Annotated in this window: 34 protein-coding genes and 1 pseudogene (2 of these 35 only partly in view); 13 read left to right on the forward strand and 22 right to left on the reverse strand. The window is 64.5% G+C overall.

The genetic code is table 11. The features are described 5' to 3' along the window. Nucleotides 1–830, reverse strand: partial view of a succinate--CoA ligase subunit alpha gene (sucD, locus tag KK131_RS15985; RefSeq protein WP_214557710.1) — the 5' portion only. Its footprint begins 46 nt before the window's first position; the window shows 830 of its 876 coding nt (coding positions 1–830); it begins with the start codon at nucleotides 828–830; its stop codon lies beyond the left edge, outside the window. Nucleotides 831–841: 11 nt separating this feature from the next. After that, a complete protein-coding gene (gene sucC / locus KK131_RS15990) occupies nucleotides 842–2,242 on the reverse strand; it encodes an ADP-forming succinate--CoA ligase subunit beta (protein WP_345777272.1) in 1,401 nt (466 codons plus the stop codon). Nucleotides 2,243–2,312: 70 nt separating this feature from the next. Here sucC and KK131_RS15995 point away from each other — a divergent pair, with 70 nt between their 5' ends. After that, on the forward strand, nucleotides 2,313–3,965 hold the full coding sequence (locus tag KK131_RS15995) for a HAMP domain-containing sensor histidine kinase (RefSeq protein WP_214557712.1): 1,653 nt from the start codon (nucleotides 2,313–2,315) through the stop codon (nucleotides 3,963–3,965). A gap of 99 nt (nucleotides 3,966–4,064) precedes the next feature. On the opposite strand, the gene KK131_RS16000 is transcribed toward KK131_RS15995, so the two are convergent. Beyond that, nucleotides 4,065–5,069, reverse strand: coding sequence for a LacI family DNA-binding transcriptional regulator (locus KK131_RS16000; RefSeq protein WP_214557713.1), 1,005 nt, complete (start codon nucleotides 5,067–5,069; stop codon nucleotides 4,065–4,067). Nucleotides 5,070–5,391: 322 nt separating this feature from the next. Here KK131_RS16000 and pgmB point away from each other — a divergent pair, with 322 nt between their 5' ends. From pgmB to KK131_RS16035, 7 genes are all read left to right on the forward strand, one after another. After that, nucleotides 5,392–8,517 carry a beta-phosphoglucomutase gene (gene pgmB, locus KK131_RS16005; RefSeq protein WP_214557714.1) on the forward strand — a complete coding sequence of 1,042 codons (3,126 nt, stop codon included), beginning with the start codon at nucleotides 5,392–5,394 and terminating at the stop codon, nucleotides 8,515–8,517. Continuing rightward, nucleotides 8,514–11,048, forward strand: a complete 2,535-nt coding sequence (locus tag KK131_RS16010; RefSeq protein ID WP_250887331.1) for a TonB-dependent receptor — start codon at nucleotides 8,514–8,516, stop codon at nucleotides 11,046–11,048. Before pgmB ends, KK131_RS16010 begins: the two co-directional genes overlap by 4 nt. An 87-nt stretch (nucleotides 11,049–11,135) precedes the next feature. Further along, nucleotides 11,136–12,401, forward strand: coding sequence for an MFS transporter (locus KK131_RS16015; protein ID WP_250887332.1), 1,266 nt, complete (start codon nucleotides 11,136–11,138; stop codon nucleotides 12,399–12,401). Nucleotides 12,402–12,472: 71 nt separating this feature from the next. After that, nucleotides 12,473–14,722, forward strand: coding sequence for a glycosyl hydrolase family 65 protein (locus KK131_RS16020; RefSeq protein WP_214557716.1), 2,250 nt, complete (start codon nucleotides 12,473–12,475; stop codon nucleotides 14,720–14,722). A 72-nt stretch (nucleotides 14,723–14,794) separates the two neighbouring features. Then, the gene (locus tag KK131_RS16025) at nucleotides 14,795–17,071 is read left to right on the forward strand and encodes a glycoside hydrolase family 65 protein (protein ID WP_250887333.1); all 2,277 of its coding nucleotides are present in this window, start codon (nucleotides 14,795–14,797) and stop codon (nucleotides 17,069–17,071) included. Between the two features lie 38 nt (nucleotides 17,072–17,109). After that, the gene (locus KK131_RS16030) at nucleotides 17,110–18,198 is read left to right on the forward strand and encodes an alpha/beta hydrolase (protein ID WP_250887334.1); all 1,089 of its coding nucleotides are present in this window, start codon (nucleotides 17,110–17,112) and stop codon (nucleotides 18,196–18,198) included. Nucleotides 18,199–18,261: 63 nt separating this feature from the next. Beyond that, on the forward strand, nucleotides 18,262–19,647 hold the full coding sequence (locus tag KK131_RS16035) for a sigma-54 dependent transcriptional regulator (protein WP_214557717.1): 1,386 nt from the start codon (nucleotides 18,262–18,264) through the stop codon (nucleotides 19,645–19,647). 288 nt (nucleotides 19,648–19,935) lie between these two features. On the opposite strand, the gene KK131_RS16040 is transcribed toward KK131_RS16035, so the two are convergent. From KK131_RS16040 to KK131_RS16065, 6 genes are all read right to left on the reverse strand, one after another. Beyond that, nucleotides 19,936–21,207, reverse strand: a complete 1,272-nt coding sequence (locus tag KK131_RS16040; RefSeq protein ID WP_214557718.1) for an FtsX-like permease family protein — start codon at nucleotides 21,205–21,207, stop codon at nucleotides 19,936–19,938. Further along, on the reverse strand, nucleotides 21,204–22,529 hold the full coding sequence (locus KK131_RS16045) for an FtsX-like permease family protein (protein WP_214557719.1): 1,326 nt from the start codon (nucleotides 22,527–22,529) through the stop codon (nucleotides 21,204–21,206). Before KK131_RS16045 ends, KK131_RS16040 begins: the two co-directional genes overlap by 4 nt. A gap of 32 nt (nucleotides 22,530–22,561) precedes the next feature. Then, the gene (locus KK131_RS16050; protein WP_250887365.1) at nucleotides 22,562–24,130 is read right to left on the reverse strand and encodes a response regulator; all 1,569 of its coding nucleotides are present in this window, start codon (nucleotides 24,128–24,130) and stop codon (nucleotides 22,562–22,564) included. Nucleotides 24,131–24,224: 94 nt separating this feature from the next. Next, nucleotides 24,225–24,671, reverse strand: a complete 447-nt coding sequence (locus tag KK131_RS16055) for a response regulator (RefSeq protein WP_214557720.1) — start codon at nucleotides 24,669–24,671, stop codon at nucleotides 24,225–24,227. 9 nt (nucleotides 24,672–24,680) lie between these two features. Beyond that, complete coding sequence (locus KK131_RS16060) at nucleotides 24,681–26,462, reverse strand: ATP-binding protein (RefSeq protein ID WP_214557721.1); 1,782 nt, start codon at nucleotides 26,460–26,462, stop codon at nucleotides 24,681–24,683. Between the two features lie 93 nt (nucleotides 26,463–26,555). Continuing rightward, nucleotides 26,556–28,853 carry a GH92 family glycosyl hydrolase gene (locus KK131_RS16065; protein ID WP_250887366.1) on the reverse strand — a complete coding sequence of 766 codons (2,298 nt, stop codon included), beginning with the start codon at nucleotides 28,851–28,853 and terminating at the stop codon, nucleotides 26,556–26,558. Between the two features lie 186 nt (nucleotides 28,854–29,039). Between KK131_RS16065 and KK131_RS16070 the strand changes: the two genes are divergently transcribed. From KK131_RS16070 to KK131_RS16090, 5 genes are all read left to right on the forward strand, one after another. Then, nucleotides 29,040–30,092 carry a LacI family DNA-binding transcriptional regulator gene (locus KK131_RS16070; RefSeq protein ID WP_214557723.1) on the forward strand — a complete coding sequence of 351 codons (1,053 nt, stop codon included), beginning with the start codon at nucleotides 29,040–29,042 and terminating at the stop codon, nucleotides 30,090–30,092. A 99-nt stretch (nucleotides 30,093–30,191) separates the two neighbouring features. Continuing rightward, nucleotides 30,192–31,448: an L-fucose:H+ symporter permease gene (gene fucP, locus KK131_RS16075; RefSeq protein WP_214557868.1), complete on the forward strand. Its 1,257-nt coding sequence runs from the start codon at nucleotides 30,192–30,194 to the stop codon at nucleotides 31,446–31,448. Between the two features lie 2 nt (nucleotides 31,449–31,450). Next, nucleotides 31,451–32,431, forward strand: a complete 981-nt coding sequence (locus KK131_RS16080) for a carbohydrate kinase (protein ID WP_214557724.1) — start codon at nucleotides 31,451–31,453, stop codon at nucleotides 32,429–32,431. Further along, nucleotides 32,428–33,654: an AGE family epimerase/isomerase gene (locus KK131_RS16085; protein WP_214557725.1), complete on the forward strand. Its 1,227-nt coding sequence runs from the start codon at nucleotides 32,428–32,430 to the stop codon at nucleotides 33,652–33,654. Before KK131_RS16080 ends, KK131_RS16085 begins: the two co-directional genes overlap by 4 nt. A 25-nt stretch (nucleotides 33,655–33,679) precedes the next feature. Then, complete coding sequence (locus tag KK131_RS16090) at nucleotides 33,680–35,650, forward strand: M1 family metallopeptidase (RefSeq protein ID WP_214557726.1); 1,971 nt, start codon at nucleotides 33,680–33,682, stop codon at nucleotides 35,648–35,650. Between the two features lie 123 nt (nucleotides 35,651–35,773). On the opposite strand, the gene KK131_RS16095 is transcribed toward KK131_RS16090, so the two are convergent. From KK131_RS16095 to KK131_RS16155, 13 genes and pseudogenes are all read right to left on the reverse strand, one after another. Continuing rightward, nucleotides 35,774–35,944, reverse strand: a complete 171-nt coding sequence (locus KK131_RS16095; protein ID WP_214557878.1) for a hypothetical protein — start codon at nucleotides 35,942–35,944, stop codon at nucleotides 35,774–35,776. A 296-nt stretch (nucleotides 35,945–36,240) separates the two neighbouring features. Further along, nucleotides 36,241–38,787: a hypothetical protein gene (locus KK131_RS16100; RefSeq protein WP_214557727.1), complete on the reverse strand. Its 2,547-nt coding sequence runs from the start codon at nucleotides 38,785–38,787 to the stop codon at nucleotides 36,241–36,243. A 1,457-nt stretch (nucleotides 38,788–40,244) separates the two neighbouring features. Beyond that, nucleotides 40,245–41,453 (reverse strand): Druantia anti-phage system protein DruA, encoded by a 1,209-nt coding sequence (locus KK131_RS16105; RefSeq protein ID WP_214557728.1) that lies wholly within the window; start codon nucleotides 41,451–41,453, stop codon nucleotides 40,245–40,247. Then, nucleotides 41,450–46,612, reverse strand: a complete 5,163-nt coding sequence (locus tag KK131_RS16110; RefSeq protein WP_214557729.1) for a DEAD/DEAH box helicase — start codon at nucleotides 46,610–46,612, stop codon at nucleotides 41,450–41,452. Before KK131_RS16110 ends, KK131_RS16105 begins: the two co-directional genes overlap by 4 nt. A 1,528-nt stretch (nucleotides 46,613–48,140) precedes the next feature. Beyond that, a complete protein-coding gene (locus KK131_RS16115) occupies nucleotides 48,141–49,799 on the reverse strand; it encodes a hypothetical protein (protein ID WP_214557730.1) in 1,659 nt (552 codons plus the stop codon). A 128-nt stretch (nucleotides 49,800–49,927) separates the two neighbouring features. Beyond that, nucleotides 49,928–50,791, reverse strand: a complete 864-nt coding sequence (locus KK131_RS16120; RefSeq protein ID WP_214557731.1) for an IS3 family transposase — start codon at nucleotides 50,789–50,791, stop codon at nucleotides 49,928–49,930. Continuing rightward, nucleotides 50,788–51,081 (reverse strand): transposase, encoded by a 294-nt coding sequence (locus KK131_RS16125; protein WP_214557732.1) that lies wholly within the window; start codon nucleotides 51,079–51,081, stop codon nucleotides 50,788–50,790. Before KK131_RS16125 ends, KK131_RS16120 begins: the two co-directional genes overlap by 4 nt. Nucleotides 51,082–51,122: 41 nt before the next feature. After that, nucleotides 51,123–51,839 (reverse strand): hypothetical protein, encoded by a 717-nt coding sequence (locus KK131_RS16130; protein ID WP_214557733.1) that lies wholly within the window; start codon nucleotides 51,837–51,839, stop codon nucleotides 51,123–51,125. 183 nt (nucleotides 51,840–52,022) lie between these two features. Continuing rightward, nucleotides 52,023–52,930, reverse strand: a pseudogene (locus KK131_RS16135) (IS1595 family transposase). Between the two features lie 580 nt (nucleotides 52,931–53,510). Beyond that, entirely contained in the window at nucleotides 53,511–54,257 is a 747-nt protein-coding gene (locus KK131_RS16140) for an enhanced serine sensitivity protein SseB C-terminal domain-containing protein (RefSeq protein ID WP_250887335.1), read from the reverse strand. A 1,087-nt stretch (nucleotides 54,258–55,344) separates the two neighbouring features. Then, nucleotides 55,345–55,848 carry a single-stranded DNA-binding protein gene (gene ssb / locus KK131_RS16145; protein ID WP_214557734.1) on the reverse strand — a complete coding sequence of 168 codons (504 nt, stop codon included), beginning with the start codon at nucleotides 55,846–55,848 and terminating at the stop codon, nucleotides 55,345–55,347. A 173-nt stretch (nucleotides 55,849–56,021) separates the two neighbouring features. Continuing rightward, nucleotides 56,022–56,711 carry a response regulator transcription factor gene (locus KK131_RS16150; RefSeq protein ID WP_214557735.1) on the reverse strand — a complete coding sequence of 230 codons (690 nt, stop codon included), beginning with the start codon at nucleotides 56,709–56,711 and terminating at the stop codon, nucleotides 56,022–56,024. Next, a protein-coding gene (locus KK131_RS16155) for a sensor histidine kinase KdpD (RefSeq protein WP_214557736.1) crosses the window boundary here: on the reverse strand, nucleotides 56,708–57,671 show its 3' end. Its footprint extends 1,700 nt past the window's final position; only the last 964 of its 2,664 coding nucleotides appear in the window; the start codon falls outside the window, past its right edge; the stop codon is at nucleotides 56,708–56,710. The genes KK131_RS16150 and KK131_RS16155 overlap by 4 nt, the downstream gene beginning before the upstream one ends.

Here is a 57,671-nt window from a genome sequence, read left to right on the forward strand (position 1 = left end):
GACTTCACCGTGGTGACGCCGGCCTTCTCCAGCGCGGCGAACTTCGCCGCGGCGGTGCCCTTGCCGCCGGAGATGATCGCGCCGGCGTGGCCCATGCGCTTGCCGGCCGGGGCCGAGGCACCGGCGATGAACGACACCACCGGCTTGGTCACGTACTCGCCGATGAACTCGGCGGCGTCTTCCTCGGCGCTGCCGCCGATCTCGCCGACCATGATGATGCCTTCGGTCTGCGGGTCGTCCTGGAACAGCTTCAGGCAGTCGATGAAGTTGAGCCCGTTGATCGGGTCGCCGCCGATGCCGATCACCGTGCTCTGGCCGAGGCCTTCGTTGGTGGTCTGGAACACGGCTTCATAGGTCAGCGTGCCGGAGCGCGAGACCACGCCGACCTTGCCCTTGCTGTGGATGTGACCGGGCATGATGCCGATCTTGCATTCGCCGGGGGTGATGATACCGGGGCAGTTCGGCCCGATCAGCACGATCTCCGGATGCTGCTGCAGCACGTTCTTGACGCGCAGCATATCCAGCACCGGGATGCCTTCGGTGATCGCCACGATCACCTTGATGCCGGCATCGATGGCTTCGAGGATCGAGTCGGCCGCGAACGGAGGCGGCACGAAGATGACGGACGCATCGGCGCCGGTCTGGTCGACGGCTTCATCGACCGAGTTGAAGACCGGCAGGCCGATGTGCTCGGAGCCGCCCTTGCCCGGGGTGACGCCACCGACGACCTGGGTGCCGTAGTCGAGGCACTGCTGTGCATGGAAGGTACCCTGCTGGCCGGTGAAGCCCTGCACGATCACCTTGGTGTTCTTGTTGACCAAAACGCTCATTCGATTACTCCTCAGGCCTTCGCGGCAGCCACGGCTTTCTGGGCCGCGTCGTTGAGATCATCCGCCGGCGTGATCGCCAGGCCGGAGTTGGCCAGCAGTTCGCGGCCCTGATCGACATTGGTGCCCTGCAGGCGCACCACCACGGGAATCTTCAGGCCCACTTCCTTGACCGCGGCGATGATGCCCTCGGCGATCAGGTCGCAGCGCACGATGCCGCCGAAGATGTTGACCAGGATGCAGCGCACCTTGTCCGAGGACAGGATCAGCTTGAACGCCTCGGTCACGCGCTCCTTGGTGGCGCCGCCGCCGACGTCGAGGAAGTTGGCCGGCTCGCCGCCCGCCAGCTTGATCACGTCCATCGTGGCCATCGCCAGGCCGGCGCCGTTGACCATGCAGCCGATCGAGCCGTCCATGGTCACGTAGTTGAGGTTGTACTTCACCGCGGCGGCTTCGGCCGCGTCTTCCTGGGTCAGGTCGCGCATCGCGGCCAGGTTCGGGTGGCGGTATTCGGCGTTGTCGTCGGAGTTGACCTTGCCATCGAGCGCGGCGAGGTTGCCGTCTTCCAGCACGGCCAGCGGGTTCAGCTCGACCAGCGCCAGGTCCTGCTCGTTGAACAGCTTGTACAGGCCCAGCATGATCTTCGTCAGCTGGTTGACCTGCTTCGCGTTGAGGTCCATCGCGAAGCCGAGCTGGCGGCACTGGTACGGCTGCAGCCCTTCGACGAAATCGACCACGATGGTGTGGATGTCTTCGGGCGTGTCCCTGGCGACCTGCTCGATGTCCACGCCGCCGTGCTTGGAGGCGATGAACGAGACGGCCTTGGAATCGCGATCCACCAGGATCGACAGGTACAGCTCGCGGGCGATGTCGGTGGCGTCGGTGACCAGCACCAGGTTCACCGGCAGCGCGCGGCCGGCGGACTGGTAGGTTTCCATGTTGGTGCCGAGCATGCCCTTGGCGGCGGCGCGCACGTCGTCGAAGCTGCGGCAGAACTTCACGCCGCCGGACTTGCCGCGGCCGCCGGCATGGATCTGCGCCTTGACCATCCATTGCGTGCCACCCAACGCCTTGGCGGCATCGACGGCAGCGTCGGGGGAATTGGCGACCTTGCCCGGCGGTACGGCGATGCCGTACTGCGCGAACAGTTCTTTGGCCTGGTATTCGTGGAAATTCATTCGATACCTCGAGCGAACGGAGAAACGATGGCGGCCGCACGCATGTACTTCGGCGTGGGTCAGGAAGGTCGGACGGCGGGTGGACGCGCTGCCGGAACGCAGTGCGCCGCCGGGTGAAACCGGCCATGCCGCGCAATACGGCCGCCTATTTTCGCGGAAGCGGGCGCCGATGGAAAGGGCCGCCCGCCCGGAATGCCCGCGCAGGGCGCTCCCATGCGCTTTCCGACAACGGCACAGCGCCGATCAGCCCGTCTATACTCGGCCGGAACCCCCGGGAATGCCCTGATCCATCCAGCACAGGCGGCATATGTCCAGCTCAGCACCCTTGACTGTCCCGCGCGCAGGCACCGCGACGATCCGCCACGAGCTGTCGTTCCTCAACGCCTTCCGGCTGGTGCAGGCGCTGGTCTACGTGGGCCTGGCGTTCAGCCCGCCGGGGCTGGGCTGGCCCGAACTGGCCACTCCCGACTTTGCCCGCGCCGTGGCCACGGCGTATCTGATGTTTGCCCTGGTCGCACTGCTGTTCAACCGGCGCAGCATGCCGTATGCGCGCACGGTGGTGGCGACGACCCTGGCGGTGGACATCACCGCTGCCGTGCTGGCGATCGCCGCGATGCACGATGCGCGCATCGGCATCGCGATGATGCTGGCGGTGAACCTCAGCGCCGGCGCGCTGATCCTGCCGCTGCGGCTGTCCAGCTTCTTCGCCGCGCTGGCCACGCTGGGCATGCTCGGGCATACCCTGTTCGGCGCCTCCGCCGGCAGCCCCGGTGACCGCGACCTGCTCGAGGCCGCGCTGTTCGGCCTGGCCTACTTCGCCACCACCACGCTGTGCCACGTGCTGGGCCGGCAGCTGCGCGCCACCGAGGCGCTGGCCGAGCAGCGCAGCACCGACCTGGCCAACCTGGCCCAGGTCAACGAACTGATCATCCGCCGCATGAAGACCGGCGTGCTGCTGGTCGACGACGCCAACCGCATCCACCAGATCAACGAGTCGGCGTGGATGCTGATGGGCAACCCCGGCGCCGACCAGCGCGACCTCGGCCAGCTGGCGCCGGAGCTGTCGCGCCGGCTGTACCACTGGATGACCTCCGGCAAGCTGGACGAAACCGCCACCCAGCTCGCCGACGGCGTGCCCGAGGTGGTGCCGCGCTTCACCCGGCTGGCGCCGAACGACGACTCGCACGTGCTGATCTTCCTCGACGACACCTCGCTGCTGTCGCGCCGTGCCGAGGAACTCACGCTGACCTCGCTGGGCCGGCTGTCCGCCTCGATCGCGCACGAGATCCGCAACCCGCTGGCGGCGATCCGCTACTCGGCGCAGCTGCTGGCCGAGTCCAAGAGCATGGACGCCACCGACCAGCGCATGGTCGAGATCATCAACAACCACTGCATCCGGCTCAACGAGATCATCGAGAACATCCTGCAGTTGTCGCGGCGCGAGCGCTCGCGTCCGGAAACGCTGGACCTGGGCCACTGGGCGCAGGCCTTCGTCGAGGAGTACTGCCAGGGCAACGACCTGGGCGCCGACTCGCTGCGCGCGATCGCCAACAGCGGCGCGCCGGTGGCGGCGGTGGCCGACCCGCAGCAACTGCAGCAAGTGGTGTGGAACCTGGTGCAGAACGCGCTGCGCTACGGCCGCCTGCCCGGCGAGCCGGCGCGGGTGATGGTGGTGACCCGGCAGGGCGAGCACGGCGTGCCGATTTTGGAAGTGATCGACCGCGGCCCCGGCATCGCTCCGAAGGTGGCCGCGCAGATCTTCGAGCCGTTCTATACCACCCACGAATACGGCACCGGCCTGGGCCTGTACCTGGCCCGGCAGATGAGCGACGCGAACCAGGCGGCGCTGGAATACGTGCGCGTGGCCGGCGGCGGCAGCTGCTTCCGGCTGGTGCTGACCCCGCCGGCGCGCAGCCCGGCCGAAGCTGCGGACACCACTGCCCAGGCGGCTACGCGCTGAGGCCGTGCCGGTGGTGGACGTTTGGACGTCCATGGTGTTTGAGGGAGTTCCGCCCGTGCTCCGACAGGCTCGGCACGAACGGAATGGGCGATCGCCCATTCAGGTCGAACGCACGATCAGGCTGACCGGCAGGCATTCCGATTTGGCCGGCTCGCCATCGATCAGGGCCAGCACCTTGCGCGCCAGCAGCATGCCGCCTTCCTGCCAGTCCTGCCGCACCGAACTCAACGGCGGCAGGAAGCTGGCGCCCAGCGGCATGTCGTCGTAGCCGACCACCGAGACATCGGCCGGCACCGAACGCCCCAGGTCCAGCGTGGCGCGGATCGCGCCCATCGCGAGCAGGTCGTTGCAGGCGAAGATCGCGTCGAAGCCGACCTTGCGCTCATGCAGCGAACGCACCGCATCCATGCCCGAGTCCACGGTGAACTCGTCGCGACGCATCAGCAGCGGCTTGATCCCGCGCACCGCCAGCGCGTCGATGAAACCGTCCAGGCGCTCGAAGATTTCCGGGTGGCTGGGATTGCCGATGAACACCGGACGGCGCCGGCCCAGCGCGATGAAGTGCCGCGCCACCACCGCGCCGCCGAGGCGGTTGTCGCTGCCCACCACCACGTGCGCGTCGCTGGCCGACTGCGCGCCCCACACCACCATCGGCAGGCACAGCTTGTCGAACCGGCGCACCGCGTCCTGGTGCGCGCCCTGGCCCAGCAGGATCAACCCGTCGGCCGCCTGCACCGCCGCGGCGCTGGCGCCCTGGCGGGTGGTCAGCAGCACGCTGTAGCCGGCCGCGGTCAGTTCCTGCGAGATGCCGCCCAGCAGCACCAGCGGGTACGGGTCGAACATGGTGCGATCGGTGGACGGCTTCATCTCCACGATCACCGCCACGGTATGGCTGCGACGCAGGCGCAGGTTGCGCGCGCTGATGTTGAGCTTGTAGCCGCGCTCGAGCGCCAACGCCTGGATCCGCTCGCGGGTTTCCGGGTTGACCAGCGGGCTGTCGCCCAGCGCCCGCGAGACGGTGATCTTGGATACCCCGGCCAGTTGCGCCAGATCGGCCATGGTCAGGCCGCCTGACGCATTCTTGCGCGCGCCTTTCTTGCTCAACTATCTGATCCTTGTTGGTCTGGCCGATCCGACGCCGCGACGCTGCCGGACTGCAGCGATGGCGCGAACCGGCACTTGCAGTGTGTCGACATTCGTCACGCCGATGCAACCTCGCCCCGCTCCACCGCCGGCAATGCACCACTGCGGATGCAAAGGACGAACCCGCCGCCCGCTCCTCCGGCCCGGAAGCGCTCGCGTGCAAGGCCGCGCAATTAAATGTTATCGATATCTTGATACCGATAACATTTGCTGCCAAGCTCGCCGCCAGCCGCAGCCTGGTGGGCCATCGGCCTGACGCGCCAGACGGAGAGATGGGGGACTTATGGTGGACCACGATGCAGCGGTGCCGCTCGATGCCGAGGTGCTGACTCTCGGCGGGAGGGCTGCGGTCGATCCCTGGCTGCTCGTGCGCCACGGCACCGATCCGGCCGGCTTTGCGCAGGACGAGAGCCTTTTCGCGCTGGCCAACGGCACCCTCGGCGTGCGCGGCAACCTGGAGGAAAGCGACAGCGCAAGCCAGGCCACCCTACTGTCCGCCGTATGGGAACGCAGCCCGATCGGGTACCACGAGCGGTTTCCCGGCTTCGCCACGCATACCGACACGCGCATCCCGGTCGCCGATGCCGCGCGCATCCACCTGCGCCTCGGCGACACGCCCGTGCGGCTCGACCAGGGCCAGTGGCTGTACTTCGAGCGTGCGCTGGACCTGCGCCAGGGCTGCTACCGGCGCCGGCTGCGCTGGCGATCGCCGGAAGGCGCCACGCTGGAGATCGAGGCCGAGCGCATCGTGAGCCTGGAGGACGCCGGCCTGCTGGCGATCCACTATCGCGTGCGCTCGCTCGACTACGCCGGGCCGATCACGCTGGAGTCATTCATCAGCACCGCGCGCGAAGCCGTCGAACAGGGTTTCGATCCGCGCATCGGCAGCCGCATCGACGGCGGCCTGAGCACCTGTGACGCCCACGCCGAGGAGGACCTCGCCTGGGTCGGCCAGCAGACCACGCATAGCGGCATCCGGCTGGTCTGCGCGCAACGGCACCGGCATGCCGGCGACTTGCAGTTCCGCTACGCCAACCTGGCGCCGCACGGCGTCACCCAAGTCTACGAGGGCGTCCTTGCGCCGGGCCAGACGGTCACCCTGGACAAGTACGCCGCCTACGCCTTCAGCTCGCCGTTCGCCGGGGACCAGGCAGACGATCTGCTCGCACGCGCACAGGCCTCGCTGGACACGGCCGGCGCACTCGGTTACCCGGTGCTGCTGGCACGCCAGGCCCAGGTGCTGTCCACGCTATGGGCGCAGGCCGACCTTGCCATCGACGGCGACCCGGCGACCGAGCAGGCGCTGCGCTTCAACCTGTTCCACGTGTTCCAGTCGAGCAGCCGCGACAGCCATGGCAGCACCGCCGCCAAGGGCCTCACCGGCGAAGGCTACGAGGGCCACTATTTCTGGGACGCCGAGGTGTTCATGCTGCCGGTGCTGGCCACCCTGGCGCCGGAACTGGTACGCGCGATGCTGATGTATCGCCACCGCACGCTGGACAACGCGCGCCGCCACGCGCGCGAGCTCAACCATCCGCGCGGCGCGCTGTACGCGTGGCGCACGATCAGCGGCGACGAATGCTCCTCGTACTTTCCCAGCGGCTCGGCGCAGTACCACATCAACGCGGCGGTGGCGTGGGCGATCCGCCTCTACGTCGACGCCAGCGGCAACGATGCCTTCCTGCTCGAATGCGGCGCCGAAATGCTGTTCGAGACCGCGCGCGTCTGGCTGCAGGTCGGGCACTTCAGCGCTCGCCATGGCGGCGCGTTCTGCATCCATGAGGTGACCGGGCCGGACGAATACTCCGCCCTGGTCGACAACAACCACTACACCAACCGCCTGGCGCAGCGGCACCTGCAGGACGCCGCCGACGTCGCCGACTGGATGGCGCTGACGTACCCGGTCGAGCACGCCGCCCTGAGCGCGCGGATCGACCTGCACGCCGACGAGGTGGCCCAGTGGCGCCGCGCCGCCCAGGCGATGCACCTGCCGGTCGACGCCGTGCTCGACATCTTTCCGCAGGACGACGGCTTCCTCGACAAGCCGCGCCTGCCGGCCGGACTCGCCGGCACGCCAGACAGGCAGCCGCTGCTGCTGCGGCTGCATCCACTCACCATCTATCGCCACCAGGTATGCAAACAGGCCGACACCCTGCTCGCCCTGATGCTGGCGGGCGAACAGGTCGACGTCGCCGCGAAGCGCCGCAACTTCGATTACTACGAAGGCATCACCGTCCACGACTCCACCCTGTCGGCATCCACCTTCGCGGTGATCGCCGCCGAAGTGGGCTACGCCGACAAGGCGCATCGCTATTTCCTCGACACCCTGCGCGTCGACCTGGACGACCTGCACGGCAACGCGGCGCATGGCCTGCACATGGCGGCGATGGCCGGCAGTTGGCTGGCGTTGACCTGGGGTTTCGGCGGGCTGCGCGTGCACGACGGCCTGCCCGCATTGGCGCCGCGGCTGCCGGCGGCGTGGAAGAGTTACCGCTTCGGGCTGCGCTGGCGCGGCGCGCATCTGCGCGTGGAAGTCGACGGCGACGGCGTGCAGTACACCCTTACCGAAGGCGACGCGCTCACCTTCCTGCACGACGGCCTGCCGCAACGCCTGCATGCAGGCCAGCCCCTGCGCCTGAAATGCGCCGGCTTCGTCGATGCCGCGGCAGCCCCGCTGAAGGCCGTGATCTTCGATCTGGACGGCGTGATCGCCGACACCGCGGTAGTGCATCACGCCGCCTGGAAAAGGCTGGCCGACGAGATCGGCGTGCCGTTCGACGACGCCACCGGCGAGCGCATGAAAGGGGTCGACCGGCGCGGCTCGCTGGAAATCCTGCTGCAAGCCGCGACACGTTCTTATACGGAAACCGAAAAACACATACTGGCCGCACATAAAAACGACTATTACCGCGCGCAGATCGAGCGTTTCGGACCGCAGGACCTGCTGCCCGGTGCGCGCACGGCGATCGAACAGGTGCGCCGGGCCGGGCTCAAGGTGGCGCTGGCCTCGGCCAGCCGCAATGCCGGCCTGCTGCTGGAGCGCCTGGGCATCGCCGACCTGTTCGACGCCGTCGTCGACGCCAACCGGATCAGCCGCTCCAAGCCCGACCCGGAGATTTTCCTCGCTGCGGCAAACGCCCTGGGCGTGGCGCCGGACGAGTGCATTGGCGTCGAAGACGCCGCGGCTGGCATCGCCAGCATTCACGCCGCGGGGATGGCGGCGGTGGGAATTGGCCAGCCACTGGCGCTGGCCAAGGCAGACCTGGTGTTACCGAGCATCGCAGCATTCGACATCGGCACCTTTACGACAACCCGAACGACCAACTGGCGTGGACCTGTCGTCAGACAGGCTGCGACCCAAACTGAAACTGATGGGGAGGACGTGACATGGGCAACAGCAAGCAAATGAATCGATTGATACTGTCGGCGGCCATCACGGGCATTCTCATGTCCGCGACGGCGATGGCGCAGGACAGCACGCAGGCACAAGACACCCAGGCGACCACCGCGCCGGCAACCGCCAGGAAGACCCCGCCGCGGCAGGCCAACGCCAAGACCACCACGACCCTGCAACAGGTCGTGGTGACCGGTTCGGCCACCGGGGTGAAGAAGATCGACGCCAGCTACACGCTCACTACGGCGGACGCCGAACAGATCAAGATGGCCAACCCGAAAAGCACCGCCGATCTGTTGAAGATCTCGCCCGGCCTATGGCCCGAATCCACCGGCGGCCAGACCGGCGCCAATATCGAGATCGCCGGCTTCCCGGGCGGCGGCGATGCCCCGTACTTTTCCACCCAGATGATGGGCTCACCGCTGTACGGCATGCCCACGCTGTCGTTCTTCGAGACCACCTCGATCTTCCGCCTCGACGACACCGTGGAGCGCGTGGAAATCCTGCAGGGCGGCCCGTCGGTGGTGTTCGGCGACGGCCAGATCGGCGCCACCGCGAACTTCATGCTGAAACAGGGCACCGAAGTGCCATCCGGCAGCATCGGCGTCACCTACGGTTCGGAAAACCTGAAGCGCGTCGACGGCTTCTACGGCTTCCCGATCGCCGCGAACTGGTACGGCAGCGTGGGCGGTTTCTATCGCGACTCCGACGGCGTGCGCGACCCGCAGTTCGCGGCCGACAAGGGTGGCCAGTTCACCGCCACCCTGACCCACGATTCCGACAGCGGCACGATGATGTTCTACGCCCGCCGCCTGGACGACAAGAATCAGTTCATCACGCCGATCCCGCTGATCCAGAGCGGCACCGACAACTTCAGCGCCTACCCGGGCTTCGATCCGCTCAAGGACACCTACAACAGCAAGTACATCCAGCACGTGTTCCTGGCCGGCTATCCCGGCGGCGGCACCAACGCCGACCTCGCCAACGGCCGCGGCGCGCAGATGAACTTCTTCGGCGGCAACTTCGACTACGACCTGGGCAATGGCTGGACGATCAGCGACAAGTTCCTCATCGACGCCGGCGACGTCGATACCAACGCGCTGTTCTCCGGCTCGAATCCGGCCACGTTGAACGACGAGCTCTACAACACCCCGACCAGCCAGGGCGGCTTCGGGCTGCCGGCCGGTTCGGCGACGGCAACCTACACTGGCCCGGGCGGTGGCGGTGCAGTCGACCCGAATCAGAGCGTGATCCACCAGGGCTGGTGGTACATCCACAAGCACCTGAAGAACATCAACAACGATTTCCGTCTCAGCAAGGAAATCTTCGAGGGCAATACGCTGACCGCGGGCGTGTATCTGGCGCACTACACGATGGACGACAAGTGGGCGCTGGGCAACCAGATGCTGATGACGAATACGCCCAACGCGCGCCCGATCATGGTGAGTTACGACGACGCCGGCACCATCAAGCAGCTGACCGACAGCCAGGGCTTCCTCGACAACGGCGGCTACAACATCGCCCAGCACGGCACGGCCACCAACAAGGCGTTCTACTTGTCCGATTCGTGGCGCGTGGGCCCCTGGTTGTTCGATGCCTCGGCGCGTCTCGAAAACCAGGACGCGACCAACAACGTGTGCAACCTCACCAATGTCCCACTGGATAATGATCCGAACACGCTCTACAACAACTCTGTACCAGTGTGTAATGGCACGTTCGCACGCACCAACTACGACAAGACCCACACCTCGTGGACCGTCGGCGCGAACTACCAGCTGGCCGACAACATGAGCGTGTACGTGCGTGCCAACAAGGGCGTGCATTTCGCCGACTTCGACAACGGCATCCGCGGCGCCACCACCGGCAACACCGCACCGCTGCAGAAGATCCAGAACCTCGAGGGCGGCTTCAAATACCAGTCGGACCTGATCTATGCCGACATCAGCGTCTACCACAAGCAGTTCAATGGCCTGTCGTTCCAACCCACGGACGGAGCCGGTACGCCGGTGGGACCGCCGGCGCTGTACGGCTCCGATTCCAAGGGCATCAACCTGTCCGGCGCGATCACCCCGATCGAGAACCTGAAGCTGATGCTGGTGGCCAACTACCTCGACGGCCACTACTCGCACAACAACTCCTGCTTCAAGTTCACCAACGTGGTCACCGGTGTCAGCGGCTGCCAGTTCATCAACGGCGTGCAGTTGCAGCGCCAGCCCAAGGTCCATTACGCGTTCACGCCCAGCTACAGGATTCCCTTCTCATGGGGTGACGTAACCGCCTTCGTGACCTATACCCACGTCGGCCCCCATACGCAGGATCAGTCGGGCCTGCAGCAGCTGGGTACGTACCACACGTACGATTTCGGCGTGATCGCCAACGTCCAGCAGAACTGGCAACTGCGCCTGCAGGGCACCAACATCACCAACGAGCTGGGCCTGACCGAAAGCAACTCGCGTATCTTCGGCACGGCCGCTGCCGGCGGCGTGATCCTGGCCCGGCCACTGGAAGGCCGCGAGATCAACTTCCAGGTGAAGTACCTGTTCTAGTTCAGCGGCACGCGTGGTCCGGGTCGTACCTCAGAGCGGCCCGGACCGCGCTTTTCCTGAAGTCGCACACGCCGTCCAGGGGGTGACATGAACCGAATCCGCATGATCGTCGCGCTGGCACTGATCTACATGATCTTCGCGATCCTGCTCAACAGCGTCGGCACGGTGATCCTGCAGTCGATCGCCACGTTCGGCATCGACAAGCCCGAGGCCAGCGCACTGGAGCGCTACAAGGACCTCACGATCGCGTTCACCTCGTTCCTGGTCGCCTCGTTCCTGCCGATGTTCGGCTACCGGCGCTCGATGATGCTGGCCCTCGCCATCGTCGGCGGCGCCTGCCTGCTGATGCCGCTCTATCCCACCTTCCTCACCACGCGGCTGCTGTTCGCCTGTGTGGGCATCGGCTTTGCGATGGCCAAGGTCTGCGTGTATTCCTCCATCGGCCTGCTCACCACGGACCGCATCGCCCATTCGCGGCTGACCAACACCATCGAAGGCCTGTTCATGGTCGGCGTGCTCGGCGGCAACTGGATCTTCAGTGCGTTCGTCGACCCGCTGCACCCGGGCAACCCCGTGTGGTTCAACGTGTACTGGCTGCTGGCCGGCGCCTGCGCGCTGGTGATCGTGCTGCTGGCGGGCAGCCGGCTGGACGAGAGCGCCGCGCATGCGCACGGGCACAACAATTCGTTCTCCGACTCGCTGCTGGAGATGCTGCAGCTGTTCGTGCGGCCGCTGGTGTACGTGTTCCTGGCCTCCGCGTTCCTGTACGTGCTGATCGAACAGAGTTTCGGCACCTGGCTGCCCACCTTCAACAACGAGATCCTGAAGCTGCCCAATGCCATGAGCATCCAGTTCGCCAGCATCCTCGCCGGGATGACCGCGTTGGGCCGCATCGGCGCCGGCGTCGTGCTCAAGCGCGTGCGCTGGCACGTGCTTCTCAACGCATGCGTGGTGGCGATGGCCGTGCTGGTGATGGCGGTGCTGCCCCTGGCACGCGGTGTCGTGGCGCAGCCGCACGTCGGCTGGTTCAACGCGCCGATTGCGGCTTACCTTATCCCGCTGCTCGGCCTGCTGATGGCGCCGATCTACCCGGTGATCAATTCGGTGGCGCTGAGCTCGCTGCCCAAGCCGATGCATGCGGCCATGACCGGACTGATCGTGGTGTTCTCCGCGCTCGGCGGCACCATGGGTTCGTACATCACGGCGCGGGTGTTCGCCAGCTTCGACGGCATCCACGCGTTCTATTTCTCGCTGCTGCCGATGACCCTGATCCTGGTCACGCTGTTCTTCTTCAAGCGCGAGACCGACCGCGCCGCCGTCCCGGCGATACCGCCGGCTGAGGCACTTCCGTGAGACCTCGGCCGGCACGACTCGGACGGCACGCCGGCCGCCGCCCCACCCCTGACCCGAGGAGCCATGTCGAGATGATCTCGCTACGCCACCACCTGCTTCCCGGCATCGCGCTCGGCCTGCTGCTCGCCAGCGCCGGCTCCCGCGCCGCCACCGATCCCAGTTTCCTGCTCACCGGCACGTCTGAAAACTTCGGCACGTATTTCCCCAGCTACCTGGCCAACGGCTATTTCTCCACGATGACCTCGGTGCGCGGCACCGAGGGCAACCGCGCGTACATGGTCGCGTTCATGGACTACAAGCCCGGCGACATCGCGCGTCCCGCCGCGATCCCCGGCTGGAGCGAGATCGACTACAACCCCGGCGGCGGCTGGCTCAATTCGACCCGCATCGACAAGAAGATCTTCGCCGACTACGCGCAGACGCTGGACATGCACGACGGCACGCTGTCGACCCGCTACCGCTTCGATTACGCGAACAAGTCGACCGACGTGAAGGTCACCACGTTCGTCAGCCAGGCCTCGAACCACCTGGCGGCGACGCAGCTGTCCATCACGCCGCAGTTCGACGGCTCGGTGCAGCTGACCTTTCCGATTCGGCTGTGGTCGGAACATCAGCCGCGCTTCCCGATCGCCAGCATGACCGGCGACGAGATGATCGCCGCGGTGATCGCCAGCGGCCAGACGCTGGACAACAAGCCGGTGCCGACGCCCGACCGCGCTGCCGTGTGGTACCCCGGTTACACCCGCGTACTGGCCAGCGACGGCGACACCAAGGAACTGACGCTGTGGCTGGACGGCCGCGCCGAACACGGCCTGACGATGGCCGAGGCAGCCGCGATCGGGCTGCCGCCGGGCCTCGCGATCGAAAGCGTGAAGCTGGAAAAAAGCCCGTACAAGCTGTCGCTCAATTTCACCGCCAGGGTGCAGAAAGGCAAGACCTACGTCTTCACCAAGTACATCGCCGCGTCGCGGCAGAACTGGGGCGGCGACGCCCGCGACAATGTGGCGCTGGCCAAGGACGCGCGCAAGAAGGGCTTCGCCGCGTTGCTCTCGGAACACCAGGCCGCCTGGCACGAGTTGTGGAAATCCGACATCGTGGTCGATGGCGATCCGGACGTGCAGCGCGCCGTGCATTCGGACCTGTACTACCTGCTGTCCAATTCCACCGTGGGCACGGCCTGGCCGATGGGCGCCTGCGCGCTGACCCCGGGCTACGCCGGCCACGCCTTCTGGGACAGCGATTCGTGGGTGTTCCCCGCCCTGCTCCTGCTGCATCCGGAACGCGCCAAGCCGATCGTGATGTTCCGCGCACGCACCATGCAGCCCGCGCGCGAGCGGGCGAAACAGTACGGCGTGAAAGGCACGATGTACCCGTGGGAGGCCGATCCGGAAACCGGCGTCGACCACACGCCGCACTTCGCCTACGGCGTGTTCCGCGAGATCCACGTCAATGCCGACATCGCTATCGCGCAGTGGCAGTACTACCTCGCCAGCGGCGACGACGCCTGGCTGAAGCAGCATGGCTGGCCGGTGATCCGCGAGATCGCGCAGTTCTGGGCCAGCCGGGTCACCTACGACAAGGCGCAGGACCGCTACGAGATCCATCACGTCACCTCGCCCGACGAGGCCTACGACGACGTGCCGAACGACTCGTTCACCAATGCCGCCGCACGCAAGTCGCTGCAGATCGCGATCAAGGCCGCGAAGCTCGTCGGCGCCGCGCCCGATCCGCAATGGGCCGCGATTGCCGCGAAGATGTACATCCCGTTCGACGACGCCAACCAGCGCCATCTCGACTTCGACGCTTCGGTGCCGCACGACAAGATCACCTGGATGGGCTCGTCGCTGGCCTGGCTGATGTATCCGAACCTGGACCTGCCGATGTCGCCGCAGGTGCGTCGCAACGACTTCGCGTTCCAGTTGCACGAACTGAAAGTGCATGGCGACGATCCCAACGAAATGATGATGGTGATGCTCGCCGTCGGCGCCGCCGAGCTGGGCGACAGCAAGGCCGCCGGCGAATGGATCCAGCGCAACCTGGTCGGCTTCCTGAAGCCGCCGTTCAACGTGCGCACGGAAACCGTCGCCAACAACGCGGGCTACATCCTCGCGACTTCGGCCGGCTTCGTGCAGAGCTTCGTCTACGGCCTCAGCGGCCTGCGCATCGAGGACGACGGCCTGGCCGAAGCGTATGCGCCGGTGCTGCCGCCGGGATGGAAGTCGCTGACGCTCAGGCGCGTCACGTTCCGCGGCAAGCTCTACGACATCCGCATCGACCGCGGAGCCGACGGCAAGGCGAAGTTGACCCGCACGACGATCTGAAACGTCGCCACCATGCCGCACCCGGATGGACCGGGTGCGGCCAGCAACGACCGGCAAGGCTGGGAGGCCGAGATGAAATGTGCATCCCGTCGACGGTGGCACCTCGCGGCACTCGCCGTCATCGGCCTCGGCAGTGCCGTCGGTGCGCGGGCCGCGACCGATCCCAGCTTCCTGCTGACGGCCACCGCGAAGGACTTCGCCAGCTACTTTCCCGGCCAGCTCGGCAACGGTTACCTGTCGACGCTGACCGCGCCGCGCGGCACCGAAGGCAACCTCGCCTACGTGGTCGCGTTCATGGACTACGCGCAGGGCGATATCGCGCGTCCCGCCGCGGTGCCCGGCTGGAGCGAGATCGACTACAGCACGGGCAACTCGCCGGCCGGCCACTTCTGGCTCAACCAGGCCGCGCTGGACCCGGCCGTGTTCCAGGACTACCAGCAGCAGCTGAATATGTACGACGGCACGCTCACCACGCGCTATCGCTACCTCGACCATGGCCGCGCCACGCGCATCGAGGTGACGAGCTTCGTCAGCCAGGCCTCGCCCCACCTCGCCGCGACCCGGTTGTCGATCACGCCGGAGTTCGACGGCGAAGTGCAGCTGTCGTTCGCGCTGAACCTGTGGGCGCCGCATCAGCCGCGCTTCCCGCTGGCGCACCTGAGCGGTGACGAAATGCAGGAGGCGGTGGCGGCGCACAACCTGAAACTCGAACCGATCGCACCGGCCACGCCCGACCGTGCGGTCCTCTGGTACCACGGCGACACGCATGTCACGGCAGCCGACGGCGACACGGCCGACCGCACGCTGTGGCTGGACGGCCATGCCGAGCAAGGCCTGTCCATGGCCGAGGCAGCCGCGATCGATCTGCCCGCGGGCCTGCAGCCCACCGACCTGCGGGTGTACCGGAGCCGCTATCGGCTGGCGCTGAATCTCACCGCGAAAGTGCGCAAGGGACAGACCTACACCTTCACCAAGTTCGTCGCGTTGTCGCGCGCGGGCTGGGGTGGTGATGCGAAGCAGGATCGCGCGCTGGCCACGGCCGCGCGCACGGCCGGCTTCGAGCGCCTGCTCGACGCGCACCGCCATGCCTGGAGCGAACTCTGGACATCGGACATCCGCATCGACGGCGATCCGCAGGCGCAGCGGATCGTCCATTCCGATCTCTATTACCTGCTGTCCAACGTCAGCCCCGACACCGCCTGGGCGACCGGTGGCTGCGGCATGACGCCCGGCTATGCCGGCCACGTGTTCTGGGACAGCGACACCTGGGTCTTTCCCGCGCTGTTGCTGCTGCATCCGCAGCGGGCGAAATCGCTGGTGGTGTTCCGCTCGCGCACCTTGCCGGCCGCCGAAGCGCGTGCGCAGGCACGCGGCCTGCGCGGCGCGATGTTCCCGTGGGAGGCCGATCCGCAGAACGGCAGCGAGCAGACGCCGCACATGGCCTACGTGCTCGGCGAGCGCGAGATCCACGTCAATGCCGACGTCGCCATCGCGCAATGGCAGTACTACCTGGCCACCGGCGATCGCCAATGGCTGGCCCGCTACGGCTGGCCGGTGATCCGCGACGTGGCGGATTTCTGGGCCAGCCGCGCGACCTGGGTGGCAGGCAAACACCGCTACGAGATCCACCACGTCACCTCGGTGCTGGAGGCCTATAACGACGTACCGAACGACACGTTCACCAACGCCTCGGCGCGCAAGGCGCTGAACATCGCCGCGGCTGCCGCGGCCGTCGTCGGCGCAAAGCCGGACCCGCACTGGGCCGATGTCGCCGCGCACCTGCACATCCCGTTCTCGGCGAAGGACGGACACCATCTCGATTTCGACGAAAGCGTGGCGCACGACATCGACGCCTGGGGCGACACCGCCCTGCCGGCGCTCGCCTATCCCTCGCTGGACCTGCCGATGAGCGCCGAGGTGCGCCGCAACGATTTCGACTACGCGATGGGGCTGATCGAACGGTCGCGGCAGGAGCCGAACAGCATGGGGCTTTCGCCCGTGTCGATCGCCGCCGCCACGCTGGGCGACGCGAAGACGGCCGGCGCGTGGTTCCAGCGCAACCTCACCACCCACGTGCTGAAGCCGCCGTTCAACGTGCGCACCGAGACCGCCAGCAACAACACCGGCTATTTCCTGACCGCCTCGGGCGGCCTGCTGCAGAACATCCTCTACGGCTTCACCGGCCTGCGCCTCGAACAGGGCGGACTGGTCGAGGCGTACGTGCCGGTGCTGCCGCCGCCGTGGAAGTCGTTCACGCTGAAGCACGTCAGCTTGCGCGGCCGCCACTACGACATCACGGTCCGCCGTACGGCCGACGGCAAGCCGGAACTGGTCCGCCACGCACTCTAGAACCGCCAGCGCCACCCGCATCGACGAGGAGAAAGACCATGTCCGCAACGTGCGCCCAACGGCTGATGCGAACCGTCCTGTTCTGCGCCGGCCTGCCCTGCACCGGCAGGTTCGGCGCCGCGGCGTTCGCGCAGGCGCAGCGGCCCGGCGTCGACGGCCGCGGCAACGCGAGCATGCCTGCCTTCGTCGTGCCGTACTCGGCCTATGCGTCGCCCGAGGCGCAGCAGCAGTTCCAGCGGATGCTCGAACAGAGCCGGCACGCGCCGGGCATCGGTTCGATCGCCGCCAGCCGCGCCTACTACGACGGGATCAACACCGATCGCGCCAAGCGCATGCAGAAACTCTACCCGGTGAAGATCCACGCCGAGACCATCGGCGGCGTGCCCACCGACGTGGTGCTGCCGGCGCAGGGCATCGCCGCGGGGCAGCGGCACCGGGTGCTGATCAACCTGCACGGCGGCGCCTTCCTGTGGGGTGCGCACAGCGGCGGGCTGGTGGAGGCGATCCCGCTGGCCAGCCTGGGCCGGATCAAGGTCGTCAGCGTGGACTACCGGCAGGGGCCGGAACACGTGTTCCCCGCCGCCAGCGAGGACGTCGAGGCGGTCTACCGCGCCCTGCTCAGGCAGTACCCGGCGAAGAACATCGGCATCTACGGCTGCTCCGCCGGCGGCGTGCTCACCGGCGAGGCGGTGGCGCGGATCATCACCCACAAGCTGCCGGTACCGGGAGCGATCGGCACCTTCTGCGGCTCGATCAGCGACCTCGGCGGCGATTCCGCCTACGTGGCGCCCGTGCTGAGCGGCGACCCGCCGCCCGCCGGACCGTTCAAGCTGGCCGACCTGCCGTACTTCAGGGGCGCCAGGGCCAGCGATCCGCTGGTATTCCCGGCCAACTCGCCCGCGTTGCTGGCGAAATTCCCGCCGACCCTGCTGATCACCGGCAGCCGCGATTTCACCCTGAGCTCGATCCTGCACAGCCAGGCCCTGCTGGCCGCGGCCGGGGTGGACGCCGAGCTGCATGTCTGGGACGGCATGTGGCATTCGTTCTTCTCGGACCCGGAAATGCCCGAATCGCGCGAGGCGTATGCCGTGATGGTGCGCTTCTTCGATAGCCGGCTCGGACGCTAGGCTCTTTGCCCCGCAGCGCGGGGCCGGGTATTCTCTGTCGCATCGACAGCCACGCGCCGTGCCATGAATCCACAGACCGTCCTGGTCATTGACGACGAACGCGACATCCGCGAACTGCTGACCATCACGCTGGGACGGATGGACCTGCAGGTCGACGCCGTGGGTACCGTCGGCGAGGCACGCCGCGCACTGGCCGAACGCAGCTACGACCTGTGCTTCACCGACATGCGGCTGCCCGACGGCAATGGCCAGGAGGTGATCGAGCTGATCGCCGCCAACCATCCGGACATGCCGGTGGCGATGATCACCGCCTACGGCAACGTCGACGCCGCGGTGAACGCGCTGAAGGCCGGTGCGTTCGATTTCGTCTCCAAGCCGGTCGACATCCAGATGCTGCGCGGATTGGTGCGCACCGCGCTGCGCCTGGCCGAGGAAAAACGCAACGGCGGCGCGGCGGCGAAAACCGGCGATTCCGGCGACCGCCTGATCGGCGATTCCGCGGCGATGCAACAGGTGCGCTCCACCATCGGCAAGCTGGCGCGCAACCAGGCGCCGGTCTACATCGCCGGCGAATCCGGCGTGGGCAAGGAACTGGTGGCCCGGCTGATCCACGAGCAGGGCCCGCGCGCCAGCGGCCCGTTCGTGCCGGTCAACTGCGGCGCGATCCCGTCCGAGCTGATGGAAAGCGAGTTCTTCGGCCATCGCAAGGGCAGTTTCACCGGCGCCAGCGTGGACAAGGAAGGCCTGTTCCAGGCCGCCCAGGGCGGCACCCTGTTCCTCGACGAGGTGGCCGAACTGCCGCTGCACATGCAGGTGAAGCTGCTGCGCGCGATCCAGGAAAAAGCGGTGCGCCCGATCGGCGGCCGCGACGAGATCCCGGTCGACGTGCGCATCCTCTCGGCCACCCACAAGAACCTCGGCCAGCTGGTCGAGCAGGGCCAGTTCCGCCAGGACCTGTTCTACCGCATCAACGTGATCGAACTGCGCGTGCCGCCGTTGCGCGAGCGCCGCGGCGACGTGCCTCAGCTGTCCGCGTTCATCCTCAAGGCGCTGGCCGGCAAGAGCGGCGAAAGCGTCGGCCAGCTGTCGCCGTCCGCCCGCGACGCGCTGGACGCCTACGAATTCCCCGGCAACGTGCGCGAGCTGGAAAACATCCTCGAACGCGCGATGGCGATGTGCGACGGCAGCACCATCGAAGCCGCCGACCTGATGCTGCCCCAGCGCAGCGCGCGATCCAGCCAGGAAGCGGCGGCACCGGGCCAGCCGCCGCAGCCACCGGCCGCAGCCAGCGCCGACGGCGGCCTCGACGACTACATCAGCAACCTCGAGCGCACCGCGATCGTCAAGGCGCTGGAAGAATCGCGCTACAACAAGACCGCCGCCGCGCGCAAACTCGGCATCACCTTCCGCGCGCTGCGCTACAAGCTGAAGAAGCTCGGCATCGACTGAGCCGGTGGGTGTGACCCTCAGCTCATGGAACCCGCTCGTGCTGAGCGTAGCTTGCGCCAGCAAGCGGAGTCGAAGCACCCCGACGACGATACCCTTCGACTTCCTCGCTCCTCGAAACAGCGGCCATCCTTGGCCGCTCCCCGCGTGCGGCGCTAAGCGCCGTAGCCTGTCCTGAGCCTGCCGAAGGACTCAGGGCCTGCCCCGGACTTGATCCGGGGGCGAACGGCTGATCGGTGACGCGAGCCAATCAGGTCGACCAGAGACGACACTCGACGCACGACATGGCCCTCACACCGAGCGCGTCGCCTCCACCGGCGGCACGGCGGCGGCGCGCCGCGCCGGACCGAGCACGGCCAGCTGGCCAAGCAGCCACAGCAGCAGCGCGCCGACGCCGAGCAGCCATAGCGGCATCCGCGGCAGTTCGTAGTGCGTCATCAGCGACAGGTTCGCGGCGATGCCGAGTGCCGCGCCCAGCACCACGCCGATGCCGACGATCAGGGCGTTTTCGGCCTGGAAGTAGCGCAGGATGTCGCCGCGCGTCGCGCCCAGCGCACGCCGCACGCCGATCGAGCGACGCCGCTGGCCGACCCAGAAGCTGCTCAGGCTCACGATGCCGCCAGCCGTCGCCAGCAGCAGCAACACGCACATCGCGGCCATCATGATCGCCACGCCGCGATCTGTGGCGTAGGCCTTCGCACGTGCCTGTGCCAGTGTAACCACGCCGTCTTCCGGGCTGATCACGCGCATGCGGTTCTGCGCGACCAGTGCGGCCGGCGCCGCGCGCAGCACCGCCGCGAGTCGGCCCGGTTGCGCGCGCACCAGATAGACCGTACCGCCGGCATAGCTCGCCCCGTCGTCGGCACTGGCGTAACGCGCCGGCACCAGGACGGTGTCCTCATCGATCGAACGCACGCTGCTGCCCGCGTAACTGCCTTGCAGGCGATCGACCATGCCGATGATCGTGCTCGGGCCATCGTCGCTGAGATAGACGCGCTGGCCCACCGCCGCCGCGCCGTCGGGGAAAAGCTTGCGGGCCAGGTCGCGCGTGATGATGATCACCGCCGGCTGCGATTTGTCGTACGGGCCGAGGCTGGCGATTTCGTCGGCGCGGAAATTGCGACCGGCCACCAGCGCGATCCCAAACGTGTCCAGCGCGTGCTCGTCGGCTAAATAGGAAAGCGCCAGTTGGGCCTTCGTCGTCTGCTCGATCTGATGCTTGATGCTTACCAGCCCGCCGCCGCCTTCCTCCATCGGATAGGCCTGGCTGGCGAACGCGTTGCGCACGCCCGGTAGGTTGCGCAAGGTCGCTAGGTCGGCGCGCATCTGCGCATCGATGTGCCGCGCGTCCGGCTGGCCGATCCACTCGTTCCTGATCGCGAACAGGTGCGCCTCGTCGGTGCCGCTCGGGCGAGACAGGTGAACCATCCGCGTCTTGACGATGAACAGCGCGTTGCTGACCACCGCCAGGGTCAGCGCGATCTGCAGCACGATCAGCAGCGTGGCCATCTTGTGCCGGCGCAGCGCGGCGAGGATCGGGCGTATCTGCATGGCCGTGTTCATCCGTTCGACTTCAACTGCCACGCCGGCTGCACCTGGGCGGCGCGCCAGGTGGGATACAGCGCGGCGATCAAGCTGGCAGCCACCGCGACCAGCACGGTCAGCAGGAACAGCGACGCATCCAGCCGCGCCAGCCGGGCGATCTCCGGCTCGAACACTTTGATGATGCCGGCCATGCCCAGCGCCGTCAGCAGCAGGCCCAGCACGCCACCAGCCAACCCGATCGCCGCCGCCTCGGTCAGGAACTGGCGATAGATCGCCCCGCGCGACGCACCCAACGCGCGGCGCACGCCGATCTCCGGCGCGCGCCGCATGAAACGGGCCAGCATCAGGCCGACCACGTTGACGAGGCAGATCAGCAAAAAACTCACCGAGACGATCAGCGACAGCGCCGATGTCTTCGGCACTACTTTCATCATGTGCAGCCACTGCCCAACATCGGACAGGCGCACGTTCGGCGGCCAGGTAAAGCGGCCGAAGCGTTGCTGTTCGGCCGCGTAGTTGCGCAACCAGTCGCGGTAATGCTCCACGTCAGCGCGCTGGGGCAGCTCCACCCATGCGGCGATCCACGCGCATTCACTGCGCAGGATGCTGTCCCAATTCGGCAGGTAAGAATCGACCGAGTTTGTGCTGCAATAGAAGTTGGTGCTGGCAGCTTTCTGCAAGTCGATGGCGCGACTGAACGGAACGTAGAGCTGCCGCGGATGGCTGAAGGGATACCACGTGCTGCTCACATCGAAGAAGCGCGGGCTGGGATTCCAGTCGTCCAGCACGCCGACGATGCGATAGTTGTGCGTGTCCAGGTTGATCTCGCGGCCCACGCTGTCGGCGCCGCCGAACAGCTTCCGGTTGAGCGCGCTGCTGATCACCACTACCGCGGCGCGTTGATCGTCGTCGCTGGCCGACCAGCCACCGCCGTAACGGAACGGCGCATCGAACATCGCGAAGAAGTCGTGGCTGACCGCGTCGCCCTCCTGCGAAGACGGCAGGTGTTGCGCGTCACCCGGCAATACCGTCCACTTGCTGCCGTAGATCAACACCTGCCGCCGCGCCTGGCGCGCGTGCAGCAACGCCACGGCGTCGGTGTAGCTGAGGAGCTGCGGTGGCTCGCCCTTCCAGTTGTGCGCCGGCCCGAAGTTGTCAATCTGCGGCACGAACAGCTGGTTCGACTTCCACGGGATCGGGTCGGCCGCGGCAGCGCGAAACACCGCGAAGCTGACCATGCAGGTGGCGACGCCGCAGCCCATCAGCACCACCACCAGCGCGGTCAGCGCCTTGCTGCGGCGGAAGCTGCGCAAGGCCAGATCAAGGTAGTACGCGAACATCCCTGTCCTCCCGGTCGTCGTATCCGCGCGGCTCACGCATCGGCCGCGTTGCCGGCCGCATCCAACGCCTTGCGCAAGGTGCGCAGCAGCACCTGGGTGGTGACCGGCTTGTCGATCACGTAGAGGTGTTCCAGCGGTGGCAATTCGTGCAGGTCCGGCACGGCGCCGGGGCGCGCCAGCAGGATCACCGCGCCGCTGTAGCCCTGCTCGATCAGCGCGGCCAGCGTGCGCACGCCGGTGAACAGGTTCATGTCCGCATCCAGCACCACCAGGTCGGGCAGGCCGCCGGCCTCGATCCACTGCAGCGCGGCGGTACCGCTCTGGCTGGCATGCGCCTGGTAACCGTAGGCGTCCAGCGTGTCGGCCAGCAGGGACAGCTGGCCGGCCTCTTCCACCACTACCAGCACGCGTTCGGCGGCGCCTTCCAGGTCGTCGCCATCGTCCAGTCGATCGCCGTCCGCCACCGCTTCCTCCAGCGGGAAATACAGGTCGAAGCGGGTGCCGCGGCCCGGCTCGCTGTCCACCCGCATCACGCCGCCATGGCTGTCGACGATCCGCTTGCACGACAGCAGGCCGAGCCCGGTGCCGCCCTCCTTGGTGGTGAAGAACGGCTCGAATATCTGATCGAGCACGGCCTGATCCATGCCGGGGCCATCGTCGATCACGCTGATGCACAGGTAGCGGCCCGGCCGCGACTGCTGCTCCGGCAGGAAGAAGTCCGCCGCCAAGGGCGTCTGCGCCGCCTCGACGCGCAGATGGCCGCCGTCCGGCATGGCCTGGATCGCGTTCAGGCACAGGTTGAGCAGGCATTGCTGCAGTTCGGTGTGGTTGCCCTCGAACGACAGCTCGGGGTCGTCGATGACCAGTTCCATCGACACCGCGCGCGGCACGCTGCCCTGCATCAGCAGGCCGAACGCGCTGAACAGCGCGCCCAGCCGCACCTGCTCCGCGCGGCGCGCTCCGCGCGCGAACGACAGCATCGAGTGCACCATGTCCAGGCCGCGCTTGCCGCAGTCGCGCACCAGCTTGCCCAGCCGCGCCAGGCGCGGGTCGTCCTGGTAATCCTGCAGGCTGTCGCCGGCCAGCAGCAGCGGCTGCAGCAGGTTGCGCAGGTCGTGGCTCAAGCCGCCGGCGAGCATCGCCAGGCTCTCGAAACGCTGCGCGCGGATCAGCTCCGCCTCGGAGCGGCGGCTGGCCCGGCGCGCTTCGGCCTCGCTCAGCGCGCGGCGCACCGCGCTGGCCAGCCGGGCCGGGTTCTGCTTCAGGATGTAGTCGGTGGCGCCGTTGCGCAGCGCCTCGATCGCCGCCTCCTCGCCCAGCGTGGCGGAGACGAAGATGAACGGCAGGTCCTCGTCGCGCTGGCGCAGCAGGTCGAGCGCATGCTGGCCGGAAAAGCCGGGCATGCTGAGATCCGACAGCACGATGTGCGGCCTGAACTCGGCCAGCGCGGCGAGGAAGCTCGCCTCGTCGTCGACCAGGCGTACTTCGTAGCTGATGTGGTCCGCATCCAGTTCGGCCAGCACCAGCTCGGCGTCGAGCTGGCTGTCTTCGACCTGCAGCACCCGAATGATCGGCATCGCCCGTGATTGCCGGTTTGGCATGTGGTTCACCGCCGCTGCTCCTGCATCGTTCCCGGCGCTCGCAAACAACCTGCGGACTGCACGGATCACTGTGTCCCCTTGCCTCGTCGTTCGTTCATTCCTGTTCGGGCGCCTGGTTGAGCACCGCCCAGAACTGTCCCAGCGTGCGCACCGCATCGAAGAACTGGTCCACGTCGACCGGCTTGATCACGTAGGCATTGGCGCCCAGGTCCCAGCTGCGCGCCAGATCGCTTTCCTCGCGCGAGGACGACAGGATCACCACCGGGATCCGCCGCAGCTTCTCGTCGGCGCGCATCGCGGTCAGCACGTCCAGCCCGTTCATGCGCGGCATCTTGATGTCCAGCAGCACCACCGCCGGGTCGCCCGGGTCGCGCGAAGCCCACGCACCGCGGCAGTGGAGATAGTCCATGCATTCCACGCCGTCTTCCACGTGCACCACCGGGTTGGCCAGGTGCGCCTCGCCGAGCGCGTCCATCGCCATCTCGGCGTCGGCCAGGCTGTCTTCGACCAGCAGGATGGTACGCAGGTCTTTCTTGTTCATGCTTGGCTCTCAGGTGCGTGCGCCGGCCGCGTCGGTGGCCGGCAGCGAAAAATGGAAATGGGCACCGCGCCCCGGCTCGGCCTCGGCCCAGACGCGACCGCCGTGGCGCGCCACGATCCGCCGCACGTTGGCCAGCCCGATCCCGTTGCCCGGGAATTCCGAAGCGCGGTGCAGGCGCTGGAACACGCCGAACAACTTGTCCGCATACTGCATGTCGAACCCCGCACCGTTGTCGCTTACCGTGAATTCGTAGTCGCCGTTGCGCCCCTGCTGCACGCTCACCGCGATGCGCGCCACCTCGCAGTGCCCGGTGTACTTCACCGCGTTGCCGAGCAGGTTCTGCCAGACCGTGCGCAGCATGTTCTCATCGCCGATCACCATCGGCAACGGCGCGATGGTCCAGACGATACGCCGATCCGACACGCCCGATTCGGCCAGCGCGCGGGCCTCGTCGACCAGCGACTGCATATCCACCGCCTGCAGCCGCAACGCACCGCGGCCGAGCCGCGAAAACACCAGCAGGTCGTCGATCAGCACGGCCATGCGCTGCGCCGAACTGGCGATCACCTCGATGTAGTGGCCGGATTTCTCGTCGACCTGGTCGCCCAGGTGCTGCTCCAGCTTGCGCGCGAACCCGGCGACATGGCGCAACGGCGCGCGCAGGTCGTGCGACACCGAATAACTGAACGCCTCCAGTTCGCGGTTGACGTCGGAGATCTGCGTGACCTTGCCTTCCAGCTGGCGATTGAGTTCGTTCACCTGCTGCTCGGCCAGCGCACGCGTGGTGACGTCGCTGACTGTCAGCAGCAGCGCCGGCGCGCCGCCGTCGTGCTGCTGCAGCCGGCGTGCATTGATCACCAGGTGCCGATCGATTCCGTCGACAGTGCGCTGGACCAGTTCGTAGTCCCACAGCTCACGATCGCGCAGCAGCACGTCGTTCAGGCGCTGCAGCAGCACGCTGTCGTTCCAGGCGCCTTCGCCGATCCGCACCAGCGGTTGGGAGCGCTGCCCCGGGTCCATCCCGTACAGCTCGCTGAAGGCGTTGTTCACCAGCAGGCTGTTCAGGTGCTCGTCGAACAGCGCGATCGGCTCGCGTACCGCCTGGAAGATCATCTGCGAACGCATTACCGCACGGCCCTCGCGGGTCTCGGCCAGCTGGCGCCGGCCGATCTGCCGCTCGGAAGCGATCACGATGATGGTCAGCAGAAGGATCTGCGCCAGCGCGGTGATCGAAAGCACGATGCGTCCATCGAGCGATTGCCGCGTAGCCTCCGCCTGGCGCTGCTTCAGCAGGCCGTCCTCGATCTGCACGATGCTGGCGATTTGCGCATTCATCCCGAACAGGTCGTCGGCGTCACGCAGCGACTGCCGGGCACCGCCCGGATCGCCCTGCCGCAGCCTGGCCAGCGCCTGGTTCATCAGGGTGACACGGCCGTTGACGCTGCTGACCAGCGAGCCCATCAGGGTCTGCTGGTCGGGGTTGTTGCGCGTCATCCGGCGCAGCTGCTGCAGCAGCGGCGGCACTTCCTTGACGACCTGCTCGGCGCGCGCATACGTGGCCTCGTTCACGTCGCCTGCCAGCAACCGGTAAGTCGCAGCCTCGCTGTCGTGCACGACATAGGCAACCCGGTAGGCCAGCGACTTCACTTCGGTCGAACGGGTCACCCACTCGGTGGCCCGCTCCGTATCGCGCGACCCCTGCAGCGTGACGACATACGGCAGGCCGACGATGATCAGCATCGCCAGCAGCAGGCCGGCGGTACGCCAGCGAATAATGCTTCCGGTTTTCATCCCGCTCGCCGCATCGGCAGACCCACGATGGAGGGTTCCCGCCGCATTCTGGCATGTTTCATCCGCGCCTCGCCCGGATCGCGCGGGCGCCGATCATCCACCGTAATGGCTCATCGCGGCCGCCCGGTCCGCCGCCGCACGGCCCCACTCCCGGTTCGGCTCGGCCTGCATGGTGAAATGCAGTTCGCCGCCGGCCACGATTTCGCCGTGGCGCAGGTACGTGCGCTGCAGCGGCTTGCCATTCAGGGTCACCGCGCCGACGTAGGGATGCGCGTCGTCCAGCGGCGACGCGGTGATCGTGAATGTGCGGCCGTGGCCCAGGTGGATCGCGGCACGCGACACGAACGGCCGGCCGATCGCGTACTCGTCGCTGCCCGGCGTCACCGGATAGAAGCCCAGCGCGGTGAACACGTACCAGGCCGACATCTGGCCGAGGTCGTCGTTGCCGCTCAGGCCGTCGGGGCGCGGTGCGTACTGGCTGTCCATGATCTGCTTCAGCCTGGCTTGCGTCTTCCATGGCGCGCCGGCGTAGTCGTAGAGATAGGCGATGTGGTGGCTGGGCTCGTTGCCGTGCGCGTACCAGCCGATCAGGCCGGTGATGTCCTCGACGTGCTTGAAGTGCGACGGGTCGACCTTGGCATCGAACAGCGCATCGAGCCTGGCCACGAACTTCGCGTCGCCGCCCATCGCGGCGATCAGCCCGGCCACGTCCTGCGGCACGTACCACGAGTACTGCCAGGCGTTGCCCTCGGTGTAGTCGCTGCCGTAGCCGGCGGCTTCCGGATCGAACGGCTCGCGGAACGTGCCGTCGCTCAGCCGCGCACGCATGAAGCCGGTTTTCGGATCCCATGCATGACGCCAGTTCGCCGCCCGCTTGCCGAAGGTGACGGCGACGCCGGTCTTGCCCATCGCCTTCGCCATCTGCGCCAGCGACCAGTCGTCGTAGGCGTATTCCAGCGTCTTCGAGGCGCCTTCGGGCTCCTTGTCGATCGGCACGTAGCCGAGCTTCATGTAGTCGGCCAGGTCGCCGTACGGCGCGTAGGTGGCGCTGGCCACCATCGCCTCAAGCGCCTTGTCCGCATCGAAGCCGCGCACGCCCTTGACGTACGCGTCGGCGATCACCGGCACCGCGTGGTAGCCGATCATGCACCAGGTCTCCAGCCCCTGGTACGCCCACACCGGCAGGATGCCGAACGGGCTGGCCTCGCGCGCGGCGATCAGCGAGCGGATGAAATCGGTGCTGCGCGCGGGATTCAGCAAGACCATCAACGGCTGCTGCGCGCGGTAGACGTCCCACAGCGACCAGGTCGAATGGAACTCGAAGCCGTCCGCGCGGTGCACCGCGTGGTCGGGCCCGCGGTACTCGCCGTTGACGTCCATGCTGAGCGTGGGCGACAGCATGGCGTGGTATAGCGCGGTGTAGAACTGCGTCTTTGCGGTCTTCGGCGCGTCCACGTCGATCACCGCCAGCGCCCGGTCCCAGGCGGCTTTCGCCTCGGCGCGGCGCGCGTCGAAATCCCAGCCCGCGCCGTCCTTGTCCAGGTTGGCGACCGCATTCGCCTCGCTCACCGGCGAGATCGCCACCTTCACCTCCAGCGGCTGCTTCAGCTTGCCGAAGTCGAACACGCCGACCAGCGCGCGGCCGTCCTGCGCATCGCGATCCTCGGCCTGGTTGCCCGGCCCCTTGAAGCCCTTGTAGGTGACGTCGGTCTCGCGGTTGAGCAGCTCGCGCGAGGTCATCGGCTGCGAAAAACGCATGGCGAAGCACAGCTCCCGCCCCGGCGCCCAGCCGCGGGTGGTGCGGCAACCGGTGACGGTACCGTCGTCGTGCACGCGCAGGCTCGACCACAGCACCTTGCCGGCGTAGTCGTAGATGCTCGGGCGCAGGTCCAGCAGCACGTGGGCCGGCTTGCCGGCCGGGAAGGTATAGCGGTGCCAGCCGATCCGGCGCCCGGCGGTGAGTTCGGCGCGCACGCCGTAGTCGCCCAGCGTCACCGCGTAGTAGCCGGCCTGCACCACTTCGCTGTCGTGCGAGAAACGCGAGCGGTAGCCGCTGCCCGGCCTGGCCGGGTCACCCGGCTCCAGCCGCACGTCGCCGGCGATCGGCATCACCAGCACGTCGCCCAGGTCCGAATGGCCGGAGCCGGAGAAGTGCGTGTGCGAAAAACCCAGGATGCTGCTGTCGCCATACTGGTAGCCGGCGGCCCACTTGTAGGCGTGCTTGAAATCCGGCATCGCGGCATCCGGCGACAGCTGGATCATCCCGAACGGCACGGTGGCGCCGGGAAAGGTATGGCCGTCGCCGCCGGTACCGATGCGCGGATCGACCGCCGCGGCGTGGCCGTCCGCACGGGTACCGGCATGCGCGCCGGCAGGTGCCAGCGCTGCCATGCCGACCGCGGCAGCCAGCAGGCGGGGAAGCACACCACAGCGTCGGATAGTCATCTCGATTTCGCCCGGTTGGAACGATCCAAAGCGGCACGCTAACATCCGCTGCCGGACAAGGCATGTTGCGCCGCGACGTGCCCAACAGTCTTGGTAAGTTACATTTGGATCGTTCTAACCTGGTGAAACTGCATGCCGAGCCATACCCCTGTCGGGCGCAAGGTGACCCTGAACGACATCGCCGCCGGCTGCGGCGTGTCGCGCGCCACGGTGTCGCTGGTGCTGCGCGGCAGTCCGCTGGTGAACAAGCTCACCCGTGCCCGGGTCGAGGAGGAACTGCGCCGGCAGGGCTACGTCTACAACCGTGCCGCGGCGAACCTGCGTCGGCGCACCTCGACCAGCATCGCGCTGGTGCTGAACGACCTGGCCAATCCGTTCTTCGCTGAATTCGCCGCCGGCGTGGACGAGACATTGGCCGCCGCCGGCTTCGTCACCCTGCTCGGCTGCACCGGCGAGTCGCCCGCGCGCGAGCAGGCGGTGCTGGGTTCGCTGCTGGAGCACGGCCCGGCCGGGATCATCCTGTCGCCGGCCGAGCACAGCAAGGCGCACGACGTGCTGGCCGTGGTCGGGCGGCACGTGCCGCTGCTGCTGTTCAACCGCGAACTGGGCGGCACGCTGCCCGAATTCGCGCACTGGGACCAGCTGATGCTGGACAACCAGCACGGCGCCCGCCTGGCCACCGAACACCTGATCGCCCGCGGCCACCGGCACATCGCGTTCTTCGGCGGCCATCACGATTCCAGCTCGTGCCGGCAGCGCCACGCCGGCTACGTCGAGGCCATGCACACGGCCGGGCTGCGCACCGAACCGTACTGGCGCATCGAATGCGCACCGACCCGACTGGACGCCGCCCACCACGCGCCCGCCCTGTTCGCCGGTGCGCTCGTCCCCACCGCGGCGGTCTGCTACAACGACGCGGTCGCGCTGGGCCTGATGCTCGGCCTCAACCAGCGCGGCCTGCGCCCTGGCCGGGACTTCGCGCTGACCGGCTTCGACGACATCGCCGAGGCGGCGCTCGGCATGCCGCCGCTCACCACCTTGTCGGTCGCGCCGCGCGAGCGCGGCCAGCAGGCGGCGCAACTGGTGCTGCAGCGCCTGCAGCAGCCACAGGCCGCCAGCCACCGGACCGTGGCACCGGTACAACTGATCGTTCGCGAAAGCAGCTGCCCACCACCCACCGCCTGACCACACCACACTCTCCGGGGAATCCACATGGCCTTCGCCCAAGTTCCGTCACCGACGCCCGGCTCGCCCGCACATGGCGAGCGTTACACCGACTACCCGATGGCGATGGGCGTACTCACCACCATCTTCTTCATGTGGGGCTTCCTGACCTGCCTCAACGACATCCTGATCCCGCACCTGAAGTCGATCTTCCAGCTCAACTACGCCCAGGCGATCCTGGTGCAGTTCACCTTCTTCGGCGCGTACTTCCTGATGGCGATGCCGGCCGGCCGGCTGATCGCCGCGCTCGGCTACAAGAAGGGCATCGTCGCCGGACTGGCGATCGCCGGCGTCGGCGCGCTCGGCTTCTGGCCGGCGGCCAGCCTGCACCTGTACCCGGCGTTCCTCGGCGCGCTGTTCGTGCTGGCCACCGGCATCACCGTGCTGCAGGTGGCGGCCAACCCGTACGTGGCGCTGCTCGGTCCGGAAAAGACCAGCTCCAGCCGGCTGACCCTGGCGCAGGCGCTGAATTCGCTGGGCACCACGCTGGCGCCGCTGTTCGGCGGCCTGCTGATCCTGTCCAACGTGGTGAAGACTCCGGACGAGCTGGCCGCGCTGGAACCGGCGCAGCGCCTGCTCTACGACACCCAGCAGGCGCAGGCGGTGCAGTTCCCGTACATCGGGCTGGCCGTGGTGCTGTTCCTGCTGGCGATCTTCGTATGGCTGTTCCGCCTGCCCGCACTGACCGAGGCCACCGACAAGGGCGATCACGACCGCCACGGCTTCGTCGAGGTGCTGCGCCACCCGCACGTGCTGTTCGGCGTGCTCGGCATCTTCTTCTACGTCGGCGCGGAGGTGGCGATCGGCAGCTTCATGGTCAACTACCTGTCGATGCCGGAGATCGGCCACATCAGCGAGCAGCAGGCCGCGCATTACGTGTCGTGGTACTGGGGCGGCGCGATGGTCGGCCGCTTCGTCGGTTCCGCACTGATGGCGAAGTTCTCGCCGCGCAAGCTGCTCGCCCTGTTCGCCGCGATCAACGCGCTGCTGGTGCTGACCACCATGCTGAGCAGCGGCGGCCTGGCGATGTACAGCATCATCGCGATCGGCCTGTTCAACTCGATCATGTTCCCCACCATCTTCGCGCTCGGCATCGAGCGGCTCGGGCCGATGACCAGCAAGGCGTCCAGCCTGCTGATCATGGCCATCGTGGGCGGCGCGATCGTTCCCTACGTGCAGGGCGTGTTCGCCGATCACATCGGCCTGCAGCACGCGTTCTTCCTGCCGTTGCTGTGCTACCTGTACATCGTGTTCTATGGCCTCAGCGGCTCGCGCATCCGCGGCATCGCGGCGCCGGACACCGGCGGGAACCACTGAGCATGCCCACGCGACCCATCCTGTGCTTCGGCGAGGCACTGATCGACCTGCACGCCGACGGCCTCGACGGGCGTGGCTTCGCCGCGCGCTTCACGCCGTTCGCCGGCGGCGCGCCGGCCAACGTGGCGGTGGCCGCCGCGCGGCTCGGCGGGCACGCCCGCTTCGCCGGCATGCTCGCGCGCGATCGCTTCGGCGACTTCCTGTTCGACAGCCTGCAGCAGGCCGGCGTCGGCACCGCCGATGTCGTGCGCACCGATACGGCGAACAGCGCGCTGGCCTTCGTCACCCTGGATGCGCATGGCGAACGCAGCTTCAGCTTCTACCGCGACAACACCGCCGACCTGCTGTTCCGGCCGGCCGACTTCCGCGCCGACACCTTCCGCGACGTCGCCGTGTTCCACATCTGCTCGAACAGCATGACCGACCCGGCGCTCGCCGCAACCACCCGCGAAGGCATGCAGCGCGCGCACGGCGCCGGTGCGCTGGTCAGCTTCGACCTCAACCTGCGCCCCGCGCTGTGGCCGGCCGATGTCGATCCGCACCCGCTGCTGTGGCCGGCATTGCACCTCGCCGACGTGGTGAAGCTGAGCGCCGAGGAATTCGCCTGGCTGGCGCCGGACGGCGAGCAGGCCGCACTGGACCGGCTGTGGCTGGGCCGCACCCGGCTGGTGGTGGTGACCGACGGCGCCAGGCCGCTGCGCTGGTTCCACCCGGACGCAGAAGGCGAACTGCCCGGCTACACGGTCGACATGGTCGATGCCACCGCCGCCGGCGACGCCTTCATGGGCGGCCTGCTGTGCTGCCTGGCCGAACTCCCGACCGGCGCCGAACGGCTCGAACGGCTGGTCACCGAATTGCCGCGCCTGCACGCGATGCTGCGCTTTGCCGCCGCCTGCGGCGCCCTCACCGTCACCCGCCAGGGCTCGTTCGCCGCGATGCCGCACGGCGACGAGGTGCTGGCCTTCATGGAACGGCAGGCATGAGCAGCGCCCCCGACTTCCGCTCCGCCGACTTCCTGCGCGGGCACATCGCGCAGACGATGGCGTTCTACCACCCGCATGCGATCGACCCGGAAGGCGGCTTCTTCCACTACTTCCGCGACGACGGCACGATCTACGACCGCAGCCACCGGCACCTGGTCAGCAGCACCCGCTTCGTCTTCAACTACGCGATGGCGGCGATCGAATTCGGCAGCGCCGCGGCTTCCAACAGTGAATACCTCGAAGCGGCCCGCCACGGCCTGCGCTACCTGCGCGAAGTGCATCGCGACCCGTACACCGGCGGCTACGCCTGGACGATCCGCGACGAGCAGCCGGATGACCGCACCAACCATGCCTACGGCGTGGCCTTCGTGCTGCTCGCCTACGCCAGCGCGCGCAAGGCCGGCATCGCCGAGGCCGCTGCCTGGATGGACGAAACCTGGGGCCTGCTGGAGCAGCGCTTCTGGGACGCCGACGCCGGGCTGTACCGCGACGAGGCCGATGCGAACTGGCACTTCAGCGACTACCGCGGCCAGAACGCGAACATGCACATGTGCGAGGCGATGCTGGCCGCCTACCAGGCCAGCGACGAACCGCGCTACCTCGACCGCGCGTACACCCTCGCCGACCACATGACCCGCCGCCAGGCGGCGCTGGCCGGCGGGCTGGTGTGGGAACACTACGACCGCGACTGGGCCATCGACTGGAACTACCACCGCGACGATCCGAAGCACCTGTTTCGCCCGTGGGGCTTCCAGCCCGGCCACCAGACCGAATGGGCCAAGCTGCTGCTGATCATGGAGCCGCTGCTGCGCGCGCGCGGCTACGACGAGGACTGGCTGCTGCCCACCGCGCGGCAGCTGTTCGACACCGCGCTGGCGCGCGCCTGGGACAGCGAGTACGGCGGCATCTGCTACGGCTTCGCGCCCGACGGCAGCGTCTGCGACGACGACAAGTACTTCTGGGTGCAGGCCGAATCGCTGGCCGCCGCCGCGCTGCTGCACGCGCGCACCGGCGAGCCCGTCCATGACGATTGGTACGGGAAATTGTGGGCGTACGCGTGGCAGCATCTCGTCGATCACCGCCACGGCGCCTGGTACCGCATCCTCAGCCGCGACAACCGCAAGTACAGCGACGAGAAGAGCCCAGCCGGCAAGACCGACTACCACACCATGGGCGCCTGCCACGAAGTGCTGGCGCTGTTGCGCGCCGGCGGCCAGCCGTGATCCACCACTCTCCCCAAGGCACTGCATGATGAAGTCAGCGATTTCCCTCGCCATCACGGCCGCCACCCTGCTGGCCGCGCCCGCGTTCGCCGCCGACAGCGCCACGGCGCGCTTCGACCCGCTGCAGGCCTTCGCCCCGTACAGCTACCCGCAGCCGGCCACCGCGTATCGCTCGGCCAGCGGCAAGCCCGGCCCGCTGTTCTGGCAGAACCGCGCCGACTACACGATCACCGCCACGCTCGATCCAGCCACGCGGCAGCTGCGCGGCAGCGAGGTGATCAGCTACACCAACCACAGCCCCGACGCGCTCGACGTGCTGTGGCTGCAGCTCGACCAGAACCGCTATCGCCGCGACGCCCGCGGTGCGTTCACCAGCAAGTTCCCCGCCGAGTTCACCGACGGCTACGAGATCGCCTCGGTCGAAGTGGACGACGCGCACGGGGGCAGGCAGCCGGTGAAATGGGTGGTTTCCGACACGCGCATGCAGGTGCAGCTGCCCGCGGCGCTGAAGGGCAACGGCGGCAGCCTGCGCCTGCACGTCGCGTGGAGCTACACCGTGCCCGGCGAATTCGGCGGGCGCACCGACGTCAATCCCAGCAAGAACGGCGAGATCTTCGAGATCGCGCAGTGGTACCCGCGCATGGCCGTGTACGACGACCTGCGCGGGTGGGACACCGCACCCTACCTCAACAGCGAGTTCTACCTGGAATACGGCGATTTCGACTACGCCGTCACCGTGCCGTGGGACATGATCGTGGCCGGCTCCGGCGAGCTGGTGAACCCCGACGAGGTGCTGACGAAAACCGAACGGCAGCGGCTGGAGCAGGCGCGCCACAGCGACGCCACCGTGATGATCCGCACGGCGGAGGAAGTCACCCAGCCGTCCAGCCGTCCGAAACAGAGCGGCACGCTGACCTGGCACTTCCGCATGCACAACACCCGCGACGTGGCGTTCGGCGCCTCGAAAGCGTTCGTGTGGGACGCCGCACGGATCAACCTGCCCGAGGGCAGGACTGCGCTGGCGATGTCGGTCTATCCCGCCGAAAGCGGCGGCAAGGAAGCCTGGGGCCGCGCCACCGAATACCTCAAGGCCTCCACCGAGTACTTCTCGAAGCAGTGGTATCCCTACCCGTGGCCGGTAGCGATCAACGAGGCCGGCACCGCCGGCGGCATGGAATACCCGGGCATCACCTTCGACCACAAGCTGGCCAAGGGCAAGAACCTGCACATGGTGATCGCACACGAGATCGGGCACAGCTGGTTCCCGATGATCGTGGGCAGCAACGAGCGCCGCGACGCGTGGATGGACGAGGGCTTCAACACCTTCATCGACGTCTACGAGGACGACGCCTTCAACCACGGCGAATACGCGCCCAAGCGCGACAGCGAATACGCGCCCGGCGGCGGCAACCCGGCCGACGAGATCGCCGCCGTGCTGGCCGATCCTGCCGCGCCCGCGCCGCTCAACGGCGCCGACATGACGCCGGAGAAGTACCGCCACCCGATCAGCTATTTCAAGGGCGCGTTCGGCCTGGTGCTGCTGCGCGAGCAGATCATCGGGCCGGAACGCTTCGACCCGGCGTTCCGCCGCTACATCGCCACCTGGGCGTACAAGCACCCCAGCCCGTCGGACTTCTTCCGCTTCATGGAAAGCGACACCGGCGAGGACCTGGGCTGGTTCTGGCGCGGCTGGTACGAACACAACTGGCAGCTCGACCTGGCCGTGCAGAAGGTCGCCTACACCGATGGCGACTACCGCAAGGGCGCCGACGTCACCGTAGCCAACCTCGACCAGCTGGTGCTGCCGGCCACGCTGCAGGTGCTCTACGACGACGGCAGCAAGCAGGACATCCGCGTGCCGGTGGAAACCTGGCAGCAGCACCGCAGCTACGTCATCCACGTGGCCGGCGCGCGCAAGCTGGTATCGGCCACCATCGATCCGGCGCACGCGCTGCCGGACCGCAATCGCGGCAACAACACACTGCAGGTGAAGTAGCCGGAAACCTCGAAATAACCGTTTTTGCTCGTCATCCCGGCGGCAGTTTTTCGAGATGCTCTGAAGTAACCGCGTCACCCGGTCTGGCCTCCCCTGCAAGCGGAGGAGGCGAGTTCCCGCCGGCTACACATCTTCCGGCAACAACTGCCGCAACGTGCCGATGCCGTCCCACGGGTCGCCCCGCAACGCCGCCGCCCGCTTCAATGCCTTCTTCATATCGAACGCCGCCCCGTACGTGCACGCGATGCCGGCGTCGGACATACGGCAGAAAGCCCGCACAAGGCGGGCTTCCATCCACACCATGGACCATGTGTTCGCTAGAAGGGTTCTTGATACCTGAGCATGGTGGGTAACCGCCCCAAAGCTTGGTGTGGAACCAAAGTAGCACTCCAAATCGAACACACAAGGGCGCATCTTGTCTTGTTTTGGGGGCCGCGCGAGGCAAAACGCAACAACTGCGGATGGCGGCCAGAGAGCTGGGCTCCAAACTACGGCGCTATCCAAAACCGGGGAGACGTCGGCAGTTCTGAAGACGAGCGGCGGGCTCATCCAGTCACTTTATCAGCTTCATAGCGATGGTGACTGCGTGATCACTTAGTATGTAATGCGTTGACAAGTGCAGGTTCGATGTACTTGCGATCATCGTCATTCGTAGCCGAAATAGCGCTCGAAAGCCTTTCTTGTAACGCCGGCAGTAGCAGAAGTGAGTCGGCTTCAACCTGATCAAGCAGTAATTGGTTCTCATCCCAATCCAAGTCGAGGTCCAGGACGAGGGAAAGTCGGCGTAACGCGATAGGGATCGACATGGAAAAGTCCCCCCCTATACACGAGAGCATTATTGGTCTCGGGTGGTGCACACCGAGCATTGCCTGCTCCACCAACAAGTCAATCAGTTCTGCCGCGTAGATCTCGATTGGCGACAGGTCGGCATTGAGGAATGCAACCCCTTGAAGCTCAGCTAGATCCGTGAGTGTCTGGCGCATGAAGTCACTGGACGTAAGACCCATGGAAATATCGACGATCGCAACGACTTCGCGGTCCTGACGGACAAGAGTCTGCACACACTGTCGAGCCATTCCGCCCTTCAAAATCAGAGCAACGCCCGCTGCTGCTGCAATACCAACCAGTCTGGACAGTACAAATGCTCGCCGTCGATTTATACCGAGCATAGAGAGCCGGCCAATCACATCTCCCTGAGAGAGCGCTCCGCGCTTGACCCAGTCGACCACTTTTCCAGAGTCGTCGACTGGCACCAGCCGTCCGGTCGGACTTTCAACTCCGCCCACGAGGAGCTTGAAAACTTCGGCATTCGCCAAGGTTGAAGCACCCTCTCGAACCGCCTTAGCGAATGCCTCTCGTACAGAGGCAGAAGCAGACTCCACTTGGGCTCGGTTGCTTCGCTCGATGTGGTGCCCCTCCTTCTCTAGCTCCAGTTTTTTCTTCTTGAGCGACGATATTTCGTCTTGTAGCCCCACCTTTTCCGCTTGACGTTTCTCATGTTCTATAGCAATCAATTCGTCCACGCGACGGTCAACTATCTCTCGCGATCCGAGCAGCTTCAAAACTGCATCAAGTTCCTCCTCATTGATCGATATCTGATCAATTGAGTCAGCAATGCGTTTGGCGCGCGACGCGATCTCGCTTCCTGATTGGGCACGAAGCCGCGCGGTCAATTCGTTTCGTTGAGCCTTGGTTATGGGGAGCCTCTGCTCTGCGTCAAGGCTCTTCAGCAGCTTTCTGAATGCCGCATCGAGTGGGGATAGATCAAGATAAGACGCTGCGCCTTGCGAAGCCTCTAGGCAGTATTGATGCCCTTCTATGAGCCAAGTCTCAAGGGATCCCCATGATTGCCACGGCGACTCAAAGGCCTCGTCGCGCGCAAAGTCGACACCTTTCGGCGAGACGATAGCCACTCCGTCTGCCAACAGGAACATCACCTGCTGGCCCAACTGCCCACGCCCCTCAGTGGCATACACTTTAATTCGACGACGTACTTCATCCGCATCGCCACTTGGAACTTGGATCCGTACAGCTTCAATCAGCGGACCGAGTTCGGATTCGAGGTGGAACCGAGTCTTGCCTTCGACTCCTTCGCGCTCCGACACCTTCCAGTGGACAAGTTCCCTCCTCCTGAGCGGCCTACGTAATACCGACCTGAACGTCATCACAGAGCCGCTATCCGGAAACAACCGGTCGCGAGCAACATCGTTTAACTGACGAAGCTTCCCTTCAAGGACAACGAAGAGTGGCTTAACAAACACCGCACCAGTGTCAGATTCATTCGTGTAGATGCCAACAATTTCGTATGCGTCGGTGTGGGGATCTTCGTCCAGTGGCGCCGGGATCTCCGTGCGAACGCCTGTCGGAGCTGCGCCTGAATCCCGGTGGTGTGACGTGCGTGCTAGCGCGCTGCGTAGAAGTTCTGATTCCGGCCCATTATCACCCAGAAGCTTGAGCTTTTCGTTCGCAGCCTCAACATCTCCTTCGCGTAAACGTAGGAGCGCCTCAACCATCAGTTGCGTGCTCTCGGCAAATGGGACAAGTGCACTGTCTATCGCCCCTTCGTCGCCCGAAATGATCGCCGCAAGTAGCTCTGCAAGCTGAAACTTTTCTGGTCCTGTCTTACTCTCGGGACCAATCGCTACAATTTTCGGCATCGACGCCTCGGCCGGCTCCGGCGGAGGACTGACCTTCTCGGGCAGAGGAACCGCAGTTCCTCCCACCACGTGGGGATCACGTGATCTTTGCAAGAGGTGAAGCAGATCAGCGTTGGGCGTGTCGCCGACCAGATACACCAACGCAGATCGACAAATCACTTGCGCCTCTGCTTCTGGGAGCGGCTCGCCCTCATCGAAGTAGGCACCCAGGTACAGCAGCACTTCTTCAGGCGCCAGAGGATCCGCTAGTGAAATATTCTTCTGGAACCAAGCCCGCAAGACTTCATCTGTTTTTGGAGGAAACCTCTCAGATATCGCTCTAACGCGCTCCTCGCGACCGTGAGGCATGTTCTGAACCTTTGCCCCTTTCAAGAGAAGTTGCGCCCTGGATTCGACAAAAAACTTCCTAAGCTCGCCCTCGTGCGTGCCTCGAGCCAACAGGATTGCGAACTTCTTCGGATCGATCTCAAGAAACGCCACGGCTCACCTCAGATGAGAGTGCAGACAGCACAAGTGGGAGAAGACGCATGGCGTCGTTCTCAACTGCCCATCGAACAGCTTGATGCTTCCAACGGATAGATTTCAGGGCTTCTGAAGCAGTCAACCCAACAGTAGTGGCAACGATCCGGTCTATCTTTGTGTACCACGGACTTTCATTGACGCAGTTGTTGGTGATTCTGTGTGCGCTGACCACAGATCCGAATGATCCGAATCGCAGGTCTTGAAGCGGGCCTTCGAGAGTAAGGCTCCCCCCATTCGGAAGAGGACTCAATCTATTCCCATTGAGGCGAGCGTTGCGCCAGAGCCGTTCCGATGGAACCGATACTTCAATGGCCCCGGATTGACGCGCAACCTCGGCTGCAGGGATAGAAGCGAGGTCTGCTCTATCATTTGCCGCAGTCAGTATTACGCCCCTAGGCGCCGCCAGAGATGCTTCTACGAAACGAAGTCGCCGGCTTGTCCCCGAGGACATCCAAACGATCGCGTCTTCTTCTGGGGTATTCAACGTGATCTGATAACACCCTTCGCCAAGGTCACCGATCGCGACCTTGGCCCCGCTGCCTGTCTCAACATTCGGTGGCCCGCCATCGGACCTAGCGACAAGCTGTTTCACCGTTGCCGCGAAGACGGCCGTACCATCAGTGTCGAATCGAGACGCCGGCGGCCAGATAATTTCTACCCGCGGCTTTGGTGGAACAACAGACCTGCCTAGGTAAGACCTTAAGTCCGCAATATCATCATTCCGTGTGTCGGGGCTGTCCCGCAGAAGCACCCGATAAACCCACCACCCACGGTGCTCCTTCCGCTCTGCAATCTTGAGTGCGGATGGAGAGGGTTCAGGGAACGGACGTTGGGAGACATAGAAATACTCCTCGCCGAGCTCCAGCGCCGCGTCCGGGTTCTCGAGCACTCCACCGTTCATCACCGTTCGGAAGTAGTTCCCAGACAGTCGAAATTGGCTGAAGACATCTTCTAACCGCATCTCTATCGCGAGGTCCGGCGGACTTGTCTTGACCATCGCCGGAGGTTCGCGCAGAGGAATTGAGACGAGCACCGTGCGTGTCAGTTCCTCACCAACTAGCGTGCGCTTCCCACTCGACGAGGTGATGGTTAGCTTAGATGCATACCCATCGGGAAACTTGGGCAAACGAAACCGCAAGTTGAGGGAGGCAAGCTCCCCATCCACCCAGATGAGCGCTGGAGCTCCGAAGCCAGACGGTGCTAGATGCCGAGGCTGTGAACCTGAAGCTCCGACTTGGCCACCTATTCTTGGGTCGTAGAGCTCACACTCCCTATTGGAATTTCCGCTGTAGTGAGCAAAGTGAGGGCGGTTATAGGCGCCACTTCGGTGATAGACGGCTGCTTTGCAAACAGGGCATCGCAAGGCATACCCGTAGGCCTCCGGGGTGCCCGCTCTGACGTGTTCTCCAACGGTGTCAGTCGCCCATTCCATAGGACGTCCGCTCAACAGCCTTGCGAATTGGCCTTCCATGAATCGAATCCAATAGATCAGAGGCGTGCCAGTCGAGGTATCGACTGTCTCGCTCAGCTCTCGGGATGACCCATCGATTTAGTGCCGCGGTCGAGGCCTCACGAACAGTCGGAAGGCCGCCATATAGAATCCGTTTCCCATCGCCCCGAAGCAACGCCTCCGCGTTGCTCGCAATCTTGCAAAGGAATACTTCTCTGACAAACCCATGCCGAGCGAGCTTTGTATCCATCCCAAGCCGCTCGAGTGCGCGTCGTATGACGCGAATACGCCAGTTTGGGCCGCACCCGAATTCGAAGCCAGTTGCGTATTCATCTTGAGCATATTCAAGGTACGCGCGGAGTTCATCAAAAACTCGACCAGAGAAATGGAAGTGCCCCCATCCCGATGTGAAGCCGATTGATTCGAAGATCTTCCGACCTTGCAGTTGAAGGCGGTTGTAGATAGATGAACGCCCTAGGGCGGAGGTGGTGGTTACTGCCAGCAATCTTGCGTGCTTCCTCTCCCCGGAGATCAAACCTACGGAGTCGCCATACCTGTCATCGAACGCATCGACAACCTCTCGAGATCTGATCAGCGATGCGACCAACTTTCCACCAAGAAGGTGACTATAAGGTGGTATAGCACCGAGGACGTAGGCGTCCATCAGGTTAACGAGCGCCGCAGATCGTCGATTGTGATCCCAACCGATCACCGCATCCCGCGCCGCTTGGTTGAATACCGCATCGCCGAGAGCAAATATTCCGATCAGCTTGTCGTGCGCTCGATCCCATACAAGGAACCGCATGCGTCTACCGTAGCCATCGGAGACTGGCACCTGCCAATAGAGAGACGCCATGCGGAACAAGTCAGACTGCCATGTCCCACTTTTGACCAGTACCAATTCTGGGCGGATCGCGTTTGGCTTGATCTCTGCACCGTTTGCGAACCACCGTATCAACGCATCCTGACGCTTCTCCAACCAGGCCAAGTTCGAGGTGAGCTTCTCTTCCCTCTGCCCACGGTGGAAGCGTCGATACGCATCCTTGTCGAGACTCGGCGGTTGTAGACGCCCCTCCGCATCTCGGTGGAAGCCCAGATCATGCAGATGATGTCGAACAAGGCGCTTGAGTTGCGCCTCCCTTGCATCTAGACCGATGACTTTTCCCTTGCTCATTTCATTTCCGCAAAGGCGCTAGGCAGATCCCGTGCCAGTTCGTACGGGGTGAATGTAAGCACTGTCAGACCATCGGCAAGTACCGTCGTCGAATCGCAGGCACGCAACGAGGGACAGGCGGCTAACCGAAACCTTCTGCCACCGTGCGACACCGTTGTCCCGCTCTGTTCCTGGGACGTGTCCCAGCCCGCCAGTTTGACCATCTCGACAAGTGGCGCAAGAACCGATGACTGAACCTTTTCAGGAAACGGAGCTGGAACAAATCCTTCCTCGATGTACCGGGCCAAGGCTGCTCCGAGCTCGCGATCCAAGTCTCCATGACTGAAGCGGTTCCCATAGTGACGCAAACAATTTTCGCACGACGCCTGGCAATTGCAGCTAGTCAACAGGGCTTTGGCGCTCTCAAACACCTTGGCGAAGGAGTCACCAGCTTGCAGTGCATAGCCCGCACCACCAGCTAGCGTGTCGTAGATGAAGATGTCGGCGAAGTCTGACACCCCATCGTTGCCAAACCGGTAGCCTGCGCTGACTTCGTGTAGATCGATATCGAGCACGCGCCCAATGGATAGGGTGAGCGCTTCGCAAAGCGTTTGCAGCGCATCTTCCATCGGCTTTCTATCGCGGCGTGACAGCATGCCAAACCGCAAAGGCTGCGAGAGGTCGATTCGAAGGAGCAACACATCCGACGTAAAGCCATAGCCAAGGAATACTTGCTCGAACTCACCGTCACACTGTTGCGGCACCGGCGCCCCAGTCGACCGAATGTAGTAGTCACGCTTATGAGGGCCTTGCTGTTGACCATCGGCCAGCACCTTTCCACATTTCTTACATACGCAGAAACCAGGTTCCGTCGAATCCGGGTCACCTTCATTCACAACGATGAGCCATTGCTTGCGGCGCGGGACGAGGCCGCCATACCGCCCGAATGGCCTAGTTTCAATCTTCCGATCCGCCTCAGGAAGCGGCAACTGTGCTTGAGTGACCCGGCTGAAAACCTGGTCTTGGTATTCGTCGATTTCCCTTCGCCCGCTCGGAAACACCATCTCTGGACGAATCACCGTCATGGTGCGGAGCGCTTCAGCCCCACACTGTGGGCACTTTCGCTCGCCGTCGTCTCCCGAGATGAAGCCAGCCGTGTAGGAGCACTGCGTACAATGGCGATAGACCTTGCTTTGATCAAACAAGGCGGCTGCACGATCAACTTCGGTATCAAGACCCGATGCTGCCACTGTGCCGATGCGATAGGTCTTCTTGTTGACAACGAGCAGACGGCCCGGGGCATACTCCGAAAGTGCTACGTTCAAGCTTTGTTGCGCTTGCTCGACAATGCGAAAACCCTCGCCTGGAGCCCACGCCTGAATTTGGAACGAGCAAAGGTCCGTGGGGAATGCGTATGACGGAAGCAGCCCACGAGCGAACAGGAATTCAATGAAGCTCGACTCGAGACCCTCTTTGGAGGTCGGCGTCTTCTGTTCCAGTTCTGCGATCATTGACTCAGCAACCTGCATGGCATCCCGTCCAATTGGCAGCCACCGCTGCGCCCGAGCCAGCGACTCTTTCCCATCGGTAGAGCTTCGCACCCAACGCTTGAACGCGTCAAACGCGGTCGGCGCGTTTGAATGAAAGAAATTCCAGGTGTCACCGAGAGCGGTATAGATGTCGCCCGTGCCGGAGCCCGCAGCCAACGGACGGAAGAAATCCTGTAGAAGCTGAGCCAGGAGGTGTCGATCAGCGATCCGGGTATTCGATGTATCCAGCACGGGCTTTGGTGGGTCGCCTGCCAGAATTTTGTCCGGATTCCGGAAGTAGTAGGCGTCATGCGCACCAGATTGGGCGTACGTCACGACCGTCGAGACTGCCGATCCGCGCCTGCCGGCACGCCCTGCTCGTTGCTGGTAGTTTTGTCGCATCGGAGGAACGTTGCGCATCGATACCGCAATCAGTGAGCCGATGTCGATACCCACTTCCATGGTAGTCGTGCAGCTCAATACATCGACCGCGCGCTCGCCGGATCGAAGAATGTCGCGAAACTGGCGCTCAAAGATTTCAGTTGTCGGGGCCGGGTTGTCTGCATCCTTGTACGACAATTGTGCACTGTGCTCCTGGACATCTATGTTCATAGGCGAGAGTGACCCAGCCATCACCTTGGCAACCGGATCCCTCCAAAAGCCCTTGCGCGCCCTCAAGTAGCTGGTCGTATCGGGAATGATCAATGTTGCGTCGGGGCTAATGCAATTCGGACAACAACCGAAAATGAGCATGGGCGACACTGTTTTGCATCGGGGGCACTGCGCCCAATGCGCATCAAGAGCCGGCCGCAGAATCAAGTGCGACGGTCTTAGGTACAGAGAGCCGTCGGGCTTGGTCTCGCACAGGTTCTTCGCCAGGCAGTCGACAACCTGGTCAACGTTCAAACCCTTTGATTTAAGAAATTCCTTCTGCCGCTGAGAGAGCCCATCAGCGGCCACAGAAGCTTTGAGGGGGTACCGCGACGCCTGGCCGCGGACACCATCTGGGATGTCTTTTCCGAACGCGAAACGTGTAAGCAGCCGTTGGATCCAAGCCACCGCGATGGCCTCAACCTCGGCTGGGGGTACCTGCGGTAGGTCTGCAAGAATCTTTGCATATACAGGCTTGGGGGAAGGTGCTACGTAACCCAGCGTTAGTGCACTTACCGAGTAGAACGGTGTTCCAAGCTGCTTGAGAAGTACTGCCCAGTAACTCGGGGGAGGCGACAGACTGCTGTCCCTCAATTGCTCGTCGACATCACCGCCAAAAAAGCGGACGAAGCTATCCAAGTCGTTCTCAAGGTTGATCCGATCATCGCCGTCGAAGAACCGAAGATTGTGGTCAAGGAGACACTTGAGGAACGCCACATACAGAGTGTCATTCAAGCGCGGATGCCGACCTATGTTCTGCAGCACCTGCGTAGCCAAGAAGATCGTCTGCCGAAACACATCGAGTTCGATCTCCCTCGGGATGTCACGTGCAAGCCGTGCCGCCTTCTGGCGACCGTCTGAAAAGACGATTGTCTTCCGACCACCATTAGGCGCTTGCGGCGTTTGGAGTTGGGTAATCGGTTGGGTCGCAACCTGAGCCCGAATGATATGCGCGAAGGGGGCTTCACCTTTCGTCGCGAGATCCATCGCCAGTGGCGCATCAGGCCTGATTCTCTGGTCGCATGCCGGACAATCTCCTTTGAAGCTCAAGACTATCCGCCCATGGTCGCGGGTTACCGTATCGGGACGAAGCAACGCAAGGTACTGACCTTTCTCGGCCCCAGCAGGAGGCTCCGGAACCAGTTGCCCGGTTGGTGTATGTAGCCAGACCAACGTACCTTGAACAGTCGCAATTTCAGCCTCGGGAACCACATAGAACTGCGACTCCAGAAGTTTGGTTTCGGTCCATGTACCGTTTGAAGCTTGATGCCAGAGAAAGTCCCCATCTGCGCCTTGCATGTAGGCGCGTAGATAGCTTGCTCCGCAAGATCTGTGAGTCAGTAGCTCGTAGACACGCGATCCACACTCGCACCGAAGCGTTTCTGAAGGATGCAATCTCCCAAGCAAGTGCGGCTTTGCGGTGTGGTCGTTCCCGCACACGGCGTTCGTGCATACGAACAACCCTGGAAGACCACGGAAGAAAAGATGAGACCGGATTGGGCAGAAGGGACGGCTCTTTCTAATGTCTTTAGCGAAAGCCATGAGGGCTAACAACGACTCTATGGCTGAAAGCCTCCCATCTTCATATGGAAAGGCAATTTCCGCGCACTCCGTTAGTGTCGCCGGTGTGTTCGTGAGCCTCTCGGATACCAGCGCGGCAACCGGAAGACGCTCGAGGATCTCAAAGGCATACTGCTGGAGACTCTCAAGCTCCAACGAAGGGGCTTCATGCGAGAGTCCAAACGCCCCTGCGAACGATGTGAGCGCTGCCCGCGCCTCGGCGAGGCTCGTTGACGCCTGGAGGATAAGCGAGATGTCGAATGCTGCTAGCGCTCTTTGAGTCAGCCCATCCGCAGGAGTACCGCCCGTTCGGCGATTGATGTCTCCGGTGATGAGTTCGAACCTGGACGGCTCGCCCGCTGTCAGCTTGGCGGCAAACTCCTTAATGTCCGACCTAGCTTCATCTGACGATCCAAGACTTGCACTGGTGAGTATGAAGCGGATCCTGTTGCGCGACACGCCAAGCCGGGACTGTAGTCTACGCAGCAGATAGGCAACTTCTGCGCCTCCAGAACCTCGATACATATGAGCTTCGTCTAGGACGATAGTCAATTGGTTCTCTTCATCCGAAGCTAGCCATTCCGCCGTTTGCTGGAAGATCGGCGCCTCCAGCGGACGGAGCATCATGTATTCCAACATTGAGTAGTTGGTAACCAGCAGATCCGGGGCGTGATCCTGCATCTCATGCCGTGTCATGAGCTCGGCATCGCATGGCCCGGTCTTCAGGTTCGACTCTTTAAAGGCTTCCAGATCCTTGGCAGGCCACTTGCCCTCGGTTTTCAGGCGCGTTCGATAGTCATCGGTCATACCATCGAAGTAGAGCTTGTCGATCTCCCCCACAACGCGAACCTTGTCCTTCCGCGATGTACGCTGTCCCGGGTAAGGTGATCGGCTCGTATACATGCCGAACGTGGCACCGTGCGTGTTAGTTCCCTGCAACGCCGCCTTGACCACCGGATTTCCGAATAGACGACGGAGGCGACCCAGTTGGTCGTTCACCAGCGCATTCATCGGATAAAGGAGAATGGCTCGGACACCACGCTTTGACCACGAATCTGGCCTCTTCGTCGACTCGATCGACAGATTGCATAGAATGGGCATGAGGAAGCTCTCCGTCTTACCCGAGCCTGTTCCTGTTGCAACGATCAAGTCCCTGCCTGCGATGAAGTGCTCAACTGCCCTGCACTGATGCGAATAGGCAATCTTGGGTATACCTGTACCGGCTTCGCCAGCTGCGCAGTCGAGAATCGACTTCGCTTCCTTCGGAATAGCCAGTTCCGAGTAGGGGTTCCCCTCCGCATATTGCGGGGTGGCTTCAAGTCTCGGCTCTTGGTATGTGGTTCCAACCCGGTCAAAGATCCGATCGCGCTCGCTGATTAGCCACTCGTCCCAAATGTGGTACTGGGCACTCAAATACTGATGGAAGGTCTCCAAAAGCATCTTGTGCACCGAGTGGACGGAGTAGTTCGATTGAGTCACTGTCGTGTCTCCAAGGCACATCCAAGTAGTGCAAGCCTCGCGCAAAACGCCTGTGCCAGCTTGGGAGAAATGCGATATGTGGTTGATTGACCAGCCCGGACAATCTCTCTCGACACGAGCAGCGCAAGTCGAAATTCCTCAATAGGCAAACGCTCACCTACCGTGACTTCAACAATTTTTTCGTCGAGCCGTGCGACAGCTCTGATGGGCGTTCCCACCTCGCGAGCAATGGCGAACAGCAATCTCGTGATTGGGATATCAATGGGGGCCTCCGTAGCGATGCCTCCCCTTCCCAAGCTCGCTGAAAAGTAGCGTTTACGTCCGTGACGCAGCTGCCTGCAGATCGCGATTTGCCCAGCGGCTAGCGTCCCGACGACCCTATCGGACCATTGAAAAAGGCTCCGACCCGTCGTACCCGGTGAGATCAGGTTCAAATACGTCACGTCTGTGAGATTTGACGTCCTAGCCTCCGCACGCGTGTGCGCCGCCATAAAGGTAGCAACGGTTGTCGATGGATCCTGAGTCGCGAGGTCCATCCAGCCGCCCAGACTTTGATGTGGGAAGCGGTTGGCAACGTCCGGTGCCAAAAGCCGGCCGAGGCCCTCCATCCTTATCTCACCAAGAAACCCATGGACATTTGGAGTTGCCCCGATGAACACGAACTCATCTTCTATTTCAACGACTCGGTAAGGCGCAGGAAGCCAATAGCCACCGTGAAGTGGCTCGGCCTCACGCAGAAGTTGGATCAGCCTCAACCCGCCCCTGTACAACTCAGTTGCCCCGAGCCTCTTGAAAGATCGATGGATCCGCGAGACGTGGACGGGGGCGAAGCTCCCGTCTTCTTGTGTTGAGAGGCTGCAGAGGGTTCCGCGCGCGAACTCTACGAGTGACGCGCGATCCTGCTCTCTGGGAGCCAGCAACCAATCGAGAGGAATCGATTGGGAGGCTGCGCATTGAATTTGGCTCTGCATGTGCGCGACTAGCTAGATGGAACTAGGTGGATCTGGCTAGTCCTCGGCACGCGCGCATCACAACCGGCGGGCGCAAGAGCGGCGCCCAAGACAACTATCCATTTCATTGCTCCCCCTATCACGCGCCCCCTTGGCACAGGGTGAGGATACTGCGCTTTGCCCCACTCATTGAAGGGCACCCGGTCATCGGCCCGCGCCTGATCGCACACCGTGGACCTGCAGCAGGACTGACTATCGCCGGATAGAGCCTAACTCACTGAGCGCACTCAGATTACGCACCCCGGATGGCGTGGACTGTAGGTGCCACCCTTCAATCTCCGAAGGCGTTGTCACCGTGCTCCAGTGTAGCCACCACACGGGATGTGTCACCTGGCGACGTCCGTTCTACTACGGGTCACAAGGATGAGCGGCATGGCCAATGAGTCAGATAACGCTCTATCTGAAGTCTCGGCTTCGTACATCCAGACTGCTCAGCAGCGGCGTCAGACCGAACCACACCCAGAAAGAATGCAACGCGTTCAAATCCGATGCCGTAGCTCCTCCCTGACGTGGGCCATCAACGTCTCGAACTTGTTGGGCTGGGTCGCACGAATTCCGCTGAGAACGTCTGCCATCTGGGCCGGGCTGACCAGCCCGAGCTCCACCTCCGACGGCCTCGGTGGGTGGGGCAAGTCGATGCCGGCGCGAGGGATGTTCTTGGCAACGGCCTGTGCGGCCTGCACCGTGGCCTTGCGCTCCTGCACAAAGAAGCTTTCCGGCACGTACGTCAGCAAGCAGTCCATCGGCACCTCCGCCGCTGTCTCCATGATGTTTGGACTGGCGACGAACTGCTCCTCCAGGACAACACACATCACGAGGCTTCGCGCCGTGCTGACGACCTGTAGAGATACCGTGAGGTCATCCTCCGTCCAGTCCACCAAGTACCGAACCTGAACGCGCTCAACCCGCTCCTCCCTGGCGCTCCAACTCGGGTCACGCTGTTCGTACACCCCCAAGGTCCAGGGCTGGCTCGTCAAGTCGACCGCAGATCGCTTCAGTACGTCGCTGGCCGCCGAGTCTGCGCCGAAGTCTGGGTTGGACATGACGGCCGCACCCGGCTTCGAGGCCAGGCCCGACGTCTCCACGGCCTGAACAATCTGGTGGAGGCGGGACAGCTCTGAGGGCTCCGCGATCATCGCAGCGCTCAAGTCGTCCGCCACGGGGACGAACCAGTTGTACGTGTGCGCCTTCAAGGTGGCGACTTGCTCCAGCGGGCGAATCGGCGCCTCGCGAGGGCTGGCAGTCCAATCTTGAAGGACGGCCGTGTCAAGCGCCGCCCCTGCGCGCAGGATGGATAGGTACATGAACCCCGTTCGCTCGCGTGGAGTCGCAGGGTCCACTGGCTGGGTGTATTCGTGTTCGTAGCCGGGCCTGAAGTAGTCGGTATAGCTCATGCCATCGGGCAATGTGCGCAGCACGAGACGATACTGCAACTGCTCGCCTCGCTTAATGGGCTGCGTCTTGAATCGCACGCTCGCCCAGCAGTCGCGCGTTCGCTCGAGTCCTTCGCCCTCGACCTGTGCCAAATCCAAGATCCAGTGGCTCGTCACAGGTACCCTCTTGTCAGTGACATTCAAATACGTCAGCAAAGGTGGGCGCGCCAGTTGGACGGATTCGCTTTGCGTCGGCTCGGTGCTGAGGTGCCGGCACAGCGCAGCGAGCTGCACCAACTGCACGTACCCGGACATGCTAAGCAGCCGCGCGAAGGAGTCTGCCGCCTGGGCATTGGCAGCAGCCACGCAATGCTCGAGGTTAATGATGCCGTAATACTCGCCTCCGAACTGTTGCTGGATGTCGCTGGCAGGAGGCGACCAGCCAAAGTCCATGCAGCCGGCAACGGTCGTCGGCGCACGGGCGGGGTCAGCCAACTCGGCGTTGATGTAGGTGTCGTTGTGTATCAGGACATCGAGTGCGCCAACCGCCCATCGGGTGCTGCGGACAAACGCCGGCGCTGAGCCAGACAGCACGACCTCGTCCCACCGAAGATTGACTCCTGCGAAGTCTTCCAGCTGATGGATGGTTTGAGCCAAGCTGTTGTTGCGCATTTCAGCAGCGAGCCCATCGAGCTTCCTTGCATACTCTCGGAGGTGGTCACGAAACACGCCCGTGCTTCGATACTCGGGGCTCACGATGCGCATGTCTACTAGAAGTCGGTTTGTGGCCTCGAGGACGAAGGGCACCATGGGGCGCGTGTCGGCCATACTGAGTCTAAAAAGGCAGGGGACGGGGCCAGCCTGAGGTGGCCCGGCTTTTTCGGACACGTTAATTAAGCACTCATGGCCTCGTCATCGACACTGGCCGGCGTTCGATAGCCGAGTGTCTGATGCAGCCGCTTGCGGTTATAGAAGCCTTCGATGTAGCTGACGATCGCCATCCTGGCCGCGTCGCGCGTGGCAAAGGCTTGGCCGTGAGTGAGCTCGTTCTTCAAGGTCGAGAAGAAGCTCTCCGCACAGGCGTTGTCGTAACAGTCGCCGTGGCGGCTCATGCTTGGTAACAGGCCATGCGCAGCCATCAGCCGCCGGTAGTTGCCCGAGCTGTACAGCACGCCGCGATCGGTGTGGTGGATGAGACCCGCAGGAGGCTGCCGATGGGTGATGGCCATGCGCAGTGCCGCCGAGACAAGCGGCTCGTCGTTGCGATCGGATAGCGCCCAACCGACCACCTTGCGTGAGCACAGATCGATCAGCACAGCGAGGTACAGCCAGCCAGCCCGGGTGCTGATGAAGGTCACGTCGCCTACCCAGCACTGGTTCGGGTGTTCGGCCTGGAAGTGCCTCCGCACCAGATCCGGCGCCGTGCGCTTGTGGCGGCGAGCGTAGTGCGTGACCTTGAAGCGCCGTCGCCGGCGCGCCTCGATGCCGCACTCGCGCCTTACTCGAGCGACGCGGTGGCGACCGCACGCAATGCCTTCGGCTACCAGTGTCTTCCACACCTTGCGTGCGCCATAGGCTTCGCGCGAGGTGGCGTGGATACGCCGGACGTGGGCAGCGAGGCCCATGTCGTCGCGACGGTGCGCACTGGGCTCTCGACGGCACCAGGCGTAGTAGCCGCTGCGGCTGGTCGACAGGGCGCGGCACATGCCAGCCAGCGAGAACTGATCAGCGTGACGGCGCATGAAGTCGTACTTCATGGCAGCTCCTTGGCGAAGTACGTCGCCGCTTTTTTTAAAATGTCCCGCTCCTCCGTGACGCGGGCCAGCTCGCGCTTGAGACGCACGATCTCAGAGTGCTGGCCGGCCTTGCGCCCGGAGCCGGGGAAGGACGTCTCACCCGAGCGGGCGAGCTGGGCCTTCCACTTGTAGAGCTGGTTCCGGCGGATCCCCAAATCGATTGCCAGCTCCGACGCTGGGCGCTCGCCAGCATCGAGAAGGCGTACCGCCTCGCGCTTGAACTCCGCCGTGAATCGCTGCCGCTTGACCATCTGACACCTCCCGGGGGATTGTCCCCGTTCAAAGGTGTCCGTCAAACCCGGGCCAGCTCAGCCTCTGTTATGTTGAAGAGCCGGTTCTGAATCCACTGCCAATGCGTGGACCGGTTGTCGTCCAGAAGGCAAAACCACGCCGAGGGATCGAACATGACCGAAATCAGAGAAAGATTGCCCTCGACAGATCGTCGCTTGTCGTGTTGCTCGACTAGGAAATCTTGCAGTGTCAAATTGTTTCGCCGGTCCTCGAATGTGGCGATTTCCTCGTGCAGCGTGTTGCTGGGGCCTCGCAGTTCGGCGACCCGCGTGAGGAGGTCGATTTGCGATGCCGCTACCGCCTCCCCCTTAAGCTGGTCAAACCGCTGCTGAATCAAGGTTTGCAGTGGATCGGGGCCCCGGTTGAAGATGCCGAGCAGTTCCCCAATTTGAAAGGCCGTTCCGACCACGCCCGCGACCGAGGAGACGATGCCTGCGAAATCGCCGACCGCCTTGAAGATGTCCAGCCCCAGCTTGTACCCCTTCGGGCCGCCCCACACGCGCAAGTCCAGCAGCACCTCCTTGCTCTTCGCGAACCCGTCGAACGCAGCTTTGGCATCGTTTGCGGCGTTCTTGATTTTCGCCGTGGTGTCAGCCGCCAATGTCCAGGTGGTAGAGTAAACGGGCGTTCCTGCAGGTGGCGGCCCGGGCAGCACATTGCCAGACGCGTCCACGAAGACTCCACCGACCAACTCGAACACAAACGGTGTATTCGCCATGGCGCGGGCCCTTGCTGTTGGGTGCCCGCCGATTGGAGCACTCCCGGTGCCGCGTGTCCACATCAAGAAAGTGGATGCGGAGCGTATACCTCGTATGCACTGAGGGCCACGGCAACGATACAACTGACCTCTTGATTAGCGACCAACTTCAGCCACACAAATGACGTTCGCCGGGGCTGGAGTTCAAACGCCAGCGGCGCGCAGCAGGCGAGCGAAGATGGAGCGCAGATTGAAGCGACGGTTGAATCGATACTGGGCCTCGGCGAGGTCACGGTGGGCGTACTTGGCGAAATCGAAGGCGTGATAGGTGCCATTCAACGAGCGCTTGAGGTTGCCCAGGTACGTGTTGACCGCTTTGAACTGCTGCAGTTTGGTGCTGGCCTTGCCGCCGCCGGTGACCACGCGCTAGTAGTTGGCCCGACGATTTGCACGGTGCCGAAACTCCACAGACCGTCGGAGATGACGGTGGCCGACGGCGCGATCGAGCGTGCGGCAAACACCGACGCCTCCTCAACTGTGAGCGGCTGCTGATGCAGGCACACGAACTGCGGCTGGGCGTCGGACGTGGTCTACACCGCGGCGACGGAACGTCACCTTGTTCTCCGAGTCCCGCCAGGTCTTGCCGCCCGAGCGCTCCCCCGCCCAGGTAGGCGTCGTCAATCTCCACTCGGCCATTGAGTTGGCGATCGTCTTCACGCACGCGCATGACCTCCATGAGCTTGTGCTTGACGAGCCAGGCGGTCTTGTAGCAAACCGCCCAGGTGGAGCATGAGTTCGAGCGCGGCGACGTTGTTTTTGGATTGGGTGAGCAGATGCATGGCCAGGAACCAACGCGACAGCCCCAGCTTGGTCGCTTCGAAGATCGTGCCGCTGATGACGCTGCACTGGTGGCGACACGCTGTGCACTGGAAGTACAGCCGCCCCTCGCGCCGAAACGAACTTCTGTGCCTACAGCCGCAGGCCGGGCAGGCAAACCCGGCAGGCCATCGCGACTCGATCAGCGCCGCCTCGCACTTGTCATCGTTGCCGTAGCGGTCCATGAACTCGGCCATCGGAAGGCCAGGTTGAAATTGCACTCGGTTCATCTTTATGGTTCACCGCCCGTGGCGGCCAATCCATCTTCATCCGTCGGTAGCTCACCAGGTGAGCCTGCTGAAGCTCGTCGCTAATCAAGACTGACCTTGATGTCGATCCGCTGTCGCTCTGAACGTCCGGTATCAGGCGGCCAGTTCCAGCTCACCGCCTTCCGCTTAGGGTCGATTTGAGCCTCTTCAATAAGTCGCCAACCAGCGACCAGCTCACTCGTCCGACCGACCTACCCGAGCGCTACGCACTAGTTGTGCGTCAAACACTGCAAGAATGACGCGCCAAATTTTCTGAGAATGCAGACAACGTTGGACGGCGACCTGACAAGCAAGACGGCGAAAGCTTACAAGTTTCGAGGGGCAGGCCTCTGGAATCGCACGGCATGGCGAGGCAGACTGAACCTGTCGCGGAAGTCCTGGTGCCGCAAGGATGCCGACGCCCGACCAGGCCGCCACCCACCAGGGGTGGCCTGTTCTATTTGGGTTTCTTCCGTGCCCCAGCGTTCTTGCGCTTTGCCTTCGCTTCGGCCGACCGCTTGCGGTTCGGACCATGGGCTACGACAACCTGGGCAATTCAAGGCCTCCATCAAGTCCCGAATACTTGCACGCCGCTATTGCAGAGCTCATCAAACGGCACATCTGGCGCCAAAAATCTCATGCTGAGAGGTAGGTCGAGCTGTAGCGCCTCTGACTTGATGGCCAGCGTGGCCAGCTGAAGGAGGCGCTCCTGGTGTGCCTTCGCCACCACGACGGTAAGAAGCAAGAATATCTCCGCACGCTCATCCTGACGGTGCACCTCAGCCAAGAAGGCCGCCCTGACCGTTGCTTCCCGCTCAAACAGGCGGCGTAGGACAGCGTTCAGTCCAGCTGTCGATATGGAAGGCGGCCCTGTGAGTACCTTCGTCTCCTCAGCTATCTCGTCTTTGGTGAAGAAGCCAAGCGGCCTTCCTTCCAAGAGAGCATCGATTTCAGGGGGATAGAGCGTGACCTTGTCCAAGTTCGGGTTGAGCATCAGTGTGGCACCACGTGTCAGCTTGAAAAGGTGTCGGCCAGACATCGCCACGGTGAGGGCTGCCCCGCCCACGGCAGCTGCCTCGGATTGTTCCTTGTCGCTAAAAAAGGGCAACACGGTCTGCCCGTTGTCGGGACGCACGAACTGTATGAAGCGCATCACACCCTCCGGCGGACTCTCCACCGGCACATGAGCGTAAACCGTCGCATCAAGCAACGCTTTGAAGACCGCCTCCTGAGCGTCTTCAGAGTTTGCTCCCAGTGGTGTAGTCCGTGCAGCAGCCAACAATTTCGCAAGCGCGTTGTTCGCCATCTTTGCCATTAGATTGAACCTGCTTGATCACTTCCCCGGTGGGTGATGTCGGGGTAGGGTTGACGGTAATGGCCAAGACTGCAGGAACGCTTCCTAGCCTAGGATTTCGATGGCGCCGCGCCGAACTGTACGCACTTGACGCATTGCATCCTCAGCATTGGGCGAAGCCCCGCTCGCCAACTCCGGCCCGCGCTTGGGTTGAGGTGGTATAGCCTACCAATCACCGATGGGCCAGCCGTTGTGCACTGATGGGGGCTGTTGGTCTCCGGATCATCTGTCACCCGTTCCAGCGGCCCCTCTATTGCTAAGGATCTAATCAACGGATCGCCTCACGCTAAGTGTTCGGAGCTCGCATGCTGTCCGTCTGTTTACTCGTGGGTTGCACTTCCTGATCCTATAGGCCGCGCCCTATCTAAGGCATTCTCAGAGACCGGGACATCCCAGTAATCTTCACCGAGTCGGCTGGTCCATATAAATGTGCTGGCGAAGGTGCTCATGGGCACAGAAGAGTGACGGCTGAATTGCTTGACTGGACTTCCGCCGAAGTTCGCACGATCGGAGTTCAAGCAGATCGAGTTGACGAGTTCACGCTCTGCGGTGCCGGCAGAACCTGCACCGTTTCGCATAAACCAAGAGGCCAAGTGCTTCGCTGCGGACCACATCAATGCGCAACCCTGACCGATGGAATGTTGAGCAAGGACCGTAGGAAGTGCTGCGGCAGCCGGCCGTGCCAGCGCCGGGTTGAGATTGTGCGCCGCCAGCGCGTGTTCACCGAATGCCAAGCATTCCCCAATGGCTAGCGACTCCCACGTTTGCAAAATGACTTCACGTGAGCGCGCCGTCGACTCGAATGTATCCATGCAGGCACGAATCTGTTGCGGCAGACTCCTGCCATGACAAATCCTTGCAGTCTGTACTTGAGGTGCATGCTTCCGCCTCTAGGCTGATCATTGAATGCGACACGATTCAAGGTCCAGCTTAGATGAATCATCAACGGCAAATGCAACCCAAAAACGTCCAATCATGACAAGCAAAAACCCCCGATTTCTCGGGGGCTTATAGACAAAAACGCAACAATTTCGCTCTAAGGTATGGGCTAGAACGGAATCTCGTCGTCCGCGAAGCCGCTGTCGGCTGGGGCCGGGGACTGGCGCGGCGGGTTGCCGTAGTCGCCGCCGCGCGACTGGCCGCCGCCCTGGCGCTGGCCGCCGCTCTGCGGACGTTCCCGCTGGAAGCCACCGCCACCGCCCGCGCCGCCTTCGCTGCCGCCGCCGAGCATCTGCATCTCGCTGGCGATGATGTCGGTCGAGTAGCGCTCGACGCCCTGCTTGTCCGTGTACTTGTCGGTGCGCAGCGAACCTTCGATATAGACCTGGCGGCCCTTCTTCAGGTACTCGCCGGCGATCTCGGCCAGCCGGCCGAACAGCTTCACGCGGTGCCACTCGGTGCGCTCCTGCTTCTCGCCGCTCTGCTTGTCGGTCCACGACTCGGAGGTGGCCAGGTTGAAGCTGCAGATCGCGGTGCCGCCGCCGGTGTGGCGCATTTCGGGATCCGCGCCCAGGTTGCCGACCAGGATGACTTTGTTGACGCCACGTGCCATGGGAATGTCCTCGTTGAGCCGGCCGCAAGTATGCGATGGGTTGCGGCCGGAGTGGTGGATCAGGCTGGCTATCATAACCGCGGGAAGGGCCGAGTCCAGACGCGGAAAACCTGAACCGCGGGTCGGCGCCGTCCGCTGCCGGCGGTCGGCGCCGAACGGCGGGCGCCGGGCGTTCAGTTCCCGATGAAGCGGTGGCCCACGCCGGGCTCGGTCTTCAGCCAGCGCGGGTTGGCCGGGTCGTCGCCCAGTTTCTGCCGCAGCTTGCCGATCACGATACGCAGGTATTGGCTGTCACTGGTATGCGTTGGCCCCCACACCTCGCGCAGCAGCTGCTGCTGGGTGACCACGCGGCCGGCGTGCCGCAGCAGCAGCGCCAGCACGGCGTATTCCTTGCGGGTCAATGCCAGCGGCGCGCCGTCCAGGCTCACCTCGCGCCGTGCCAGGTCGACGGCCAGATGGCCGTCGTCGTAACGCGGCGGATGTTCCGGCGCACCCGGCCGGTTGCGCAGCAGTGCCCGCAGCCGCGCCATCAGTTCCTGGATGCCGAACGGCTTGGTCATGTAGTCGTTGGCGCCGTGGTCCAGCGCGCTCACCTTCTCGCTCTCGGCGTTGCGCACCGACAGCATCAGCACCGGCAGCTGGCTCCACTGGCGCAGCTCGGCCAGCACCGCGTGGCCCTCCATGTCGGGCAGGCCGAGGTCGAGGATCACCAGGTCCGGCGACTGCGTGGCCGCCAGCGCCAGGCCCTCCGCGCCGGTGGCGGCCAGCAGCACCTCGTAGCCTTCGGCGCGCAGGCCGATGTCGAGGAAGCGGCGGATCTGCGGCTCGTCGTCGATCACCAGCACGCGGGGCGAGGCATTCATGGCGCACGGTCGGGAGGTGGGGGCAGCGGCAGGGTAATACGGATCGTGGTGCCGCCGCCGTCGCGCGGCAACGCCTCCACGCCGCCGCCGTGCGCGCCGATCATGCCGCGGCAGATCGCCAGGCCGAGGCCGGTGCCCTGGCTGGCGCGGTCGCCGCGCGACACCGAGTAGAACATGTCGAAGATCAGCGCCCGCTCCGCCTCCGGGATGCCGGGGCCGCGATCGCTGACGTCGATCAGCAACCGGTCGCCCTCGTTCCGAACCACCAGTTGCACCGCTTCGCCGGCGGGCGAGAAGCGCGCGGCGTTCTCCAGGATGTTGAACAGCGCCTGTTCGATCAACGCCGGGTGCACGAACAGCAGCAGCGTGTCGGACGGCAGCATGGTCTCCACCCGAAGCGTCGGAAACAGCTTGCACAGGCGACCGACCGCAGCGGCGGCGATCTCGGCGACATCGGTCCAGTCGCGGTTGAGCTTGAGCGTGCCGTGGCCGAGCCGGGTCATGTCGAGCAGGTTCTGGATATAGCAGTCCAGCCGCTGGCCCTCGCCCAGGATCGCCTCCAGCAACTCGCGGCGCTCGCCCGGCAACAGCTGCTCGCCGTAGCTGGCCAGCGTGTCTGCCGCGCCGATCATCGAGGCCAGCGGCGAGCGCAGGTCGTGCGATACGGACGACAGCAGCGCGTTGCGCAGACGCTCGGTCTCGCCCTGCACGCGGGCTCCCTCCAGTTCGTCGGCCAGGCGCGCGCGCTCCAGTGCTTGGCCGATGTCCTGCACCATCGCCAACGCCAGGCTGCGCTGGTCCTGGTCGGGCGCGCCGTTGTCCGCGGCAAGCCGCAGCGCGGCCACACCGAGCCGGTTCTCTTCGCTGCCGAACGGGAGCATCCAGTACGGCGCGGCATTGAGCGTGTCGGTATGGCGGCCAGCCTGCGCCGCGTGCCGCTCGCACCAGTCCGCGGCGGCC

Source organism: Rhodanobacter sp. LX-99, from assembly GCF_018599185.1.
GTDB lineage: Bacteria > Pseudomonadota > Gammaproteobacteria > Xanthomonadales > Rhodanobacteraceae > Rhodanobacter.

Excerpts from the sequence above, each read along its gene's own strand:
- KK131_RS15995 (WP_214557712.1), top strand. The coding sequence starts at position 2,313 with ATGTCCAGCTCAGCACCCTTGACTGTCCCGCGCGCAGGCACCGCGACG.
- pgmB (WP_214557714.1), top strand. The coding sequence starts at position 5,392 with ATGGTGGACCACGATGCAGCGGTGCCGCTCGATGCCGAGGTGCTGACT.
- KK131_RS16010 (WP_250887331.1), top strand. The coding sequence starts at position 8,514 with ATGAATCGATTGATACTGTCGGCGGCCATCACGGGCATTCTCATGTCC.
- KK131_RS16015 (WP_250887332.1), top strand. The coding sequence starts at position 11,136 with ATGAACCGAATCCGCATGATCGTCGCGCTGGCACTGATCTACATGATC.
- KK131_RS16020 (WP_214557716.1), top strand. The coding sequence starts at position 12,473 with ATGATCTCGCTACGCCACCACCTGCTTCCCGGCATCGCGCTCGGCCTG.
- KK131_RS16025 (WP_250887333.1), top strand. The coding sequence starts at position 14,795 with ATGAAATGTGCATCCCGTCGACGGTGGCACCTCGCGGCACTCGCCGTC.
- KK131_RS16030 (WP_250887334.1), top strand. The coding sequence starts at position 17,110 with ATGTCCGCAACGTGCGCCCAACGGCTGATGCGAACCGTCCTGTTCTGC.
- KK131_RS16035 (WP_214557717.1), top strand. The coding sequence starts at position 18,262 with ATGAATCCACAGACCGTCCTGGTCATTGACGACGAACGCGACATCCGC.
- KK131_RS16040 (WP_214557718.1), bottom strand. The coding sequence starts at position 21,207 with ATGAACACGGCCATGCAGATACGCCCGATCCTCGCCGCGCTGCGCCGG.
- KK131_RS16045 (WP_214557719.1), bottom strand. The coding sequence starts at position 22,529 with ATGTTCGCGTACTACCTTGATCTGGCCTTGCGCAGCTTCCGCCGCAGC.
- KK131_RS16050 (WP_250887365.1), bottom strand. The coding sequence starts at position 24,130 with ATGCCAAACCGGCAATCACGGGCGATGCCGATCATTCGGGTGCTGCAG.
- KK131_RS16055 (WP_214557720.1), bottom strand. The coding sequence starts at position 24,671 with ATGAACAAGAAAGACCTGCGTACCATCCTGCTGGTCGAAGACAGCCTG.
- KK131_RS16060 (WP_214557721.1), bottom strand. The coding sequence starts at position 26,462 with ATGAAAACCGGAAGCATTATTCGCTGGCGTACCGCCGGCCTGCTGCTG.
- KK131_RS16065 (WP_250887366.1), bottom strand. The coding sequence starts at position 28,853 with ATGGCAGCGCTGGCACCTGCCGGCGCGCATGCCGGTACCCGTGCGGAC.
- KK131_RS16070 (WP_214557723.1), top strand. The coding sequence starts at position 29,040 with ATGCCGAGCCATACCCCTGTCGGGCGCAAGGTGACCCTGAACGACATC.
- fucP (WP_214557868.1), top strand. The coding sequence starts at position 30,192 with ATGGCGATGGGCGTACTCACCACCATCTTCTTCATGTGGGGCTTCCTG.
- KK131_RS16080 (WP_214557724.1), top strand. The coding sequence starts at position 31,451 with ATGCCCACGCGACCCATCCTGTGCTTCGGCGAGGCACTGATCGACCTG.
- KK131_RS16085 (WP_214557725.1), top strand. The coding sequence starts at position 32,428 with ATGAGCAGCGCCCCCGACTTCCGCTCCGCCGACTTCCTGCGCGGGCAC.
- KK131_RS16090 (WP_214557726.1), top strand. The coding sequence starts at position 33,680 with ATGATGAAGTCAGCGATTTCCCTCGCCATCACGGCCGCCACCCTGCTG.
- KK131_RS16095 (WP_214557878.1), bottom strand. The coding sequence starts at position 35,944 with ATGGAAGCCCGCCTTGTGCGGGCTTTCTGCCGTATGTCCGACGCCGGC.
- KK131_RS16105 (WP_214557728.1), bottom strand. The coding sequence starts at position 41,453 with ATGAGCAAGGGAAAAGTCATCGGTCTAGATGCAAGGGAGGCGCAACTC.
- KK131_RS16110 (WP_214557729.1), bottom strand. The coding sequence starts at position 46,612 with ATGCTTTTGGAGACCTTCCATCAGTATTTGAGTGCCCAGTACCACATT.
- KK131_RS16115 (WP_214557730.1), bottom strand. The coding sequence starts at position 49,799 with ATGCGCATCGTGAGCCCCGAGTATCGAAGCACGGGCGTGTTTCGTGAC.
- KK131_RS16120 (WP_214557731.1), bottom strand. The coding sequence starts at position 50,791 with ATGAAGTACGACTTCATGCGCCGTCACGCTGATCAGTTCTCGCTGGCT.
- KK131_RS16125 (WP_214557732.1), bottom strand. The coding sequence starts at position 51,081 with ATGGTCAAGCGGCAGCGATTCACGGCGGAGTTCAAGCGCGAGGCGGTA.
- KK131_RS16130 (WP_214557733.1), bottom strand. The coding sequence starts at position 51,839 with ATGGCGAATACACCGTTTGTGTTCGAGTTGGTCGGTGGAGTCTTCGTG.
- KK131_RS16140 (WP_250887335.1), bottom strand. The coding sequence starts at position 54,257 with ATGGCAAAGATGGCGAACAACGCGCTTGCGAAATTGTTGGCTGCTGCA.
- ssb (WP_214557734.1), bottom strand. The coding sequence starts at position 55,848 with ATGGCACGTGGCGTCAACAAAGTCATCCTGGTCGGCAACCTGGGCGCG.
- KK131_RS16150 (WP_214557735.1), bottom strand. The coding sequence starts at position 56,711 with ATGAATGCCTCGCCCCGCGTGCTGGTGATCGACGACGAGCCGCAGATC.